Source organism: Sutcliffiella horikoshii (genome assembly GCF_002157855.1).
In the GTDB taxonomy this organism is placed as follows: domain Bacteria; phylum Bacillota; class Bacilli; order Bacillales; family Bacillaceae_I; genus Sutcliffiella_A; species Sutcliffiella_A horikoshii_C.
On record NZ_CP020880.1, the window covers coordinates 3,624,751 to 3,682,421 of the forward strand.

50 protein-coding genes, 1 other RNA gene and 1 riboswitch (2 of these 52 only partly in view) are annotated in these 57,671 nt (G+C 42.9%); of the genes, 8 read left to right on the top strand and 43 right to left on the bottom strand.

What is annotated here, in order from left to right:
* Positions 1-557, top strand: the 3' portion of a protein-coding gene (locus tag B4U37_RS18670) for an ABC transporter substrate-binding protein (protein ID WP_088019445.1). 430 nt of this gene lie to the left of the window's left edge; only the last 557 of its 987 coding nucleotides appear in the window; the start codon falls outside the window, past its left edge; its stop codon occupies positions 555-557.
* Positions 558-641: 84 nt separating this feature from the next.
* On the opposite strand, the gene B4U37_RS18675 is transcribed toward B4U37_RS18670, so the two are convergent.
* The 11 genes from B4U37_RS18675 to B4U37_RS18725 form a co-directional block, all read right to left on the bottom strand.
* Complete coding sequence (locus B4U37_RS18675) at positions 642-4,829, bottom strand: DUF6359 domain-containing protein (protein ID WP_088019446.1); 4,188 nt, start codon at positions 4,827-4,829, stop codon at positions 642-644.
* Positions 4,830-5,095: 266 nt separating this feature from the next.
* On the bottom strand, positions 5,096-5,854 hold the full coding sequence (locus B4U37_RS18680) for a (S)-benzoin forming benzil reductase (RefSeq protein ID WP_088019447.1): 759 nt from the start codon (positions 5,852-5,854) through the stop codon (positions 5,096-5,098).
* A 15-nt stretch (positions 5,855-5,869) separates the two neighbouring features.
* Positions 5,870-6,325 (bottom strand): site-2 protease family protein, encoded by a 456-nt coding sequence (locus B4U37_RS18685; RefSeq protein WP_088019448.1) that lies wholly within the window; start codon positions 6,323-6,325, stop codon positions 5,870-5,872.
* 153 nt (positions 6,326-6,478) lie between these two features.
* Positions 6,479-7,261: a sulfite exporter TauE/SafE family protein gene (locus B4U37_RS18690; protein ID WP_088019449.1), complete on the bottom strand. Its 783-nt coding sequence runs from the start codon at positions 7,259-7,261 to the stop codon at positions 6,479-6,481.
* 158 nt (positions 7,262-7,419) lie between these two features.
* Positions 7,420-8,547, bottom strand: coding sequence for an MBL fold metallo-hydrolase (locus tag B4U37_RS18695; RefSeq protein ID WP_088019450.1), 1,128 nt, complete (start codon positions 8,545-8,547; stop codon positions 7,420-7,422).
* A 48-nt stretch (positions 8,548-8,595) separates the two neighbouring features.
* On the bottom strand, positions 8,596-9,147 hold the full coding sequence (locus B4U37_RS18700) for a sulfurtransferase TusA family protein (protein WP_425444092.1): 552 nt from the start codon (positions 9,145-9,147) through the stop codon (positions 8,596-8,598).
* 30 nt (positions 9,148-9,177) lie between these two features.
* Positions 9,178-9,474: a rhodanese-like domain-containing protein gene (locus tag B4U37_RS18705; protein ID WP_010196738.1), complete on the bottom strand. Its 297-nt coding sequence runs from the start codon at positions 9,472-9,474 to the stop codon at positions 9,178-9,180.
* Between the two features lie 27 nt (positions 9,475-9,501).
* Positions 9,502-9,858, bottom strand: a complete 357-nt coding sequence (locus tag B4U37_RS18710) for a rhodanese-like domain-containing protein (RefSeq protein ID WP_088019452.1) — start codon at positions 9,856-9,858, stop codon at positions 9,502-9,504.
* Positions 9,859-9,872: 14 nt separating this feature from the next.
* On the bottom strand, positions 9,873-10,349 hold the full coding sequence (locus tag B4U37_RS18715) for a DsrE/DsrF/DrsH-like family protein (protein ID WP_010196750.1): 477 nt from the start codon (positions 10,347-10,349) through the stop codon (positions 9,873-9,875).
* A gap of 39 nt (positions 10,350-10,388) precedes the next feature.
* Positions 10,389-10,616 (bottom strand): sulfurtransferase TusA family protein, encoded by a 228-nt coding sequence (locus tag B4U37_RS18720; protein WP_010196752.1) that lies wholly within the window; start codon positions 10,614-10,616, stop codon positions 10,389-10,391.
* A gap of 244 nt (positions 10,617-10,860) precedes the next feature.
* On the bottom strand, positions 10,861-11,121 hold the full coding sequence (locus B4U37_RS18725) for a metal-sensitive transcriptional regulator (RefSeq protein ID WP_010196754.1): 261 nt from the start codon (positions 11,119-11,121) through the stop codon (positions 10,861-10,863).
* A gap of 295 nt (positions 11,122-11,416) precedes the next feature.
* On the opposite strand from B4U37_RS18725, the gene B4U37_RS18730 reads away from it, so the two are divergent.
* Positions 11,417-13,837 (top strand): beta-galactosidase, encoded by a 2,421-nt coding sequence (locus B4U37_RS18730; protein WP_088019453.1) that lies wholly within the window; start codon positions 11,417-11,419, stop codon positions 13,835-13,837.
* A 209-nt stretch (positions 13,838-14,046) separates the two neighbouring features.
* Here B4U37_RS18730 and B4U37_RS18735 read toward each other — a convergent pair whose 3' ends face one another.
* The 4 genes from B4U37_RS18735 to B4U37_RS18750 form a co-directional block, all read right to left on the bottom strand.
* Entirely contained in the window at positions 14,047-14,805 is a 759-nt protein-coding gene (locus B4U37_RS18735; RefSeq protein ID WP_088019454.1) for a sugar phosphate isomerase/epimerase family protein, read from the bottom strand.
* Between the two features lie 69 nt (positions 14,806-14,874).
* Complete coding sequence (locus tag B4U37_RS18740) at positions 14,875-15,843, bottom strand: sugar phosphate isomerase/epimerase family protein (protein WP_010196760.1); 969 nt, start codon at positions 15,841-15,843, stop codon at positions 14,875-14,877.
* Between the two features lie 15 nt (positions 15,844-15,858).
* Positions 15,859-16,896: a Gfo/Idh/MocA family protein gene (locus tag B4U37_RS18745; protein WP_088019455.1), complete on the bottom strand. Its 1,038-nt coding sequence runs from the start codon at positions 16,894-16,896 to the stop codon at positions 15,859-15,861.
* A gap of 13 nt (positions 16,897-16,909) precedes the next feature.
* Positions 16,910-17,632, bottom strand: coding sequence for a ThuA domain-containing protein (locus B4U37_RS18750; protein WP_088019456.1), 723 nt, complete (start codon positions 17,630-17,632; stop codon positions 16,910-16,912).
* A gap of 235 nt (positions 17,633-17,867) precedes the next feature.
* On the opposite strand from B4U37_RS18750, the gene B4U37_RS22095 reads away from it, so the two are divergent.
* Complete coding sequence (locus B4U37_RS22095; RefSeq protein ID WP_157663835.1) at positions 17,868-18,017, top strand: hypothetical protein; 150 nt, start codon at positions 17,868-17,870, stop codon at positions 18,015-18,017.
* Positions 18,018-18,115: 98 nt separating this feature from the next.
* Here B4U37_RS22095 and B4U37_RS18755 read toward each other — a convergent pair whose 3' ends face one another.
* The 14 genes from B4U37_RS18755 to B4U37_RS18815 form a co-directional block, all read right to left on the bottom strand.
* Positions 18,116-19,102, bottom strand: coding sequence for a LacI family DNA-binding transcriptional regulator (locus tag B4U37_RS18755; protein WP_088019457.1), 987 nt, complete (start codon positions 19,100-19,102; stop codon positions 18,116-18,118).
* 162 nt (positions 19,103-19,264) lie between these two features.
* Positions 19,265-20,380: a Gfo/Idh/MocA family protein gene (locus tag B4U37_RS18760; protein ID WP_088019458.1), complete on the bottom strand. Its 1,116-nt coding sequence runs from the start codon at positions 20,378-20,380 to the stop codon at positions 19,265-19,267.
* Between the two features lie 102 nt (positions 20,381-20,482).
* Positions 20,483-23,827 carry a GH36-type glycosyl hydrolase domain-containing protein gene (locus tag B4U37_RS18765; RefSeq protein ID WP_088019459.1) on the bottom strand — a complete coding sequence of 1,115 codons (3,345 nt, stop codon included), beginning with the start codon at positions 23,825-23,827 and terminating at the stop codon, positions 20,483-20,485.
* A gap of 54 nt (positions 23,828-23,881) precedes the next feature.
* Positions 23,882-26,041 (bottom strand): beta-glucosidase BglX, encoded by a 2,160-nt coding sequence (gene bglX / locus B4U37_RS18770; protein ID WP_088019460.1) that lies wholly within the window; start codon positions 26,039-26,041, stop codon positions 23,882-23,884.
* Complete coding sequence (locus B4U37_RS22625; RefSeq protein ID WP_281252753.1) at positions 26,034-26,159, bottom strand: hypothetical protein; 126 nt, start codon at positions 26,157-26,159, stop codon at positions 26,034-26,036. Before B4U37_RS22625 ends, bglX begins: the two co-directional genes overlap by 8 nt.
* 36 nt (positions 26,160-26,195) lie before the next feature.
* On the bottom strand, positions 26,196-27,155 hold the full coding sequence (locus B4U37_RS18775) for a carbohydrate ABC transporter permease (RefSeq protein ID WP_010196773.1): 960 nt from the start codon (positions 27,153-27,155) through the stop codon (positions 26,196-26,198).
* 14 nt (positions 27,156-27,169) lie between these two features.
* On the bottom strand, positions 27,170-28,033 hold the full coding sequence (locus B4U37_RS18780; protein WP_010196776.1) for a carbohydrate ABC transporter permease: 864 nt from the start codon (positions 28,031-28,033) through the stop codon (positions 27,170-27,172).
* Positions 28,034-28,035: 2 nt separating this feature from the next.
* Positions 28,036-30,294 (bottom strand): DUF5696 domain-containing protein, encoded by a 2,259-nt coding sequence (locus tag B4U37_RS18785; RefSeq protein WP_088019461.1) that lies wholly within the window; start codon positions 30,292-30,294, stop codon positions 28,036-28,038.
* A complete protein-coding gene (locus B4U37_RS18790) occupies positions 30,287-32,311 on the bottom strand; it encodes a YIP1 family protein (RefSeq protein WP_088019462.1) in 2,025 nt (674 codons plus the stop codon). Before B4U37_RS18790 ends, B4U37_RS18785 begins: the two co-directional genes overlap by 8 nt.
* 18 nt (positions 32,312-32,329) lie before the next feature.
* Complete coding sequence (locus B4U37_RS18795; protein WP_088019463.1) at positions 32,330-33,208, bottom strand: carbohydrate ABC transporter permease; 879 nt, start codon at positions 33,206-33,208, stop codon at positions 32,330-32,332.
* 321 nt (positions 33,209-33,529) lie between these two features.
* Positions 33,530-34,423, bottom strand: coding sequence for a carbohydrate ABC transporter permease (locus B4U37_RS18800; RefSeq protein WP_088019464.1), 894 nt, complete (start codon positions 34,421-34,423; stop codon positions 33,530-33,532).
* Positions 34,413-37,352: an extracellular solute-binding protein gene (locus tag B4U37_RS18805; protein WP_245840015.1), complete on the bottom strand. Its 2,940-nt coding sequence runs from the start codon at positions 37,350-37,352 to the stop codon at positions 34,413-34,415. The genes B4U37_RS18800 and B4U37_RS18805 overlap by 11 nt, the downstream gene beginning before the upstream one ends.
* Positions 37,353-37,385: 33 nt before the next feature.
* Positions 37,386-38,762, bottom strand: coding sequence for an ABC transporter substrate-binding protein (locus B4U37_RS18810; RefSeq protein ID WP_088019465.1), 1,377 nt, complete (start codon positions 38,760-38,762; stop codon positions 37,386-37,388).
* A 522-nt stretch (positions 38,763-39,284) separates the two neighbouring features.
* Positions 39,285-40,040, bottom strand: coding sequence for an alpha/beta hydrolase (locus B4U37_RS18815; protein ID WP_088019466.1), 756 nt, complete (start codon positions 40,038-40,040; stop codon positions 39,285-39,287).
* Positions 40,041-40,224: 184 nt separating this feature from the next.
* Between B4U37_RS18815 and B4U37_RS18820 the strand changes: the two genes are divergently transcribed.
* Positions 40,225-40,638, top strand: coding sequence for a VOC family protein (locus B4U37_RS18820; RefSeq protein WP_088019467.1), 414 nt, complete (start codon positions 40,225-40,227; stop codon positions 40,636-40,638).
* 240 nt (positions 40,639-40,878) lie between these two features.
* Here B4U37_RS18820 and B4U37_RS18825 read toward each other — a convergent pair whose 3' ends face one another.
* The 7 genes from B4U37_RS18825 to B4U37_RS18855 form a co-directional block, all read right to left on the bottom strand.
* Positions 40,879-41,187, bottom strand: coding sequence for a DUF962 domain-containing protein (locus tag B4U37_RS18825; RefSeq protein WP_088019468.1), 309 nt, complete (start codon positions 41,185-41,187; stop codon positions 40,879-40,881).
* Between the two features lie 6 nt (positions 41,188-41,193).
* Entirely contained in the window at positions 41,194-41,925 is a 732-nt protein-coding gene (locus tag B4U37_RS18830) for an SDR family oxidoreductase (RefSeq protein ID WP_088019469.1), read from the bottom strand.
* A 30-nt stretch (positions 41,926-41,955) separates the two neighbouring features.
* Positions 41,956-43,509: an ATP-binding protein gene (locus B4U37_RS18835; protein WP_088019470.1), complete on the bottom strand. Its 1,554-nt coding sequence runs from the start codon at positions 43,507-43,509 to the stop codon at positions 41,956-41,958.
* 164 nt (positions 43,510-43,673) lie between these two features.
* Positions 43,674-44,038: a transfer-messenger RNA gene (gene ssrA / locus B4U37_RS18840) on the bottom strand.
* Between the two features lie 188 nt (positions 44,039-44,226).
* A complete protein-coding gene (gene smpB / locus B4U37_RS18845; protein ID WP_010196796.1) occupies positions 44,227-44,694 on the bottom strand; it encodes an SsrA-binding protein SmpB in 468 nt (155 codons plus the stop codon).
* Between the two features lie 124 nt (positions 44,695-44,818).
* Positions 44,819-47,200, bottom strand: coding sequence for a ribonuclease R (gene rnr / locus B4U37_RS18850; RefSeq protein ID WP_088019471.1), 2,382 nt, complete (start codon positions 47,198-47,200; stop codon positions 44,819-44,821).
* A 210-nt stretch (positions 47,201-47,410) separates the two neighbouring features.
* On the bottom strand, positions 47,411-48,151 hold the full coding sequence (locus tag B4U37_RS18855) for an alpha/beta hydrolase (protein ID WP_010196803.1): 741 nt from the start codon (positions 48,149-48,151) through the stop codon (positions 47,411-47,413).
* A gap of 450 nt (positions 48,152-48,601) precedes the next feature.
* Positions 48,602-48,713, top strand: a riboswitch (cyclic di-GMP riboswitch).
* A gap of 31 nt (positions 48,714-48,744) precedes the next feature.
* Here B4U37_RS18855 and B4U37_RS18860 point away from each other — a divergent pair.
* From B4U37_RS18860 to B4U37_RS18875, 4 genes are all read left to right on the top strand, one after another.
* A complete protein-coding gene (locus tag B4U37_RS18860) occupies positions 48,745-48,891 on the top strand; it encodes an anti-repressor SinI family protein (RefSeq protein ID WP_088019472.1) in 147 nt (48 codons plus the stop codon).
* An 88-nt stretch (positions 48,892-48,979) separates the two neighbouring features.
* Complete coding sequence (locus B4U37_RS18865) at positions 48,980-49,315, top strand: helix-turn-helix domain-containing protein (protein ID WP_088019473.1); 336 nt, start codon at positions 48,980-48,982, stop codon at positions 49,313-49,315.
* Positions 49,316-49,842: 527 nt separating this feature from the next.
* Entirely contained in the window at positions 49,843-50,169 is a 327-nt protein-coding gene (locus B4U37_RS18870; RefSeq protein ID WP_342746487.1) for a helix-turn-helix domain-containing protein, read from the top strand.
* Positions 50,166-50,300: an anti-repressor SinI family protein gene (locus B4U37_RS18875; RefSeq protein ID WP_088019475.1), complete on the top strand. Its 135-nt coding sequence runs from the start codon at positions 50,166-50,168 to the stop codon at positions 50,298-50,300. The genes B4U37_RS18870 and B4U37_RS18875 overlap by 4 nt, the downstream gene beginning before the upstream one ends.
* 65 nt (positions 50,301-50,365) lie before the next feature.
* Here the strand turns inward: B4U37_RS18875 and secG are convergent, their stop codons facing one another.
* From secG to B4U37_RS18910, 7 genes are all read right to left on the bottom strand, one after another.
* Positions 50,366-50,596, bottom strand: a complete 231-nt coding sequence (secG, locus tag B4U37_RS18880; protein WP_010196822.1) for a preprotein translocase subunit SecG — start codon at positions 50,594-50,596, stop codon at positions 50,366-50,368.
* A gap of 125 nt (positions 50,597-50,721) precedes the next feature.
* Positions 50,722-52,017: a phosphopyruvate hydratase gene (gene eno, locus B4U37_RS18885; protein WP_010196826.1), complete on the bottom strand. Its 1,296-nt coding sequence runs from the start codon at positions 52,015-52,017 to the stop codon at positions 50,722-50,724.
* 200 nt (positions 52,018-52,217) lie between these two features.
* Entirely contained in the window at positions 52,218-53,753 is a 1,536-nt protein-coding gene (gpmI, locus tag B4U37_RS18890; RefSeq protein WP_088019476.1) for a 2,3-bisphosphoglycerate-independent phosphoglycerate mutase, read from the bottom strand.
* Positions 53,746-54,507: a triose-phosphate isomerase gene (gene tpiA, locus B4U37_RS18895; protein WP_088019477.1), complete on the bottom strand. Its 762-nt coding sequence runs from the start codon at positions 54,505-54,507 to the stop codon at positions 53,746-53,748. The genes gpmI and tpiA overlap by 8 nt, the downstream gene beginning before the upstream one ends.
* Positions 54,508-54,711: 204 nt before the next feature.
* On the bottom strand, positions 54,712-55,896 hold the full coding sequence (locus B4U37_RS18900) for a phosphoglycerate kinase (RefSeq protein WP_088019478.1): 1,185 nt from the start codon (positions 55,894-55,896) through the stop codon (positions 54,712-54,714).
* Positions 55,897-56,183: 287 nt separating this feature from the next.
* Positions 56,184-57,191: a type I glyceraldehyde-3-phosphate dehydrogenase gene (gap, locus tag B4U37_RS18905; RefSeq protein ID WP_088019479.1), complete on the bottom strand. Its 1,008-nt coding sequence runs from the start codon at positions 57,189-57,191 to the stop codon at positions 56,184-56,186.
* A 211-nt stretch (positions 57,192-57,402) separates the two neighbouring features.
* Positions 57,403-57,671, bottom strand: the end of a protein-coding gene (locus B4U37_RS18910; RefSeq protein WP_088019480.1) for a sugar-binding transcriptional regulator. The gene runs 751 nt beyond the window's last position; 269 of the gene's 1,020 nt are visible here — the last part of the coding sequence; its start codon lies off the right edge, out of view; its stop codon occupies positions 57,403-57,405.

Here is a 57,671-nt window from a genome sequence, read left to right on the forward strand (position 1 = left end):
TAGATGCGATTGCACCAACTGTTTTTGCTGAAACGCTAAAAGGTGACTGGAAAGAGAACTTCCAACTTTACGCAAAAGCATTGAATAAAGAAGAAGAAGGTAAAAAAGTAATGGACGACTTTGATGCACGTGTTGCAGAGATGAGCGAAGAACTTGGTGAAAAGAAAGAGCAAGAAGTTTCTATCGTCCGCTTCACAGCTGGAGATGTTCGTATCTATCAAAAAGATTCATTTTCAGGTATTATTTTGGATCAATTAGGCTTTGCACGTCCGGAATCTCAAGATGTGAATGAATTTGCTTTGACAGGAGTAACAAAAGAGAGTATTCCTCAAATGGACGGAGACGTTCTATTCCACTTCTCTTATGAAACTGGTGACGGAGAAGCAACAAAGATCAAGGATGAGTGGTTAGAAGATCCATTGTTTAATAACCTTGAAGTTGCGCAGGCTGGAAATGTCCATGAAGTAAGTGACGCAGTATGGAACACTGCTGGTGGCGTACTTGCTGCAAACATCATGCTGGATGATATTGAAGAGGTATTTTTAGGGGAAGAATAATACAGTTGGAGCTGGCACTTAACTTGTGCCCGCTCTTTTTTTATCCATTAAAAAAGAGCGGACCCGAAAGCCCCCTCCACCTGTCTATTTAATTTCGCTTCTCTCCACTTCATTACCTTCCGTATCTTTCACCACTACTGTCAAAGTGTAGCGTTGACCATTGTGGTTAGCAGGAATCGCAACTTCTGTGCTGAACACTTCTTCACTCTCGCCTGTCACTTCATACTCTTCTTCAGAAGAATGTTTAACTCTGCCATGCTTGTCCACCAATTCAACAGAAACCGTAAACTCACGCGCGTCACGAACATGATTGGCGATTGTTGTTTTAATGGTTACATCTGATTTCCTCTGAAGCTTTTTCAGTTCTTTTCCTTTCGAGTCCAAGAACTGATTGGAAGCAGTGTATTTCACTTCCGGCTCCTCGTAGGAATCGGATTCTACAATATCATCCACAGAGCGTGGTTTAAGTTGAATTGTTTCATTGAAAATGCTTGAGATACCCGTAATTGTAACTGTATCGCCGTTTTCAAAAGCGAAGTCGCTAAACTTCAGTCCAGTTCGGTTATCCACACGAACTAATACGGATTCTCCATCTTTTGTTGCATTGAACTCAAATGTTCCATAATTATTTACTTCTTCCAAATTAGAAATTTCTACTCCTTCGATGGAAACTAATTCACTCTCGTTCCCACTTCCCAGCTCTACAGGAGTTAACACCTGCGCAGCCGGTACTTCAGCAGTACCAGTCTTTTCAAATGCACTTAAAGAAGAGATTTGGAACTCTCCATTATAAGCCCCGACAGTACCTGTTATTTTTACTACATCACCTGGAACAACATCCTCAGCGTCTTGGAATACGTATGTTCCGGCTGTTTCATCCTGTACATAAAAACCTTTAGAGCCCCATGCACCTGAAGTTGTCGTAACCACACCTTCAATAGATACCACACTGCCGTTTGCAGCTTCTCTAGCTTCAGCAATCGTCACTGTACCAATGTCACTACCCGGTTCGCCTACTTCAGAAATTCGACCTTCGGCTACATAATTGATCGGGCCGTCAAAACTGCGAACAAAGTTAACTGTAGCTTCTAAATCTTCCGGTCCTGTCACAGCATTTTTGCCAAGCTCGCCGATTGGGCGATATTTGCTTCCTTGTGACGTTGCCATAAAGTTATTAACAGCAATGCTATATGTCGCTTCTTTGTCAATTGGTGTTCCATCAGGTAGAGTAATTTCCACTACTTTATAGGTTGCTCCATCCCATGTATAGTTAAATCCAGCAATACTGTAATCCGGACCATAATTAGGATCGATTTGAGCATTCAAAATAGTGTAAAGGTCTGCACCTTTAATATCAAGCTTCATTAACACGTTGTTGAATGGCTGGATATTGAACAGTTCACCCCAAGTGATGTCTCCTTGATTTAAATTGTCACGGATTCCTCCACCATTCATCAAGGCAAAGTCAGCATCCATTTCTGCTGCCATACCGTCTGCAATCAAGTTTCCTAGAGCATTATCGCCAACTTCTCCGCGAACGCCATATCCACCTTCCATGGCAACTTCTGCAACACCAATCACTTCATTTAGAATTGGTGCAATACGATTTTCATAGTTTGTCAGAATGTCAGATACTACTGGGTCTGCATCCATTTTACTTTGGTCTACAAATACAATTTCCGCTTCCTTGTTTACGATGTCGCCTGTCTCAGGGTCAATCTCAAGGTCTACTGCTGAAAAAGCTTTTCCGTAATCCAATGCTTGGACAATCAATTTATTGTCGACCATTGCATCTACTATTTCGTGGTTGTGTGCAGCAAAAATAACGTCTACTTCATCGTCCACATTATTCGCAAGATCTGCCGCATCACCAGTGGCTGTATCTCCTGATTGAGATGCCGGCATATGAGAAAGGACTACAATTGCCTCAATTCCTTGCTCTTTTAATTCTTCTGTTGCATCGTTAACTGCAGTCACTTCATCCGTAAAGGTGATATCCTCGATCCCCTCTGGAATTACCATGTTTAATGTAGCTGTTGTGTTTACCCCGATGAAACCGATTTGTTCTCCGCCAACTTCCAAAATTTCATATGGAGGCAAGAACGTATCACCACTGTCTTTCCAAACGCAGTTGGCACAAACATTAGGGAAGTTCATCCCTTCATAGTCTTCTGTCCCTTTTCCTTCTGGATGGTCTCCACCGTTTACCATACGTAAGAATTCAGTTGTTCCTTCGTCAAACTCATGGTTTCCGACTGTACCAATATCAAATCCGATTTCGTTCATGATCTCCACTACAGGCTCATCTTGTAATAGTGCCGCAACCGGGGAGCTTCCGCCGATCATGTCACCTGCATGTACAATCAATGTGTTGGGATTTTGCTCTCTGCGATCTTTCAGATAAGCAGATACATAATCCATACGGCCTGCCGCTGCAACACCGTAATCTTCTTCCAAATCATAAGTCAGATCAATTTTTCCGTGTAAATCATTTAGTCCTAATAGTTGGACAGATACTAAATCACCAGGAGTAGGATTAGGTTCTTCTTCCTCACCGTCTTCCACTGGAGTGTAACCTGCTGCAAGTGCATCTGTTTCATCCCAGAAGAATACACGTTTCTCAACAGGAACCTCTTCCCATTCTGCAGGCTGTACGTATTCTTTCGTATCAGAGTTCCCAACTGGTTTTGTTAAAGGATTGCCTTCATAACGGGCACGGAAAAATGTTGGAAGCTCCAATAATGGATCTGCTTCATTCCAAATTCCTTTTCCTGCATCTTTCGCAGCTTTCACCGCTTGCTGGTATTCATTATATTCATCAGCAGGACCTACCGGCCAGATGAAATATGTTACCGCATATCCTTCTCTTACCATTTCAAGGTTCGTATTCATTCTATCTTCCTTGCGTAAAACTTGAGCTAGTAATCTACCATAGTTGTCAGTAGGCTCTTCCCCAACTTTAAGGATGACTTCATCCCCTGGTTGAAGGAGAGTCTCCATATAAGCAGTTGCTTCGTTTCCTTTATCCTTTTGGTTCTCATCTAAGTCATTTTTTACAGAATGATACGTTTCCGGAGTATCGATATTCACAAAACGTACGCTTTGGGAACCGAATACCGGAGAAGTAATACGTATCGTATCGCCATCCGTTACTCGCTCTACTACCGCTGGGTATTCTCCTGCTGCACTTGGCGGTTCTGGTTGTTCTTCCGCCAATACGATATCGGAAGCTTTTCTTGGTAAAATTTGATACGTATTATATTGACTAAGGATAGCAGTAATTTCATACCATTTTCCTTCTTCCAATGCATCAATCGCATTAGTACCTTCCATAACACGTAATGTAGTGGAATTAAAATCACTGTCAGTCAATGTTACATTGTATCCGCCGCCAGCCGGTGTGGATGGCTTGCTGGAAACATAACCTGTAACTGTAACAAGTTGGCCCTCTAGAGGTTCAGCAACAGTGTCTGATTGTAACTCTTCAATAGTAACCGCAGTTGGTGCTGGAAGTGTTTCATTCTCTGCTAAAACTTCAATGCCATCTGTGTTCGGCATAATTTCAAGCAGTCCATTATATGCTGCAATCTTCCCTCTAACTTCTATCTTCTGACCTTCCTTTAAATCTGGAAAACCTGATAGACTATTAGAAAACAAATTGATTCCTGCTGTTTCATCCTGTATGTACGTAGATAGTTTTCCGCCGCCGATTGCTGCGTTATCTGCTGTAACTATACCTTGGACGATTACTTCTTGTCCGACATTTTTAGTTCGTGCTTCTTCAAGTGTGATTAATTCTGGTTCTGCTGGAGGTTCAGGCTCTTGTCCACCGTCGATGATGGAAAAATCCGTTGGGCTTTTTAATCCTGGAAGGGTAAAATAATCTTCAAGAGAACCTGTGATCTGTATTTTTGCGTGGTGGTTACCTGGATTGTTCACTAAATTTAGTGTAGTCCGAATTTCGTTATTCGGCAGTTGGACAGGTAACATTTTCGTGATGTCTGTTTCATCTGGAGAATCTGCTAATGCTAGATTGGTAGTCTGTGACCATGGGGCTTCTAAATCAAAATTTGAACTGGAAACGACCGTCCCCACAATATACCCCTCTACATTCGCCGTACCGCTATTATTTGCAATAGCTTCAGCTACCGTAATTGTCGAAGATTGCTCTTCTGCTGCATACGTTGTCAAGTTCAATCCTGGCAAGAAATTTGAGAATGTAATCAAAAACGCCAGTAGAATCATGACAATTCTTTTTGTAAATTGTCTCATTTGCTTTTCCCCCTAATAAAATTGTTGGACATCATACACTTACACAATATACGCGACCTATGTAAAATCATTGTTGTAAAACTGTAAAGCAAGTGTAAAAATTCGATAAAATCTAACATCTCTTCAATTATGCAGGAGGCAAAGCTAGCAGGAAATGCAACTTTATCACTAATTTCAATACAAAATTATACCATTAATATGTCGAAATAATAGGAAAATTTACATAAACGTAATAAAAAGAGTGTGTCATTTATCGACACACTCCTTTAAATAAATTCTTTAATATCGTATATTCTTCCATTTTCGACTCTTCTCGATAATATCAGTTCTAGCATTTTCTCTGCTACCGTGGCAGGGTTCCTTAGTTGCCCTTCATCATAGTAGTTTTTAAAAGTATCTACATTGAGGAAGTTTTCTTTATCCGAACTTCTAATCACTCCTTGCATTGCCGTATCCATAACTCCCGGTGAAAAAGAAAGAATAGTTGTCGGATGTGGAGCCTGGCTTTGCTCTAACCCTACCGATTTGGTGAACATATCGAGTCCCGCCTTTGTTGTGCAGTAAGTGTTCCAGCCATGAATCGGGCGATTGGCAGCACCAGAGCTAATATTGACGATTACCTTTTTGCAATTCCAATCCTCCGTAAGACGGATAAACTCATTGGTCATCAGCATTGGTGTGAGGAGATTGAGGTGAACTGCCTTTGTCATGGAAGTCTCGTCCGCTTTCCCTGCAGGTTTAATTGGATCGACCATTCCGGCGTTGTTAATCAGATATACACCTTCTGCTTGATCGTCTTTTTCAATTTTAGATAGAAGATATTGCACAATTCCCGTTACTCGTTCATGCTTGCTTAAATCCTCTTGTAAAAAAGTGAATTCTGCTCCACTTTCTTTTGCTGCGAGTTCCAAGTCCTTATTTTCACTTCTGGCTATACAAATCAGATGATGGTTTTCTTTTAATAGTAATTTAGCTGTGGCTTCTCCAAGTCCTTTGGAAGAGCCTGTTACGATAAAATAGTTCATTATAACACTCCCAATCTATCTGTTTTTTACTAGTTTGATGAGCGAAGAAGCAATCTGCCAGCCATCTGAACGTTTTTCTCCCAATTTAAATGGAATAAGATTGACGATACCGATCCAGAGGCTGAAATAAACGAACAAGGCAGAAAAGGAAAACTGAAATGGCGTCCAAAAAGGGAGAACAAGTAAGATCGATAATATGTTAAAGAGTGGCCCGCCAAAGGAAATCCAAGCAATCTCTTTGTGGGATAACTCCCTAGTGAGATCATTGCTGGAGTACCCTCCCAAAAACGGGATAATGTTGATTCTTATCTGCGTTCCCTTTAGATTAAAGTCCACAACCTTAGGACCTATGCCAATCCCAATCTCCGTTTTTTTTACCTTATGAAGTTTTGCCATACTCACATGACCAGCCTCATGAATCAAGTGGACAAGCGGTACGACTACGTAGAAAAACATCAAAGTATCAAGCATACCAAGGCAACCTTCTTTTTAAGTCGTTGGTTTTATTATACATGAGCAATCAGCTAAATTGGAGGAATTTGGTGTAGAAAAAAACTCCTGTCGGGGTCAGACCCCGACAGGAGTTTTTATTTCTCTATCGAATACACTAATGTTAGAACTTTATTAGATTATATCCAACCAAATTTTTATAGTCGTTGCTAAAATTAATAGTGCCAAAATCCACTGCAATACTTTCGTATTCAACTTCTGTCCAAGCTTTGCGCCAATTGGGGCCGCGATGATGCTGGCGATGACCATGACGATTGCTGGTACCAATAGAACCTGGCCGGTCGTGATTTTCCCGACGGTACTACCGATTGAGGAGATAAATGTGATTGCAAGTGATGTTGCGATCGTCATACGTGTAGGAATCTTCAGTACAACAAGCATGATCGGTACAAGCAAGAATGCCCCAGCCGCTCCCACAATACCAGAGCCGATACCGACGATGAATGCAAGAATCGCAGCCAGCGCCTTATTGAAGGTAACTTGATCGAGCGGTATGTCATCAATGCCTTTTTTAGGAACGAACATCATAATAACAGCTATAAGTGCAAGAATACCGTAAACCATGTTAATACCTTCCGCGCTCATAAGGCGGGATCCATATCCTCCAATAAAACTACCAATCAGGATACTTACTCCCATATAAATGATTAGATCTTTATTTAAATAGCCGCCTTTGCGGTAAGCCCAAACACCTGAAATGGTTGCGAAAAACACCTGAACCGCACTAACACCTGACACCTCATGCGCCGTAAGTGCCGTAAGTCCGAGCATCGGTGGAATATACAAAAGCATTGGATACTTAATAATCGAACCACCAATACCAACCATCCCCGACACAAACGAACCGATGAAACCTATCGCAAACAAAGCTACAAGCCACAATATATCAAATTCCATAAAGCATCCCTCCTTCTAGGTTGAGGGGGTTTCGACACAAATGCCAAAACTCCTAGAGGGGTCTGACCCCTCTTCTAAACTTTTTTAAATATTTTTCCGCCCTTCGACACGAAGGGCGGAATTCCTTTGAGGGTCTGACCCCTCTTCACAAATATTTTTTACCCGTGAACTGCGCAACGGTTAGGACCGATTTCCATGTCGCGTTGTTCGTCATCTGTTGGGTTGATTTTGCCCATGTTTAGTTGGCGGATTTCTTGGTATGCGTTTGGTTGTGGTGGCAGGTTTTCGGAAACGAGTTTGCGGAATTCCGCTTCGTCTTCGATGTTTAGACCTGCATTGTTTTCAAACAGGTCACCTAGACGCGCTGCTACTAGACCACCTTCGCCTACTTCGGACATCGTACCGAAGTGAGCCGGCAATACCATTAGTTCCTCAGACAATTCTTTGTAGCGAGAGTAAAGTGTTTCGCGCAAGTCTGATACCCAGTCTTCCGCTTTTCCTGCTAAGTCAGGTCGACCGATGGATTCTACGAACAAGATGTCACCACTTAACAAGAAACGGTTATCCACGACAAATGATGTACTTCCAATTGTGTGACCCGGTGAGTAAATCGCCTGTACAGCAACCTTTGTCGTACCAACTGTGATTTCCACTCCATCTTCTAGTGCTGCATAATCAAACGTTACTTCTTCTGCATCCTTTGGAGGTAACCAGTACGTTGCATTCGTTGCTTCACGAAGCATGCGTCCACCGGAAATGTGATCGGCATGCAAGTGCGTGTCAGCCACATGTACCACTTTCAAGCCTTTCGCTTCAGCAAATGAAATGTACTGATCCACCATGCGTGTAGAGTCAATGATCATCGCAGAACCATCAGATTCGACTAGGTAACTTAAGCAGCCTTTTCCGATACGAACGAACTGCCATAATGTACCGCCATCCGTTAAATCTGCTACTTTAACTGGCTCCAAGTACTCACTCCAAGCCTTCATTCCACCTTGTAAGTAAGAAACATTTTTCACACCAGCTTCTACTAGCATCTCACCAACAAAGATAGAAGAACCCTCTTTCGCACAAACAACTAAAACATTTTCAGATGGAATTTGGCCTAAGATTTCCTCTACCCCATCCATCAACTCAAAGTAAGGTGCATTTTTATGCTCAACAGATGCGCCTTCAATTTTCCAATCAGCAAATGCATCTTCGTTTCGCACATCTAAAATAAATAATGAGTCATTAGCCAAAACCTTTTTCGTTACATCTTTTGCAGTCATTGCGTTTAACATGAATAAATACCCCCTATGGTATAATTTATTTTAAAAAAATTTATCGTTTTAAGCTGTAGGACCTTCCCACTTACTCATTCCAGGAACAACATTTTTCACATTCGTAAAACCTAGTTCAGTCAACTTTTGTGCAGCCATGTCACTTCGACTTCCAGTACGGCAAACGACAAATGTTTCTTTATCTTTATCTAATTCAGCAATTCCGCCTTCTAAATCACCTAATGGAACGGAAACTGCACCAGGAATGTGTCCGAATGCATACTCGGCTGGTTCACGGACATCCAATACGGTAATGCCTGCTTCCAACTTGGCAGCCAACTCTTCGTTTGTAGCTACATGAGGATAGTTTTGTTCTTCTTTTTCCTCTTCAGATCTTGCTTTACGGATATAATGTTTCAGTACATCGCCTTCTTCAAGCGTTCCTAAATATTGATGGCCGATTTTATCTGCCCATGCCTTAATATCCGCTTTAGAACCTTTATCTGTTGCTAATACTTCCAATACTTCTCCAGATTCAATCTGGTCGATCGCCTTTTTCGTACGCACGATAGGCATAGGACATGCCAATCCTTTTGCATCTACAGTCAAGTTTACATTCATCAGTAGGTCATCTCCCTTTATGAAAAATAATTATTTTACGTTACCTTCCCATTCAAGCATTCCGCCAACCATATTAATGACGTCAAAACCTTGGGCTGCCAAGAACATGGAGGCCTTTCCACTTCTTCCGCCTGAACGACAGACCATGTAATGTGTTTTGGTTTTATCAATATCTTGCGTACGGAATTCTAATAAACTTAACGGGATGTTCACCGCTTGTGGGATCTTCCCTGCAGCCACTTCCTCTGCTTCACGTACATCAATAATAGATACCTGCTCGCCAGCCGCAAGCTTTGCTTCTAATTCCTGTGGTGTAATCTCTTTCATGTTTGACAGCTCCTTTTCTATTTAAAATTACCAGGCATTCATGCCGCCTTTTACATTTGTAAGCTTCGTGAATCCTGCTTTCTTCAATTGCTTCACGGCAGCATTACTGCGCATGCCGCTTTGACAGATGACAATCGTCTCTTTGTCTTTCGAAAGTTTATTCATGCTGTTTCCAATGGTGTTCAGAGGGATATTCTGAAACTGTCGAATATGATTCCCTTTGTATTCCATCGGTGTGCGAACATCAATGAACTGTTTGTTTTTATTGTTCATTTCCTGCTTCAATTCAGCTGTTGTTATCTGACGGACGCCGGCAGTCGGCTTCATTCTGCTGATCAGAAAAAACACTGCCAGCCCCATTAAAATATAAGGAAGAAACTCCATCTAGCAACACCCCTTTAGATGAATAAGTTCACATTACCTTCAGAAGCATCGCCTAAATATGCACCAACCCCTGCGTACTCAATACCGTCGATCATTTCTTCGTGCTTCAAGCCAAGTAAATCAACCGTCATTTGGCAACCTACAAGTTTAACATCCTGTTCTTTTGCCATTTCAATCAAGCTTGGTAAAGATTGAACGTTATGCTTTTTCATGATGCCTTTAATCATTTTTGGACCCATTCCTGCCATGTTCATCGTAGATAATGGTAACTTGTTAGCTCCGCGCGGCATCATTTTGCCGAACATTTTCTCAATAAAGTTTTTCTTTACTGGAACAAGCTCCTCTTTACGAAGTGCATTTAATCCCCAAAATGTGTGAAAAATCGTTACTTCGTGATCATAAGCTGCAGCACCGTTCGCAATAATATAGGCTGCCATCGCTTTATCATAATCACCGCTGAAAAGTACAATCGTTGTTTTTTTCTTTTCCATGTTAAGATCCTCTCCCTTTTGTTTTTGTTTTATCTGTCGTTACGCTTTTTTAATATAAAAAGTAAATACGTCGTTCTCTTCTTTCATATCTAATAACTCGTTTCCAGTTGCTTTGCACCATGCAGCAAGGTCAGTCTTCGCACCTTTGTCTGTCGTGATAACCTCTAAGATCTCACCTACGTTCACTTCATTTAAAGCTTTCTTCGTTTTCACTAATGGCATTGGGCAAGCTAATCCTTTTGCGTCTAATACTTTGTTTACATTCATGTGTAATTCCTCCTAATATTTTTACCCCTGGGGGTATTTATTTTATTAAAAAAATATAGTTAATATCTTTATACCTGGTAGGGTATAATATTCTTCAAAAAAATATTCGAGTTGTTGCCCTCTATACCCTTAGGGGTATAATGACATATAAAAAAATATGATGCAACCTTTCATTTAAATACCCTAGTGGGTATCGATAACTCTATAATATACCACTTGGGGTATATTATCAAGTACTTTTTTACTATCTGCTTTTAATGAGAAGATCAACTGCTTGTTGAACCATTTCGCTGGTCTCTTCACCTTTTAGTACATTTTCTCGAACGCATTGCTCCAAGTTTGTACTAACGATGACGCCAATGGCACGTTCAATTGCAGTGGTTGCAGCATTTAACTGTGATACCACATCTCGGCAATCTTCACCTTGTTCCATCATATGAAGAACACCCCTGATTTGCCCCTCGGCACGTTTCAAACGATTCTTCATCTGGTTTGTGTATTCCATAGCAGACATGCACCTCCTGTTGAAAATAATGTAGTAACAATGTCTATGCTCATATATTATACCCCCGAGGGTATATTGTCAACCCTTTTAGAAAGAATTCTTTTTCTTCCTTATTATATAAAATGCAGTTAGTTAGAATCATTTATACCATTAGTATGAAACCTTCATTTAATAAAATCGTTTCAACAAACACCTATTTATGATAGGATTATTCTTGTACATTGTTTGCCGAAACGTTTCGATTTAATATTTTTTGTAAGCGCTTTTCTATTTTACATTAAGGGGATGAAAAGACATGATTGAAATTAAAAATAAACAGATACTTATAGATGGAAGTCCCGTACTTATTATGTGCGGAGAGATACATTATTACCGTTTGGAGCGAAAAGATTGGCAGGACCGCATCAACAAACTGAAGGATGCAGGCTGTAATGCTGTAGCAACATATATCCCATGGTTGTGCCATGAACCGGTGGAAGGACAGATGGATCTTGATGGCCGCACTCGACCGGAATTGGATTTGGGTGCATTTATCGACCTTTGTGCCGAAAATGATCTATATTTCTTTGCGAGACCAGGCCCGTTCATTATGGCAGAAATGAAAAATGAAGGAATACCTCATTGGGTATCTAAGAAGCACCCGGAAGTTGTTCCAGTCGGTTGGGATGGAAATGCAGCAACCACACCAACACTCGACTACTTGGCTCCAAACTTTTTAAAAGAAACAAAAAAGTGGTATGAGGCAGTGATGGCAGTCATCGCTCCCCGCTTGCACACAAACGGCGGCAATATTATAGGAGTACAGCTTGATAATGAAATTGGCATGCTATCTTGGGTCAGCAATTGTCCTGATTTGACAGAGCAGTTGTTGGAGGACTTTTCTCGTTGGTTAAAAGAGAATTACGAAGAGGCGGAGTTAAAGGAGCGATATCCATTTAATCTGCATGATGCATCCGAGAGAATCACTGGTATCCGCTCTCCAAAAGAAGAGTATGCAGCCGAATTGATGCGTGACCTTGGGCATTACATGAGAGATCGCTTTGCACGCTATGTCGCTATTTTGCGGAATTATGCCGAAGAGTTCGATGTGAAAGATGTTCCATTTATCGTCAATATTCACGGAACAGGCGGCGGCCGCGGATTAACGTATCCGATTGGAATCTCTCAGCTTTATGAGTCCTATACCCAAAGTGAGGGGTATCTGTCCGGTTCTGATATTTACTTCGGAGACTTGGATATGGAATCATTCCAAGATCTTTACTTGATTAATGGTTTTATGGATGCAGTTCACAATCCTGATCAACCTTTGACTAGCGTCGAGTTCAATTGTGGTGATGGCAACTTTGGGGAAACATATGGCGGTCGCTATGACGTATCCGCAGCCGATTTTAAAACAAGAATGTGTGTCGCACAAGGAAATCGTCTGATTAACTATTACCTGTTTACAGGTGGGTATAACTATAAAATGGATGAAGCAGCAGGCGACGGAAACGGACGTATTGCTTCTACTGGAGAGCGTCACGGTTTTGCGGCACCGGTCAATCCAGAGGGCAAGCTCAACTACACTTTCCCTCGCATGGCCCGTTCCATCAAAACGATGATGGCAGTCGGGGACAAGCTCGCCGCAATGGATGAAGACCGAGATGCTGTAGCATTTGCGTTTATCCCGGACTATTATATGACCGAATATCGTTATCCTGAGAGCATGAAAATGCGAGAGATTGTAGACAACATCACGATGCATCGTGGGGCAGGTGCGTGGGAGATTGTTGCGCGGGCCATGCTGCTTGGAAGCTACCGTTTCAGTTCCGTGGATGTGCAAAATAAGGTGTTGGATCCTGAAGTGACCAAGGCGCTAGTGCTACCTTCTGCCCGTTATATGGACAGAGAAGTCCAGTTGAAATTGGTGGAGTATTTGCAGCGTGGTGGAGGAATTCTGTTGTATGGCGAGGTTCCGACTTTTGATATGGAAGGCAAGCCTTTTACCGCACTTGCAGATGCACTTGGCGTGAAGCCTTTAGCTGTAACATTCAATGAACATGGCCGCTTTATGTCCTTAACTGCAGACGGATGGGCAGCCAATCGCCATGAAATCCGCACTTATTTTACACAGACATTTGAACTTGGTTCTAGTGCGGAAGCTATCATGCGTGTGACCGAATCCGATGATGTATGCGGTTTTGACGCGAAGGTTGGCAAAGGGCGTGCCATCGTGCTTGCTACAGCTTACCGTTGCGATATCGACCTTTTTAAAACTGCCTTGGAGCGACTTGGTGCTGTGGCGGGTCTAACTCATGATTGCGGGTACCATGGGATTTTCTCGACTTCTGTATCTAATGGCGATGAGCGTTTTATTCATCTATTGAATTTGGATGGATTTGAGAAGGAGATTCAGGTTCGTTTAGACGGTGAGGTGTTTTTGGAAGGCCGCACGTTCACCCTTCAAAGTAAAGATGGTGTGATGTTACCGATGAATGTATCCTTGGAGAGACCGGGAGTGAAAATAGTTTATTCGACTGCTGAAATTATGGAGGTTTCCGCTGACTCCATTGCCTTCCGACTGACACAAAGCAGTGACAGCATTCTCTTGGAAACAAACAGGGGTGTGCTGGAGAATGCTAATTATCATGTAAAAGAGGTTGATTCTTCAAAAGTATTGATTACTTCTAAGAAACATGGAAAAATTGATGATCATTTGGTGGTCAAATTTAATTAAAACAGGTGTCCAGATACCCTTCCTCTTCATAGGAGCACGGTATCTGGGCATTTTTACTGTAATTTAGTCGAGTTCGTGCGGAAACAGGGTGAGTTTGTGCCAAAATGATGAAAGTTCGTGCCAAAACCAATCAAGTTGATGCCGATTTCCCAAAACCACAAAAAAACAGGTAGCCCCCTTACTCCGGAGGCGACCTGTTCAACAAAACATTACATTCTATCCATCATCCCTTGCAAGTTCCCAATACTCACCCGCAAACTGTCCAAAGGATTCCCCGGGCACACATCTTGCTCAATGATGTACCACTGTACGCCGTTCTCTTCTCCCCAACGCAATACCGGTTCAAAGTCGATGACCCCTGTTCCTACTTCTGCAAAGCTTCCTTCTTCACCTGCAGCCATATCTTTCATATGTAAAGTTGGAACACGGCCAGCTAATGGTGACAAGAATTCCAGAACATCACGACCAGCTTTCGTTACCCAATAAACATCCAATTCGGCATGCAGCAAGTTATCAGCACTTGGCTCTAATAAATATTCCAAGACTACCTTACCGTCAATTTCCTTATGAAACTCAAAATCATGGTTATGATAACTGATCGTGTAGCCGTCTTTTTTCAACACAACAGCAAGCTCGTTCAACTCAGCCTTCAAAGAAACATAATATTCCTCCGTACGGTCCTCTTCTAGCACATAAGGCATAACAAGATGTTTTGTACCAAACAATTCCGCTTCATCCAACACAGCAGGAAGCTCGTTACTTAATCGATCCAAACCTACGTGCATACCTGCAACAGATAACCCTAATTCCTTCAATGCTGCCGCAATTTCTTTTGGATCATGGCCGTAAAGTCCTGCCATTTCCACTCCAGCATAGCCCATTTCTTTTAGTTCTTTAAGTACTCCGATAAAATCTTTTTCCAATAGATCGCGCACCGTGTATAGTTGCGCGGCAATTTTATGCTTCATCCTCAACCGCCTCCTTATTTTAAAAACAAGCAACCAAATACGTTGGTTGCTTGTTCACAATAGCTAAACTTACACCCACCACATATCAGCAGGTTGTTCTTTGATCAACACAGATTGAAGGTTCGTCACCGCACGTGCAAATCCTTCTTCAATCGACATGATCGGATCCTCGTGCTCGATGCTGACTACATAATCGTAGCCATAAGTGCGCAGGGCACTCATCATGTCCGACCACTCTTGGACACTATGACCACATCCAACAGAACGGAAGCTCCATGCGCGAGTTTGGACTTCGCCGTATGGCTGCATGTCCGTTAAGCCGTACATATTCACATTATCCTGATCGATGTAGGTGTCTTTTGCATGGAAATGATGGATTGCTCCAGCTTTTCCTAAAATTTTGATTGCTGCAACAGGATCGATTCCTTGCCACCAAAGATGACTTGGATCCAAGTTTGCGCCAATTGCAGGGGACGTTAACTCACGAAGTTTCAGCATCGTGTGCGGCGTATGTACCAAGAATCCGCCGTGCAATTCAAGACCTATTTTGATATTACGCTCTTCTGCGTACTTCCCTACTTCTTTCCAGTAAGGTACAAGCTTTGTTTCCCACTGCCATGTTAGTACGTCGCCATACTCATTTGGCCATGGTGCAACAGGCCAGTTTGGCGCTTTCGCATTTTCGCTGTCACCAGGTACGCCGGAGAAGCAGTTTACTACTTCCACTCCTGTTAATGCAGCAAGTTCAATCGTTTTTAGTAATGTTTCATGGGATTCTTTTGCAAAAGCCTCATCCGGTGAAATTGGGTTACCGTGGCAGCTGAATGCACTGATTTGCAAGCCGCGGGAATGGATTTCCTCCATATAAGCATTGCGTGCCCCTTCATCTTCTAAAAGAGTATCCAATGGACAATGGTTGTTGCCAGGATAACAACCAGTACCGATTTCCACTGCTTCTAGTCCTGCCGCTTTTACATAATCCAGCATTTCTGTGAAAGATTTATTTGCAAAAAGGACTGTAAATACGCCTAGTTTCATTAGTGTTCACGCTCCTTAGTTCAATTCGTTTTGGATGTTGACAATCTTCTTCGTTTCGTTGGATTCAAGTGCTCCTAAAATAACCATCAAGGAGTTCTTGCCTTCGTTTCCGTCTACAAGTACTTCTTTATTTTCTAAAATGCTTGCTACAAAATGGTCGATTACATGAGAACCAGTTTGCCCGCCAGCGTCATTGCTTTGAATTTTGCCTAATTCGTAGCGAACTGTTTCACCTGTTGCATATTGTACGACTAAAGAGTGAGTCGGATCATCTTCAAGACGAAGAACCGCTTTTTCCGCATAGATGATTGTGGAGTTATCTTCACGTTTGTAAGACCAGCTAGCAGCAAGTGTTCCAACGATACCGCTTTCTGTTCTTAACGCGCAAACTGCCGTGTCATCCACATCTGTATTTTCTTTGGAAGAAGTTTCGATGAATGCTCCCACTTCCACAATTTCTTCCCCTAAAAGGTAGCGCATCAAGTCGGACTTGTGCACGCCAAGGTCTCCCATCGCACCGATGAATGCTTCTTCTTTACGGAAGAACCAGCTGTCTTTTCCGTCCACACTCCAGCCTTCAGGTCCAGGATGTCCGAATGCTGTACGGAAGCTGTAGATTTTTCCGATTTCTCCGCTTTCAATCAGTTGTCTCGCTTTTTGGTGGGATGGAACAAAACGTTGGTTGTGCGCGATCATCAGTTTTTTACCAGATGCTTTTGCTGCAGCAATCATTTCATCCGCTTCTTCTTTTGATGTTGCCATCGGCTTTTCACATAAAACGTTCGCTCCAGCTTTGGAAGCATAGATGGATACAGGCGCATGCAGGTAGTTCGGTGTGCACACACTCACAACATCCAATTCTTCACGGTCAATCATTTCTTGATAACTTTCATATGCTTTTCCGCCGTAAGTTTCAACAGCTTGCTCGGCGCGTTCTAAAACAACATCACATAGTGCAACAAGCTCCACATTTGGGTTTGCATGGTACTCCGGTAAATGGCGGTGCTTCGCGATACTTCCGCATCCTACTACTCCAACTCGTAATTTCTTCATTTTGTTATCCCCCTTATTTGCTTTTGATTTCTTCTAATGGTTTTGCATTTCCGTAATATACATCGCCGATTGTTGTCGGTTTTGCCCAGTTAACGGCATTCTTGATAACTTTTTGTACTTTTTCATGATAGTAAGTCGGGTATGTTTCATGTCCTGGACGGAAGTAAAATACTTTCCCTCTTCCGCGCTTATATGTGCAACCGCTGCGGAATACCTCTCCACCTTCAAACCAGCTCACAAATACTAGCTCGTCCGGATCTGGAATATCGAAGTGCTCGCCATACATTTCTTCGCGCTCGATATCAATGTGCTCCCCGATTCCTTCTGCGATTGGATGGCCTGGTGATACGACCCAGATGCGTTCTTTCTCGTCCGCTTCTCTCCATTTCAGGTCACAAGTTGTACCCATCAATGTTTTAAAGATCTTAGAGAAATGACCAGAGTGAAGAACGATCAATCCCATTCCGTCTAGTACTCTATTCTTTACGCGAGTAACGATTTCATCGCTCACATCGTCATGCGCCACATGGCCCCACCATAAAAGAACGTCAGTGTTGTTTAGCACTTCTTCGGTAAGTCCGTGTTCTGGCTCATCCAATGTAGCGGTTCTTACTTCGTAGTCTTCTTCTTTTAGGAAGGAAGCGATGGCACCGTGGATACCTTCTGGGTATACTTCTCTCACCTTTTCGTTTGTTTGTTCATGGCGGTTTTCATTCCATACAGTTACTCTGATCATTGATTGTTGCCCCTTTCCTTACTTATAATCTATTTTATTTGCAAAATCTCTAACTCTATTAATTGGTTGTGGTTATACGTGTGGGAACGTTTCCATATTGCGATATATGTAACGTCTCAAGATAACTCTCCTACATTATAAATGGATAATAAAGCGTTTTCAATGTTAAAGTCCGAACTAGATAGTAAAATTCCGACTTTTCGCGTGAAGGGTGGGAGTAAGTACAGGAAAGGGTATGGAAGATGACTGGAGTGAACTTGATGGGAAAGAGGGAAAATGGATAAATCAGTTTTACAATGGATATATTTTTTTTACAATGGATAAAATCTTTTTACAATGGATATATGGCTCTGAACAATGGATAAAATCTTTTTACAATGGATAAACGCCGATCCAACCGTCAAACTCCCCCACCAATCACACAAAAAGCCCTCCCTGTCATATCATCAACAGAAAAGGCCCTAACATAACTTCATTTTCTCCTTACTTAACCGACTTACGCTCCACAATCTCGGTAGAAAGGTTATAGTAGTTTTCTACTGAATCTTCTTTGGCCAACGCTTGGAATACTACATGTACCGCTAATGCCCCAACTTCATACTTTGGCTGCCTCACGGTTGTCAAAGGCGGACTCACATACTCAGCAAGCTGGATATCATCATAACCAATGATGGAAATATCCTCTGGCACACTGATTTTGTTTTCTTTAAATGCCTGAAGACCGCCGATTGCCATCTCGTCATTGGCGTAGAAAATTGCTTCGGGAAGCTGGCGTTGCGCGATCAGCATTTTCGTTGCCCGGTAGCCGCCTTCACGCGTAAAATCTCCGGACACCTTCCATTTGTTCTGGTATTGGATGCCGTGGTCCTTTAAGGCAGACATATACCCGTCAAAACGCATCTCGTTATCGTGGGAGTTCATTGGTCCGCTCACATAGCCGATTTCACGATGCCCTTTGTTTATCAGATACTCTGTAGCCGCATATCCGCCATGAATATTGTCCACTTCCACTTGATAAACAAACTCATGATCAAGCTTTCGGTCAAGTACGACGATTGGGAAGCCTTCGCGGGCTGATTCTAAGACAATATCATTTGTTATGTTATGGGCAAGGATGATCGCACCATCCACCCGTTTTTCTTTTAAGAATTTTGCTGCGGTTGATTGTGCTCCGCCGACAGAGCTGCACGCGATCAGGTCATAGCCATTTGCCGTGGTCACTTCCTGTACGCCTTTGATGAGTTCGGAATAGAACGGTCCTGATAGATCCCTTAAAATGAGTGCAATGGTATTGGTCTTTGTTCTTTTTAAATCAGATGCAAAGCCATTTTTAAAATAGTTCAGTTCTCTTGCGGCTTCCTGGACCTTTTTCATCGTAGCCGGACTGACCTTGTTTACATTATTTAAAGCATAGGATGCCGTCGAAACTGCTACTCCGGCAAGCTTTGCCACATCTTTGATTGTTGCCACCTTGCTTAACCCCCTTTTAAAGACAGGCCAGTTGTCCAAAATCAACAAGTGAATCTGTCCTTTTCGAAACGTTTCAATCTCCTATCTCTAGCATAATGTAAACGTTGCTATTATTCAATAGTTTATAGCTTCAATAAAGGGCTCAATAAAAGGGAATCCCGCTTATTTTTCAAACAGTTCCTGATTGTCCTGACTCAATCCAAAAGGAAGGATTTCGGGGCGAGAACAAGCATTTTGAATGAGAATATGCTTTCCTTCCACTGAAGACTCGTGAATCGCATGCATGACCTCTAATACCTGCAAGGCCATCTGTCCATTTGCCCTGTGATTTCTTCCGGCTCTGATTGCATGGGCCATATCTGCCGCTCCAATTCCTCTGCTGTTATCGGAATATCCATATTCGAGTGGAACTTCTTTAAAGTCGTGCGCCCCCATCTCCCGGACACGGATCGCACCGCCAAAATTATTCGGATCCGGTACACTCAATGTACCTTTTGTGCCGTAGATTTCCATGCAGGGAAGCTGTGTACCCCCCATCACATCAAAACTTGTAATCAGTGTTCCGACCGCTCCATTTTCAAAATCAAGCAAGCCTGTGACATGTGTTGGTGTTTCTACTGGAATTTGGCGTCCGTAATCTTCTTCCCTTGTCACGGTTCGCTTTTCAAAAGCCGACTGGGTCGAGCCTGTCACTCGTTTGATTGGTCCCAAAAGGTGAATGAAAGCTGTTAGATAGTATGGCCCCATGTCAAACATTGGTCCTCCACCTTTTTGATAGTAAAAATCAGGAGCCGGGTGCCAGCCTTCAGGACCTGCCCCAAGCATGAAACCTGTTGCTGCTACAGGCTTGCCGATAACTCCTTCATCGATTAGTTTGCGGCAAGTTTGCAGTGCACCACCAAGGAAGGTATCTGGGGCACAACCAACACGAAGCCCTTTTTGCTCCGCCAGTTCTAAAAGTTTTTTCCCTTCCTCTACATCGATCGTCAATGGTTTTTCCACAAATACGTGCTTGCCCGCTTCAAGTGCAGCAAGTGTCACTTCATAATGTGCTTTTGGAATGGTCAGATTAATGACCATTTCAATTTCTGGATCTGCTAGCATTTCTTCGACCGTGTAGACTTTCTTAACGTTATATTCTACTGCCTTTTCTTTCGCACGCTCCAAATTCAAATCAGCCACTGCAACAATGTCCAAGATGGAAAATCTGGTTGGCGCTTCTAAATAAATACCGCTGATCGTACCTGTCCCGATGACTCCCACTTTCACTTTTTTCAAGACTTTCTCTCCTCACAAAGAAATACGGCGTACATAAATCTACGCCGTATCCTATATTTAAATTGGTATCTTCCTATTTTACCCTTTTAGTGGTAAAAATGCTTAGATAAATACCTCGATTTTATTTTTACCGTCAACCAAATGTTGTTCCAATGCGGCCTTGCTGATGACAAATCCACCGCTGCGATAGCGGTTGGAAACTTCTGCTCCAGCCACTAACTTGCCATTCACACGAACTTCCTTCTGCTGTTGACCTAAGTGATAAACGAATTGAACATCATGCCCATTCACTTTATACGTAAAATGAAGGCCGTTCATATCTGCCGGCAAAACTGGATCCACTACAAGATCTCCAGCTTGAAAACGGATGCCGAGGCAGTTGGAAATCAATTGGTTCATGTAGATTCCCGGTCCACTAGAGTAGATTCTCCAGCCGCCTTTTACTTTTACAGAGCCATCGCGCAGTTTGCCAAATTGTTCTTGTGCTTCGTAACGGTCATTGAACTGTCCGTCAGAAGAGCTGAAGTAGGCGTTGCTTTGACGGCGTTCCGCGTTTGGCACTGCCTGTTGGATATTGATTGGGTTGATGGTATTCAAACCTCTCCACACTTCATCCGTCTTCCCAAGCTTGGCCATTGCTTCCACATACCGGATATGTGCGTGTACATATTGAAGCCCGATTTCACGACCGAAGTTTGCGGCTTGTTCTGCACGTTTGAAATGTGTGCTGACACCACCTGCATAGTTTGCAGGGCGGTTCATTAGGCGCACGCCGTCCGGGCAGTACAATTCTTTTTTAATCAGGTCAAAATGTGCTTTCGCCTGTTCTGGTGTTAATAATTCACTGATCATGCTGCGAGTCATCGGCAGCAAACGATAATGAATACCTGTTTTCGTATCTTCAGGGTGTACCATCAATTCTGGTTTGTCCTGATCTTCCATGTAAACGAAACCTGGAATCACGTCAGATGCAAGCATGTATTTATTAAAGTCGATCTCAATTCCTTTTGCCAAAGCCTTCAAATCTTCGGCTTCATCTGTCAACACTTCCTCAAGTGCTTTGGAAAGAGTATTTAACACTTGATATGTTAAGGAAACAGTCCAGCTTGATACCATATATTGCTTCAACTGTGCATTTGCCGGCTGCAGCGTGTCATCCCAGTCTCCATCACCATAGGAGGATAGGAAGGTATCATGTAAGAAGTGGTCCTTAATGTATTGAATTTCTTTTTTCGCATGTTCCAACACCGTAGCTTTTTCTTCTGTGAATGTGAAAGCACCACGTACCGTATAAGGAACCTTTTCTTCTAAAATAGAGAAGTCTTTTGTGATCGTCAGGTAATCACTTAACACTTTAAGTGGCCAAACGATGATATCTCCGTGACTCTCTTCACTTTGGATACGGTTGTATTGATCGAACATGAACCATTGCGGCCAGTTCCCCGTGTCCTCATATTGATGAGTGTAAACTTTTTTGATGATTTCCTTCACACTTTCATAGTTTTGCGTGGCCATGAAGTATTCCGTTGGCCCCTGGCAAACATCACGCGTTCCCCATGCCGCTCCACCGTACTGTTCCAAACCATGTGGCACAGAGTAGTGAACAAGCATGTTGTGTGTGTACCACCATGCAGTGGCATTCATCTTTTCTAACTCTTCCTTGCTTTCGCTGCCCAATGACAACTTGAATCCGTTCATCACTTTATCAAAAAATGCACGGTACCGCTCTACTTCTGTCGCAAAGGCCGGTTTCGCAAATTCTCGCTCTTCACCGTGCAATAACCCTTGAACCGTCATTGTCCAGCTCGCTGTTGCTTCTGTTTCCAATACAACTAAGGAAACAGCTCCTGGAACGACTACTTCTGCAAGCTTCGTTTCGTCGCTTACCGTAAAGTCAGTGCCTTCCACAGTCAGTTTGTATGCCAAATCAGGGTAAACATGCTTGCTGTCAGACCCGTCCACCGCTTTGAACGTCAACACCTTGCCATCCTGTTTCATGTCATAAGAAACAACCAGCTCATTGTTGTTCATGGAGATTTGATTTGTAACAAGGTAGCGGTAGTTTTTGCCGTTTTCAGACGTTACCTCTAGTTGAACTTCAGGGGAATCTACTACTGTATAGTTTGTTACCACGATCACGTCGTCTGCGGTTTTATAGAACCAGCGGGCATAGTTAAAGCCGATTTCGAATAAAGTAGGCATCGTTAGTAGCTTGTACTGTCCTTCCACTTCCACGTAAATGCGCTGACCGGAAGTTTTCATGACATTCAACGCATTACGAGCGTTTGTCATCATTTTATGGAAGGACGTGTTTCCTACCACAAGCTGTGAGTTGAAAATACCGTACATATAAGATGTGGAAGTGATGATGTTTTCCGTCATTTTGTCATTATTGCCTGACATGATGATATGGCCGTGCGGTCGCTCCACGATAAGCTCTTTTTCTTTTAAAACGATATGCTCATACGTATCGGTGAAGAAGGAAAGCAGGTTGTCTCCATCCCATTCTTCTTGCTTGCGAACCGGGAAGTACTTATCTAGTTCCGCTTTTGTAAAAGAAGACCCGGAAAGCACCCCGGATAGGTTGGCGTTGGCCGTAACTTTTTCCAGCTCCTCAGAAGAGTCGGATGCAAGGTTCTTCACTTCTTCCCAAGCTTGTGCTACCTCGTCTGTAAACTCAAGCTCTGTTACAGCTTCCTGATGGTTTTCTTTGAACAGGCCATAAAATACGAAGCTTTTTTGTCCATCAAGTATAACCTTTTCAGATTGCAATCCTGTAAAAGCAAATTCATACTGATAGATTTCATTGGCAAGCGTTTCTTTTGTTAAGATTTCTGGCTCGTTTGTTTCTTTATAAGAAAGACCGAAGAATTGGAAGCCGTCTGTTGAATAGCCTGCTGCTTTTGTCAGGGAACCTTGCTGCAGGTATGGAAAACCTCCAGGCTGCGGCTGGTTCTGACGGGAGCAGACAACATAGCCATTTTGCTCGTCTTCAAATACGGTGTGATCGATGTATTGAGACAAGTAAGATTCGTTTGTACGGACAAGTCCTTTGCTTCCAATTCCAACGTCTTGACCGTAGACAACATCCACTGTTTCGCCTGCGCCATTTACGTTTACATCCCAGAACCAGATACCTTTTTCAGATAGACGGAAGCTAACAGAATAGTCGATGTCAGCAACAGTTCCTTCCCATTTGATTTCGTTTTGGGAGTAGCTCGTGTTGCTGGTTGATTTTACGCCTAGTAGCGGGTAGGCTTGAATGCTGTTTTCGCCGTGAACGCGAAGGTATAGATTGTTCAGTGCACCGTCGATTGGGTTGGACATCCATTGGTTGATCATGATTTCTTTGTGTGTTGCTTCGAAGATGTCCCCGCTGTTAAGGAACGTAAAGCGAACATCTCCGGCTTCTATGTTAATTTTTTGATTGGCTGTTGTTGTTTGCATGATTAAAGTCCTCCTTTAATGTTGGGTTGCTAGTACGACGCAGATGATTTCATACTACTTATTTAAAACGAACTCTTTTATTGTCAGTTCGTTGCTGTTCGGGCCGATCATGGCGTGGAATTTGCCTTTGTCGCTTTGGAAACTCAGGTCCGAATGGTAGTATCGGAGCTGTTCTTCTGTGATGGTGAAGGTTATTTGTTTTGTTTCACCAGGCTCTAGCCATACTTTTTCATAGCCTTTTAGCTCTTTAAGCGGGCGGACGATTTCACCAGACAGGTCACGGATATAGAACTGCACCGTTTCTTCTCCGGCACGCTCACCAGTGTTCGTTACGTTGACTGTCACGTCGAGGCTGGAGTTTTCTGTTAAACTGTCTGCAGATAAACTCATATCGCTGTAAGCAAAGGTTGTATAACTTAACCCGTACCCAAATGGAAGTAAAGGCTCATTTGGTATATCAAGATAATGTGTGACATAGCGTTCCTGCTTGTTCTCGCCTTGCGGGCGTCCTGTGTTGAAGCAGTTGTAGTAAACAGGAATCTGGCCTACAGAGTACGGGAAACTCATCGTAAGTCTTCCAGACGGATTCGCATCTCCAAACAACAGGTCTGCGATGGCTGATCCCGCTTCAGTACCCGGGTACCATGCTTCAAGCAAGGCATCGGATTCCGCGATCACCCCATGAAGATCTAATGGACGACCATTGAAGAGAACCGTCACGACAGGTTTTCCAAGCTCCCTTATTTTCGCTACAAGCTTTAATTGTGCTTCCGGCAGGCGGATATCAGCTCGGCAGCCACCTTCTCCGCTCATTTCCGATGCTTCCCCAAGCGCTAGGACGATGACATCGGCTTTCTTTGCTGTCTCCACAGCTTGTGTGAGTTGCTCTTCTGTAATCGTTTCGATGCCAGATCCTTGCGCCACCAAAAGATTAGCCTCAGATATTTTTGCAAGCAGCCCGTCATATACCTGTACTGCGGCTTCCTTTGAACCTTGCCAGGACCAAGGTCCAAGCACGTCACCATTTTGGGCAAACGGTCCGATCAGTGCGATTTTCTGCTTTTTATTTAACGGTAGAACCTGGTCATTTTTTAAAAGAACACTAGATTTAATGGCAAGTTCCTTTGCCACGTGGCGGTGCTCCTCTGACATGATGACCTCTTTTTCTAGTTCCTCGCTCGTACCGCGGTATGGATTTTCGAAAAGACCAAGTTTGTTTTTAAGGTTTAAAATACGTAAGACCGATTCATCAATCAGTGCTTCCGAAAGCTCGCCGCTCGCCACAAGATCTTCAAGATTCTTCGCATAACAGGCAGTCATCATTTCGATGTCGACGCCGGCTTCCAATCCTTTTAGCGCCGCTTCTCGTTCGTCTTCTGCAACACCATGTGGAATCAGTTCTTTTACTGCACCCCAGTCAGAGATCATGACGCCGTCAAAGCCCCATTCCTCGCGCAAAAGATCTCTCATCAGCTTTTTATTTCCGGATGCAGGAATGCCGTCTACCGTGTTAAAAGCCGTCATGACCATTTCGCAGCCTTCATCAAGTGCCGCTTTATACGCTGGCAGATAGGACTCGCGAAGCTGTCTTTCTGACATGTTGACCGTATTATAATCACGCCCTCCTTCTGGTGCGCCATATGCTGCGAAGTGTTTTACGCACGCTGCAACACGGTGAGTGTCATTGGTCAAGTCCTCTCCTTGGAAGCCTCGAACAAAGGCCTTGGCAAAGACACTGTTCAAATAAGGATCCTCTCCTGTTGATTCCATCACGCGTCCCCATCTTGGATCTCTTACTAAATCTACCATCGGTGCAAACGTGACATGAACACCAGAAACAGATGCTTCTTTTGCGGCAATTTCTGCACTCTTTTCGGCAAGTTCTGTATTCCAGGAGCAACCAATCGCAAGAGGTACAGGAAAGATGGTTTTAAATCCGTGGACTATATCTGCCATCATCAGTAGAGGAATTCCCAACCTGTTTTCTGCAAGGTGCTCTCGTTGAATATTGGCAACTTCCCAGGCCCCTGATGCACCAAGGACGGAGCCGCTGTTTTGCACCACGTCATTTGCAATTCCCATGTCTTCCAAAGGACCGGTAATTTCTCCATCCCCTGCTGCACCTTTATAGAAGAATGTTGCCAATTGCATGAGCTGGGCTATTTTCTCCTCTAATGTCATTTGTTCTAGAAGACTTTCCATGTTTTTAGCCATCCTTAATTACCTCCCCAATCGCATTGCACCAATACGAAACGTTTTCACTATAATAATGCATAATTATAAGCTTTTCTGTAATAAAATATATCTCATTCATCGAAACGTTTCTATTCATTTCGATAAAGAGGCCATAATGGCACTCTTTACCCACTTATTCACCCGCTATACCAGAGCGGTCCACACCTTCGACAAACCAGCGTTGTGTGATGGCATAGACAACAAGCATCGGCAAGATTGTCATGACGGTTCCTGCCATATTGATGCCTTCATTTATTTCAGATGCTTCCCCGCCACTTTGCGGGTACATTTGTTGATAGGTTGCTACGAACTTTTGGAGCTCGAGCGGTAAGGTTGTTAATGAGTTACCAAAATAGATCGCTGCCAAATATGTTTCGTTCCAGTACCAAACGAAGGAGAACAAGAACGAAATGATGATCGCAGGTGCAGCCATCGGAAGCGCAAGTGTCAAGAATATCCGTAAATATCCTGCGCCATCAAGCTGAGCAGCTTCCTCAAGCGCCTTTGGCATCATTTTAAAGAACTGATAGAAAATCAGAATGAAGATGGCGCTGTTGATTCCTTGTCCAAGTAAGGCCGGAAACAAGAAAGCCTGAATGCTTCCCAGAATACCAATCTCGTTGAAAAATACATAACGAGGGATGACCGTCACTTGAGGAGGAATGATGAACGTCGCCAATACCAACACAAACATGGTTCGTTTGAATGGAAAGGCAAAGCGTGCAAACCCATAACCGACGACCGCACACACTGCCGTTTGAACGATGGCAGGAATAGCTGTCACATATAAAGATTCCAATAAAGTAGGCAGGAACTTCAATACCGCATAAGCAGCTTGATAGTTTTCCAGATAAAGTTGCGTCGGGATCCAGTTTACTAGTGGATTTAAGATATCATCCAAACTTTTCAAACTATAAGAAATCATATAAAGCAACGGGAATAAGTATACAAAGCCAATTCCAATCAACAAGCCGTAAATGAATAGCTTATAGAGAAGGCCGTCGTTCCCTTTCATTCCAAAAGCGAGCTTTTTCAACCTGGTCACGATGCCTGTCCCTTTTGGTTTGCGGTTAGTCAGCGATTCGCTTGCCATGATAACGGCCTCCTTTAAGCATAATTTTTTCTTCCTCTAACAGTTAACAGTGCGACGGAAATACCCAGTGCGACCGCAATCAATAAGAAGTAAATCCATGATAGGGCTGAGGCATAACCAAAGCCTGTATTGATTTGAAACATATTCGTTTGGATATGCTCAATGACTGGATTTAAGGAGAATATCGAGAATGTCACTATCGTATAAACCGTGTTAACGACGATCATCGGGAAAATGCTTGGCAGTGTCACCTTCCAAAAGCATTCCCAGTTGGACGCCCCGTCAATTTTGGCAGCTTCATAGACTTGTGTATCTATCTTTTGCAAGGCTGCCAGGAAAATTAAGAACTGCACCCCGGAAAACCATAAAATGATGATCAGGTTATCCATTAAATACAGGAGTACACTGCTGAATAAGGAATCCGCTGAGAGCATTGTTTCAAACACCGCATAGTCCTTGATGGAAGGAATGGATGTCACTCCTTGTGAAATTAATTCATTGATAACCGGGCCGCTCGCAATGATAACCGGTAAGAAGAAAATCATCCGGAAAAAATTACGAAAGCGGATCGGCTGATTCAAGAGAATCGCGATGATTAAAGAAAACACAATGATGATTGGAACGGACAACACAAGCTCCTGCACAAACGTCAACAGCTTTTGTGTGAACAATGCATCCACTGTAAAAGCATCTTTAAAATTATCAAACTTCACAAAAGTCGTTTGGATGCCTTCTGTGGTGATCCGTACTTTTTGAAAACTTAAGTACAACGAATAAAAGAGGGGATAAGCTGTGAATAAGAGAAACCCAAGAATCCAAGGTGAGATGAACAATAATCCTGTCAGCGAATTCTTCGAGCGCATGGATAGCTGCTTCATGCTTAATTCCCCCCTTCTTTTATGCTAAATGACGTAGCCTCGACCGTTGTTCCGTCAATGGACACGTCTGAATCCGTGTAGTTGACGATAATGGATACCCCATTTTCATAAACAACTTCAGACACCCCTTGTTGATGGACAATCCGATCGACAATTGAGCTGTTTTCTACTTTTCCAAGACTTTCTTTCACTTGACTGTATTGACTGATCAGTTCTTCTTTCCAACTAACAAACTCTGATGTATACAAACCTCTTGATGGAGTCTTCATTAACAGCTGTGCAGACTCCCTCGTCAGATAAAAGGATGGATATGCACCAAACTCGATCATTCTCAGCACTTCTTCCGTTGGATTATGAGAGAAGTTGGAGAATGTCGCATAATACGGCGTGTATCCCTTCAAAACAATTTGTAAGAACGGAACGGTGTCTGTTACAAACATATAGTTGGAGGAATACATTGGCATATCCAAGTACTTATCCATATAGCCCCAAGCATAGTCATTCGGACGATAGAGAGATAAATCTATATTTTGTTCCTGATAATGTGCAAAAAGTTCTTGATTCGATTCCATCATCTCTGCTCTTGAAGAGGACATACCCTTATTAAAGTCAGAGAATAGTTTACTTGCAGTCGTTTCCACTGCTATGTTTTCTACCCCATGATCCTTGAAATCCGCTGCATCTTTTTTGGCAATTTCAAGCGATTTCGCAGGACTGAGATAATAACTGCTATAACCAAATTGACTTTTCGTCATCGGCTGGCCGTTAATCTTCTTGGACACATCCTTGCTTCCGGAAAAGCCGGATGCGCCGTCAAAAGCAGTCGTGAAGTCTGTGTGCAGATAAAAAGGAATGTCTTTTTCCTCTAAAGTTTGGATGGTTTCCTCTAGGTCCCCTTTACTGCCAACCTTCTTCTCTAACGGAAACTTTTGTGGCAGCGTTCCCGTCAAACCGCCTTTTGTCCAGCCTCTTAACACCACATGCAGATTATCGACATCGTTTTGCTCCAACTCTTCAACAAAACGAGGAATGTCTTGGATCTCTGTCATTTGCTCCACGGAATTCCAGATCAGGCCTTTTTTCGTTTCCCCGCCTAAAAGTTCCAGGCGAAGATCTACCTTGTCTTCGTTATTGCCAGAAAGCGTGCCTTTTTCTTCTAAATGCTGCTGATATCTGTTGGCCATTCCAACATAATCTGCTTCTTCGTCAGATAAAAACATGACTTTCTGTTTGATTGTGAAGCTGTTTCTTTCTTCTTGGTAGACGTTAAAGCCTCCCATGCTCTTGCTTGTCGGTTGAAAATAATTAAAGCGATATTGATAGTCTGATGTTACCCAAAAGAAATCAGTAGAGGCACCAGACGGATATGCAAGAATTCTTCCGTAGCTTTGGCCTTCCTCAACGGATGTGATGAAGGCATTTTGTTTGACACCATGTACGGCACCGTACACAGGAACGGAAATCATCTGTTCCGGGTATGTGTCATTTTCTGTGCTTTGCGGTTTTGTAAATCCTTCATCTTCTCCATAGATGGAACCGATGAATGGTGTATCTGAACGGAACGCACTCTTTTCAAATCGCATTAGCGCACCGCTTCCGTCCGGAATAAACAAGTACCCGGTGATATCATCCATGTGGGCAGCACCTAAGAATGGATAGACTTTCATCGCTACAATTTTATTGTAAGTCCCATCTTGTACACCTTCATCCGGCACATCAATTACAATGTTTTCCTCTTCCAGCGTCACATTCAGTACGACTTCAATGCTGGAACCACGGAAATCAATCTCTGCTGTAAAGCCGTTGTCGTTTAGTTGAATGTTCGGCTTTGTCTCTTCTGTCAGAATGCTTTCTGTTTTAATGTTTCCGCGGCGATCCAGGTAATCAATCGTGATGGCGGATTGAACCATATCTGTCCATGTGTTGTTCAACCGGTAATTTTCCGCGTTATCCACCCCTGAGTGCCAAATATAACCCGTTTCTTTGTTCTGAATTTTTATAGCCAGTGACTCTTCTTGTATATACAGCGCAAGCTTGTCGTTCTCGGTTACCTTTGTAAAACCATCAAGGCTTCCTTCAGGTAGAGGTTTATTCTCTCCCTCTGGCTGGGTGAACTGATTGGAATCAAAGCGAAGTGTCTCTTCTCCGAGCTCTGTTTCCACCTCGATTTCTTCCAACTCTTCCTTTGATGTCAATGATTCAGCAAATACAGATACCGGAAGAATGGCGATAAGCATGACAAGCAGAATTTTTTTAAACACGGAGAATCACCTCCTGAATGATTGCTGTTACAAAATCAATAACCTGATCCATCAATACGTAGATAATGAAACATACCAATACAATGATCAGCATACAGAAAATCGTCGTAAAGATGTTTCGTACCGTTCCCCAGAATTCAAAAGCATGAATTTCTTTGATCATGATGAACAGGATAATTAACGACCATCCCATCATCACTTGCATAAAGAATACATACAAGAAGTATTCATTAAGCGTAAGTACATTGGACATGAGCGTAATTGGAACCAAGAGCACAATAATCGGTGCCAATGAATAAATGGTTCCAATATAAATATCGGAGAATCTTCCTTCTCCATCGTTAATCGTACTGACCAGATAATTGGATACGATGAAAAGAATGATTGGAAGAAATAATAGAATGAATTCCATTCCAAAATTGATTTGCTCTAACGTAATGCCGCCCCTGAAAATAAATCCTGTGAAATACTTCATGAATAAAAATTCGGCATATAAGATGACGTAAAGAATGGTGGCTGATAAAACGCTGACCTTTCTCTGTCTTTTAATATAATAGAAGCTGTCTATTGGATGACGTAAAAACTTGCCTAAGAATAATAGCTCACTCAGTAGTTTCTTACTTTTGAATGCCTGCCACCTTTTCCGTGCCGGTGCTAAGATCCCTTTCTTTTTATCTGCAAAAAGCAAGGTCGCCCTGACAGCAAATAATCCGAGTAAGATGGCAAAAACAGTGCTCAGATTCTCATTCATCCACTGATTTCTGATTTCCCAGAAGGAATCAGAATAACCTTCCACATTCCCAACCAGTTCAAATGATTCCAAAGCATCTTCATATTCCTGCTGCTTATAGTAAGCTTCCCCCATTGCGTTATGTGCAAGGCCGATGGAAGAATTCATGCGCAGCACTTCGCTCCAATATTGCTCACTCTCTATGTAAAGTCCTTGAGCATAGAGGGAGATTCCGCCATGAAGCATTTCAGCGAAGGCTGTTGGTTCCAGCACTTGAACGGTTCCGCGCTCACGGTCTGTAACAAAAACCCTGCCGAGATTATCTGTTGCAACTCCTGAAGGATCCATAAACAATCCCAGGCGGTTTGTTCCATCGTCTTTTCCGCCAAAAATAAAGAGCAGATTCCCGAAACTATCATACTCGTAGATTCTTCCATCTTTAGCTAAAACAAAGAAATTTCCAAGTGGCCCCATTGCGATATCCTGAAGATTAGTAATCTCGGAAATGTACGGTGATAAAATATTCCCGCCTGCAATGTTCAGCTTTCGAATGACTTCAAAGCTAGTACCCGCTGTAATGGTGTAAACAAGTCCTTTTTCATCAATCGCAATGTTAGTCGGCGCTGGCGGCACTTTCAGAAACATGCTGGAGCGCTGCTGATCGGTTGTCAGAGCATCCTGAATGACAGACATTAACGACGGTCTTGTACGGTTTACTCCGAAGAATCCAAGAAATGTGCCATCCTGGCCAACCTGGATAATCCCATTAGTTGAACCCTCTCCGATAATGTAGAGGTTGCCTCGTTTGTCCACGGTAATTTTTTGTGGTTTATATGGGGTTCTTGTCCCAAAAAGGGGAGAATCCGGTCTGCCGTATTCTTGGAGCATTTCTCCATCTTCAGAAAAACGGTAAACTTTTTCATTTGTATAATCTGCTACATATATTTGCTGTTCTTCATCCACAAAAACCCCCGTCGGCATTTGCAGGATTCCTTCTCCGACCTCTAACAGTTTTCTACCATTCTCATCAAACTTGGTGATTTTCTTCGTACCGGAATCAGCCACATACACATCATTGTTCTGATCGATATAGACATCTTCCGGACTGACTATATCATTTGTACTTCCGAAAAGCCCCACCGGAATATAAGCGGTCTGCGTTTCAATGATATCCCCTTCTGTTGATACCGTCTCTGTATTATATGGAACAGACAGGGCTGCAAAAGATTGCAAAGGAGAAAGGAGGATTAACCATACAGTCAATAAGCCAATGAAAATGTGCTTCATACTCTTTTTCTCCCCCTTCTACTTGATTCCTGAATGTGCCATCGTATTCATTACTTGACTTTGTAAGATGATAAAGATGATTAAATTTGGAATGAACATAATTAAAGATGCCGCTGCCGCCATTCCTTGGCCCGCTACCGTGTTACCACTTGTTGCCGAAGTTAATGTAGACATGTAAAAGGCAAAGGTCTTCAAATTTTCATTATCAACAAACAATGTCGAGGTTTCCGTGTTATTCCAAACAAGTTGAAATGATAAAATCGCAATGGTGGCAATCGCCGGTTTTACAAGCGGAATGATAATTTTGCGGAAGATTTGATAGTCCGTCGCCCCATCCATCTGAGCAGCTTCTATTAATTCGTTCGGTATTTGATCGATGAATTGTTTTACTAAGAAAAGTCCGATCGGCATGGCGATCAGCGGGAAAATATGGACAAGGAATGTGTCCAACAGCCCCACCTTTTCAATAAGCAAGTAACGCGGAATGACGACTGCCGCCGAAACGAACATTAAAGCAAGTGTGTTGATTTCAAAGATGGTTTTCTTTAGTCTGAAACGTTTTTTCGATAAGGCATACCCTGCCATCGTACTGATAAGAACAGTGACAAAGACAACGATGAGGGTAATGGAGATACTGTTAAACAAGTAACGGGACATTGGAACGCCCGTTGTACTTGTGTTGTTCATCAAATCAATGAAGTTCTGCATCGTCGGCTTTTGCACAAAAAAGCGCGGCGGATAAGCGAATAGCTCATCAATCGGCTTAAAGGCGTGAGAAAAGACAAAGACGATGGGCATAGCCATAAAGATGGCGAGCGGTATTAGAAATGCATAGAATTTCAATTGGCTTTTGTGAAAACGGTCTGGATTGATTTTCGTTCCATGGAATGCCGACACATCATTCACTCCCTACATTAGAAGTTTTATAGCTTGGATGTTTTCAAAAAGATTGTTAATCTGATTTAAAATGTTGTTTAGACACCGCTGTGGATTTCCGCAAATGGCTTCGCTTTCCTAGGGGCACTGCTGGAGCCTCCTCGGCTACGCCTGCGGGGTCTCCACCTAGCGCTACCTCCCTCAGGAGTCTTCGCCTTTTGCTCCAATCCTCAGCTAGGTATTACCTAAGCACTTGATAATCAGTTTTCCAGTGGCTTTGAGTCAAGTGACTTTCGCTCCAACCCACTCATTAACTTTCTCCTAGAAAACAGCCATCGCCATTTAGTCTTTTTCTCCGAATAAACGCCAAGCGATTTTTGAGAAGATATATACGAATAATAGTAATAGAACGCTTATTGCTGCTGCATATCCCATTTCATAACGAATGAAGCCATAGTCTTCTAAATGGTTGACCATTAACTGACCCGCATATTGAGGCGTTGGGTTGGCACCGGATAAGGCGACCCCGATCGCACCGGCCTGGAACGTCCCTACTACTGCCATGACTGCGCCGAAAAGCATCTGTGGCTTCATGGATGGAATGGTGATATAGATGATTTCTTGGAATCTATTTTTTATGCCGTCAATATAACCAGCTTCATAGATTTCCCTATTGATGTTCAACACACCCGATAGCATCGCAAGGAATCCTACTCCCATGCTCCCCCAAAGGGTAACCACGATCATGATCGTCATTAAGTGATCTGGTGATTGCAGCCATTGTACAGGCTCCAAGATGACACCGATTGTAATTAATAAACTATTCAAGTAACCCGTCTGATCCCCACTGAAAATGATGGTCCACACAACTGCCATCGCGATTCCGGCTGTCATGGACGGAGAATAGATGATAAGCGCCAATACAGTTCGCGGCCCTTTGGAGATCTGCGCCAGCATCCAAGCAAGCAGGAAGGATAAAATATATCCCCCCGGCCCGACGATGACTGCAAACATCAGCGTATTCGGCAAGACGCGCTGCATAAAGACTTCATCTTGGGTTAGCACACTCACATAGTTGGCAAGCCCGATGAAGCTCGGCATCTCAATCGCGTTGAAATACGTGAACGATAAAAGAATGGCCACTACGACCGGAATGATGATAAAGGTAAAGAAAAAGATTAAATATGGTGCAAGAAAGATCGATGTACTTGCATGCTTTTGAAGGCTACTCCTCATTTTCTTCCACCCAGCTTTCTACTTGTTCAATCGTCGGAATCGGATAGGTTTTTACGATTTTTCCGTCTTTCATATATCCGAATTCCTCCATCTTCCGTCTCATTTCACGGTCAATGGTCACCACCGCATCATCAACTGCTGAACGGGTATTTTCCCCGTCAAAGACGACACGGTTCCATACATTACTTATCTCACGCTCTACCATATAAGTGTAAGGCGTTTTTGGTACTTCACGTAAATGTTCCCATTGCTCTAAGATGACTTCCTTATGTTCCTCTGGCCATGGTAATTGTTTAAAAGCGTCAAGATTTGCGGTATTCCACATATAAGATGGACCATACATGATTTGCAAAGTAGTAGCAAAGTCCGTCTGTGTTTCTGTGGACATCCACCATTTAAGCACTTGCCATGCTTCGTCTTTATTCTTGCTGCCGTTAAAAATCATGCCTGCCTGTCCAGATCCTGTTGCCCATCTTTCCACTTCTCCGTCCTCATTCTCCACTCCAGGATGAAGGGAAATGTCCCACCAGCCGGAGATCTCCGGTGCTGCAGATGTAAGCTCCACATATGTCTGGAAGTTAGAAACACCGATCGGCAAAGTAGAATAACGGAAATGGTTATAGAAATTCGGCACTTGAAGCGGCGTGCTGTAGATTGTATTCAAGTCCGTCATAAGCTGAATCCCACGGACTGTTTCATCGCTGTCGATCGTCGTTCCCATGCCATCTTCTTTATACATGTCCCCTTGATGTTGATAGATAAATGGCGAGGTTGACTGGAATGGTTTGAACGCCACTGCACCTGCAATAGGCGTGTAGTAATTTAATCCAAAGCGTTGAAGCTCTGGCAAGACATCAACTACATTCTCCCATGTGTCAGGGACAGGAACATCTAACGCCCCTAAAATATCTTTTCTGTAAAATTGAACAAAGAAATCCTGCGTTTCCGGCAACCCATATACCTCATCTTCAATGATCATTGGCAAGAAAGCGCCAGGTGAAAAGTGAGCAAGCGTTTCATCGAAATCCTCAAACTCTCTTAAGTCATACGCCGCTCCACGAATAGCGAGTTCATATGGAAGCCAGCTACTGATTCCAAGCGCAAGATCCGGCTGACTGTTCGCTGCATTCGCTAAAATCAATTTCTGCTCAGAAGGCATGATGGAGAACCTCACTTTTATTCCTGTTTGGGGGGTAAAGTTCTGATCCACCATATTTTGCATCAATTCCACATATTGTCGTGGTCTGTTTACCCACACATCCACAACATCATCATCCACTTCTTCCGTTGCCAATGTATTAGACTGGAACGAGTGGAAGAATTTCAAAACAGATTCCTTTGTTTTTGCAAAAAATCCAAGCTCTGGTTTTGGTAACTTTTCGTCACCGTGAATATATATTCGATCCATTATCAATGGCTGTTTTTTCAAATCCAGTGTTGCATTTCCAAGAAGCTGTGCGACAGAACTGGAGCCTTCTGAAAGCTGAGTCAGTCGTGCCGGAATTTTGTCAGGATCTGCTGCAAGCTCCCTTAACCGTTCGACGGCAATATTGAGCGATACAATCTCCACTGATTCTTTTCCATCACTTAACTCAAGCAGATACTCACTTTCTCCTTCAAGCTTATCCGCCCAGGAGGTAAGTTCCCCTTCTATCTCAGGCATGTACTCGGTAATTCTCCAGCCTCGAGAGCGATCTTGGTTGTTTCCGGTTAATCGTTTAATGGATAGGGAGAGCTGTTCAATGCCCTTCATCACTTCATCCATTTCGAATAACGTGCGATTTACAGGTGACGCATCACCTTTAAGTGTCAGGGTATTTTTCCCCTTCTCTAAATAAAAATAATACGGTTTCCCATCTTCATTGCTAAGCGTTTCATTTACCCAGTTCTTCTCCTGTTGGAAAGAATAGCTTTCTACTTCTTCAAAAGGTACCTCTCCATTGATCATGACTGTCCTGAAGACCGGAAAGCCTGATTGTTTTTCTTGTAAAACTTTCAAGGAAATTTGGTAGTAGCCTGCTTCCTCCACATCCATCTCCCAAGTAGCCGTTTGCCCGCTCGTTTCCCATGACTCTCCGCCGATTGCATTCAATAAGCGCTTGTCACGTTCATAAGGGACAACAGATGCATCCTGTCTATTCACAGGTCTGATAAAAGAGCTGTTTTTCTTCAGCGGGTGCTCCGCTTCAATTGTGATACTGTTTGTTTCCGTGAGATCTCCAGCTTGTTTCTCTCTATACTCTTCATATGTAGGGATCGTTCCCACACCGCTTACATACATGTTTCCAAGCAGCATTTCTCCCCGGATGTTTTCAAGTGTAATGGTGTTTTTGCCTGCTTTTAATTGATACTTCAACGGCCTTGCCTGCAGATGACTAGAATCCTCTGCCTTAATAGAATGCCATTGTTCGATCGGGAGCTGCGCCGGAATAATTTCATCTCCAAAGCGGTCCTGCTCAAAATCATTTGTTGCACTTTTCCAGTCCTTCGGGAACGTAATTCTGCGACTCTCAAAATATGGATACTCCCCGTTCACTTTGATCGATCCCTCTATCGGAACAATTCCTTCACCTAGAGGATAATAGTCAAAGCCCAGTTCATATAAGCCCTCTTCCTCTACATCCACTTCAATCGTGACTGAATTCTTGTTTCTCCAAGCATATACCTGATCGCCATACTCCTTGCTTTCTCCACTTGAAAGCAGGCTATTCTTATCAATGGATAAAAAATCAGCGGGAGTGACAACGCGCTCGAAATCTTGCGCGTTGCCCTGTCCCACTTCATTCCACTGCTTAAGGATTGATAGATAGCGTGGCTCAATGACTTGTTCTGCCACCTGCTCAAGGCTCTTCTCTTCATCAGCAAATGCGAATTGGCCTGGTACTAGCAACAGCAGTATTAATGACCAGAACATCATTTTACGTTTCATATCTAATCCCCATCCCCTTCACAGTTTTACACCTTATTGACCAATCGCTTCTTTGCCTTCTTGGTACTTTTGATTTGCTAATTCATTTATTTGTGCCGCATAGTCTTCAATCTTGATCTCGCCTCTTACACTTGCATCAATTAATGCCGCTATGTTTGCATTCGGCTCTTCTCCAACGGCTACACCAGTCGGCGCTTCCCATCTTGATTGAGCAAAGCCTGGTACTGTTTTAACAGGTTCCACAATTCCATTCGCCAGATTGTCATATGCTGTACGTAGGCCAGGGATATCCTGAACTTCAAAGAATGCATCCAATACTTCTTCATCTTGTGTGACAGGTAAATTGTTCAATGCCTTGTCATGCTCTACTGCTAAATCAATACGCTTTAAGAATCCTTCTTTACCAAAGCTCATCCACTTAGCAAAAAGGAATGCTTCTTCTTGATGCTTAGTAGACTTAGAGATGCCCATGAAATCATTTACGATGACTGTTCTTCCGCCAGGAGTTCCAACGAAGTCCCAATCAAAGTCTAGATTAGTAGAGAAGTTTTCCACTGCCCATGTACCATCCCAGTTAAGTCCGATCCCACCGCCTGCAAATACTTCTCCAGCATTCTCACCATTGAAGTTTGCTTTTTGCTCATCAGACAAGTTCTCATAAGAATAACCGTTTGTTACAAAGTTGCTTGTAAGGTTAACACCAGAAATGAATTCATTGCTGTTTAGGTGATACTCGTCTTCACTGAATGTATACCAGCCAATCTCTTCGTTTACAGAGGAAGGATACCAATCCACAATGGCAAATGGATTATTTAAACCAACCACTCCACTGTTTAAATTTGTCACGGAACGAACAGATTCCGTAAAATCATCAACAGAGAAACCATATTCAGGAACATCCAGGTTTGCCTGGTTGTATAAATCTTTATTTACAAAATAACCAAGGAAATGCTGCGCACTAGGAATAGCATATACCGCATCATTGTATGTAACAGAATCTGTTACAACTTCCGGAATGTTTGCAAAATCTTCATCTTCTGCAGCCAATTCTGTTACATCTAACAACCAGTCATTTGCAAGTCCAGTCGGTACTTGAGATACCATGAATACATCAGGCATCGCATTTGCACTTGCTGCAGAGGAAAGGGAATTATTCCAGTCATCTGTTGCGATAGACTCATCAATTTCTACATCAATGTTAGGATATTTCTCTTCGAATTCCGCAATCATCATGCGCTCGATGTTATTATCTTCTTCTGTACCAAGCGCCCAGCTAGCAAATTTAATGGTTACTTGATCTTCGTTGTTACCTTCCTTCTCCGCATCATTTGAAGCATTGTTAGAGTTACTGCAACCAACTACCAGCATGAACGAAGCGGCAATCGCGATCCAAGGTTTCATCAATTTCATTACCCATACACCCCTTATTTATTATTTAATCGTTTAATCGAAACGTTTCAATTTGTTCGTAAAAATAAAAAGGGAGATTTACTCAACCTTTTTTACCTGTCTATCTGCAATTGATACGTTTCACTAACGTCATTATACTCCGTCTTGTAAACGATTACAATAATATTTTCGAAATATTTTCGGAGATTGATAGAATTGATTGAAAAGTCTTATTACGTATGGGTTTGGTAGGTATTGGAACTGTTTCTATGATTATGAAAAATAGAAAAAAGAACCGATTCTCTTTGATAGAATCGATTCGATAATGACTTTATTCTTCTGTTTTACACCGCTGTTTATTTCCGCAAATGGCTTCGCTTTCCTGCGGGCGGTCCGGGAGCCTCCTCGGCTGCGCCTGCGGGGTCTCCCCTGTCCCTTCCTCCCGCTGGAGTCTTCGCCTTTTACTCCAATCAACAGCTAGAAAGCGTCAAATACATAACAATCACCTTAACAGTGCTTAATTTTTTGATTTATAATCCCAGCTTAACGCTGTTGTTCGAAAAATGCTAACACATTTTCGATGTGCTTGTCCCAATATCCCCAGTCATGGCCACCGGGTCCATCTGAAAAGGTAAGATCTAGCCCAGCTTGGATGGCATGATCCCTAAAGCGGATATTTGCTTCATAGTTATGATCTTCCGTGCCACAGCACTGATATAACCTTGGCGCTTTTCCCCCTACTCTTGAGGCAAGATGATAAAGGTCATCCTCACTTCCCAAAATAGGACGAACGCCGAATATGTACTTGAAATCCCTTGGGAATGCAGGCAATCGTTCATTGATATCTACAGAACCTGACATGCTTGCTGCAGCAGCAAATTTCTCCGGATTCCTCATGGCAACTTTGAAAGCTCCATAACCGCCCATAGAAAGCCCCGCAATAAAATTTTCCTCTCTCTTATCTGACAGCGGAAAAAAGCTTTGAGCAAGTGTCGGTACTTCCTCACTGACAAATTTGTAAAAATCATATCCATGTTCCATATCCGTGTAAAAACTTCTACCTGCAGCTGGCATCACAATCGCCCAGCCCATGGCAGAAGCATAACGTTCTACAGAAGTGAATCTTGTCCAGATGGTATGGTCATCTGAAAGTCCATGCAGTAAATAGAGGGTAGGGTGTTTCTTTTGTTTTACTTTTGTTGAGACCCCTATTTGTGAATTCGGCTGTGGCAATAAAACCGTCATTGATGTTGAACATTGCAAAGCCTCCGAGAAAAAATCGCATGTAATTCTAGCCATGATTCTCACTTCCTCTACTCTTTAATTGAAACGTTTCGACTTAATCATTATACGAGTTGCTGAATCCGCTTTCAATATATTTGTTAGAAGATTCTATTTTGTCGAACGTATGTTCTTTATTTTTCATATAAACCTAAATATAATGAGAGAGTAAGTACATACCCATTGAAAAGGAGTGTTGAAAATGAAGCATCAAGCTGTACCTTATTTATCATTTAACGGAAATGCAAGACAAGCACTTGAATTTTACAAAGAGGTTTTTGAGGGAGAAATCACAGGCATCATGACATTCGGCGAAGCAGACTTCCCGACGCCACCAGAAGCTGACAACCTTGTTATGCACGCACGTTTTGAAAAAGGAAATCTAACACTGATGGCATCTGACTCATTCCCTGGCCAAACAGTAGAGATCGGTGGGAACGTCTCTTTAATGCTTGAGATGGAAAGCGAAGAACAGGTTGACACCCTATACGCACGCCTTAGTGAGAACGGAAAAGTATTGATGGAGCTTCAAGACACTTTCTGGGGAGCACGTTATGGATGTGTTCAGGATTCCTTTGGTGTGAAATGGGATTTGAACTATACGAAACCGCAATAATATTTGGGTCTTTTAAAGCATACTATTGATTTTTACATCAACCTAGCTGTTGATTGGAGCAATAGGCGAAGACTCCTGAGGGAGATAGCGTTTAGGGGAGACCCCGCAGGCGCTAGCCGAGGAGGCTCCCCAAACGCCCCTAGGAAAGCGAAGCCTAGTGCGGAAATCTACAGCGGTGTTTAACAGAGCCTAATATTTAATAAAGCTTCGAGACCATGGAGGTTCTCGAAGCTTCTAGATTCATTTGAGGAGGATTCTTTTACCTGAAATCAGCTCAAACGTTTTTAAGAAAAACCAACTGAAACCTGCATAAAAACCAATGAGTGGATACCTAAATGATGCTGGCTTATTCTTTTCAAAGTAAAAGTGTCCGATCCAGGAAAAAACATAGTGTAATAAAGCTAGCACTATGGTTACCCACCAATTTATAAATATAAAAATCCAAGCTAAGAAAGCAAAGAGAAAAGCAAAATAATGCAGAATCTGATTCCATTTGTTCTCATGTGCTTTTTGATATAATAGCAAATTATTTTTCATTTTTTCTTTCATACTAGGTTAACCCTCGTAAATCATCTTTCTTGTCATGCCGCCATCGACCGTAATGTTTTCGCCGTTCACAAAATTGTTTTCCGAGTCCGTTAGATACAAACAAGCCTTTGCAATATCAAAAGGCTTCCCAACCCGATTAGACAGATGTTGTGCATGGTCCTTATCTCTTAGCTCTTCATAATTTTCATTTTGAATCCATCCAGGTGAAATCGCATTTACTGTAATATTCCGCTCACTTAAGGAAGCTGCCAACGCATGTGTCAGAGCCACAATGCCGCCCTTAGTTGCAGCATATGCTTCTGAGTTTGGTTCAGACATAGTGGCTCTAGTAGATGCGATGTTCACGATAGAACCACCATTTTTCATATACTTAGATGCTTCTTTGGACGCGATGAACACACTTCGCAAATTGGTGTTTATTACATCATCCCAAGCTTCAACAGTGAGGTCTTGAAGTGGAGTGAATCGGGATACTCCTGCGTTATTAATCAGGATATCAATTTGGTGGAAGTGTTCCATGGTTTTAGTTATCAGGTGTTGTATGTCCCCTTCTTTTCTTACGTCTGTTTTGACGAAAAGGGCTTTGTCTCCAAATTCCCGTTGTAGTGATTCTCCCGCTTTTTTATCCACGTCAGCAAGCACCACATTTGCACCCGCATTTATGTATGCTGTTGCGATTCCTTTGCCGATTCCATTTGCCGCACCAGTTATGATGACAGTTTTGTTTTGGAAATTCATAGAGATTGCCTCCTTTGTGAGTAGGTATTGCTAGCCATTGCAAGGCAGAATAATCTCCACCATCGCCCCACCATTGGTATTATTTTGAATACAAAGCTTACCATTATGAATCTCTTCTACAACACGTTTACAGATCATTAACCCCAGGCCGTTGCCGTCTTTTTTGGTTGTAAGAAATGGTTGACCCATTCTGTGCAAAATCTGGTCAGGAAAACCATTCCCATCATCATTAAAACTGACCATAAGCTGATCATCACCCTGTGGTCTTACACTGATAGTGAGTTTTCCGTTCTGTTCCACCGATTCTACACTATTTTTCACGAGATTGATAAAAACCTGCTTCATTTGATTACCATCACAGTAGATAGGCTTAACATCCTGAAAGTCGTATAGAATTTCAACATTCTTAATAATGGCGAAGCTCGATAATAATACTTCTATTTCACTAATAAGATCACGAACATCATTCAAGTCCTTTCTCTGAATCGTTGGCTTAGATAGCACAAGGAACTCATTGGTGATTTGATCAATCCTTTCTATTTCTTTCAACATGATTTCTGGGAAAGCATTACTTGGTTCACCTTCTTTAGACAGTTGTATAAAGCCTTTTAAAGTAGTAAGTGGATTCTTTATTTCATGCGCGACTCCTGCTGCCATCTGCCCTACAATTGCAAGCTTTTCAGCATTTTGAATATAGGATTCGGTTTTCGTATATTCTGTAATATCATGAAGTTGAATCAATGTTCCTCGTTGAAAAGGAAAAAAATCTACCAAACATGTTCTTGTCTCGTGTTTATTTTGAAAAATAATTTTGTAATCCTGGATAACTTCTCCTCTTACGTAAAGGTCATGAACACGACTCAACAACGTTAATTCATCTATCGAGAAGGACTCATAGTCTTGTGGCAAGCCTAAAATATCCCTAGCTTTAGGGTTAATCCTTACAATTTTCCTGTTTTCCTCTACCACTATGTAGCCTGTGTTGGATTGCTCCAGCACCATATGGTTCATTTCATCTAAATATCGATTCTTTTCTAGAAGGTTCAATTCCCTTTGAATCGAATCAACAATCGTTTCCAAAGAAGCCATGATAAGCGGGTTCGCGACCTGTACAAACGTCATCATGGATATCGTGCCAACTACTTGGTTCTTTATAAATAGAGGTACACTGTAACACGCAGTCTGATGAAGGAAATGAAAGAAATGCTCTTCTCCTATAACTTGTACAGGAACACCGAGGTCCAGTGCAGCTAAAATAGAGTTCACCCCTGCCTGCTCTTCGCTGAATTGAACACCTTTTTTCAGGCCAACCTGATTAACAACTGTATTTTCTAAGCTTGGATCGCCAAGGTATTCAATGATATTTCCTTTTTCGTCTGTTACTGCAACTAAGATAGGTATACCTTTGCTCTTTTCTAAAAATGTAGTCATAAACAGTCTGATAATATCCAATGTATCCTTGTATTCACTTTGTATCTGGGACAATTCCTCATCTGATAAACTATTAAAAATGGGAATCACATGTGGATCTAATTTATTGATATGGCAACGCTCGCGCATCTTTGTTATATATTCTTCTAGCATGCTATCATCCTTTGAGACTTGTATTTTCTCATACTAAGAAGTATATACTACTGGGAGTGGAGATGAAACGATGAAAGATTGAGAGGCGGCACTTTCGGTGGTTTATGGGGTTTTTATGGAAATATAAAAGACCACACCGGAACAGTGTGGTCTTCTTACATTTGAAATGGAGACGGTGGGAATCGAACCCACGTCCAGAAACATCGCCACTTAAGCATCTACGAGTGTAGTCAATATATTAGTATTTCGCTAACCGTTCCGCCTATTGACTGGCATCCTGGCAGCTAGTCTGGTTGTTCTCTTCCATTGACCTCAGACGGCGATCTCCGGCGTAGCCCACTTAGAGTGAGTCCCTGATCCTACCACATGGGCGATGGAGGGAGGAACCGCTATAGTCTGTTATTAAGCAGCTAAAGCGAAGTTGTTGTTTTCTTTGCCAGTTATATTGGCGTTGACGTTGATGACGAGGACGATCCCCCCGACTCGCAACCCAAGCTCGAACTATCCCTGTCGAATCCGTAACGTCCCCTCGATTATAAATGTCTATGTTGAAGTTTAAATCAACAAAGAGCAAAAGCACGAGGTTCTACGGGAAAGATAATCAAGCCATTGTGTTGGCTATTCAATTATCAAAGCGCCGCTGTTATCTTAGCGACATCCTTATTATAGCACACTCACATAACTTTGCAATTGTAAGTTATTGTAAAACGGACTAAGCTATTCCTTTTGACGTTCACGGAACGCTCTCTCAATATCGCGTTTCGCTTCTTTCTTTTTCAAGTCATCACGCTTGTCGTATTTCTTTTTCCCTTTACCCAGACCGATTAACAGCTTGGCATAGCCATTTTTCAGATAGATTTTCAAAGGGACTAATGCATACCCTTCTTCTTTGGTAAGACCTATCAGCTGATTGATCTGTTTGCGGTGAAGAAGCAGCTTTCGTGTACGAAGCGGATCATGGTTGTATCTGTTTCCTTGTTCATACGGACTGATGTGCAGATTGTGCAAAAACACTTCCCCGTTTTGCACTCTTGCAAAGGAATCCTTCAAGTTTACTCGGCCAGCTCGCATGGATTTGATTTCTGTACCCTGCAGGACCATACCCGTTTCATATGTCTGTTCGATAAAATAATCGTGGTTGGCTTTTTTATTGGTACTGATGACCTTTCCCGTTCCCTTCGGCATGGATGTTTCCCCCCTTTCTTTCTAATAAGGCGTAGTGAATATTTTACCAAATACACTACCCCTCTACAAGAAAGAAGGATCTTTCTTGGTGAAAAAGACCCTTCTTCCCATTCATTAAAGCTTATCACTTCTTCTTTTTACGCTTCTGTTTCGGCGCATTTTCAAAGAACTTCTTGTTTTTCTTTTTCTTTTTACCAGTGCCAGGCTTACCTGTACCTGGCCCCTTAGTCGTCCAGCCGATTTCAAACGTGTAATCATCAATATTGCTCTCGTCTTTACGCTTCTGACTGCGACCTTTGGTAGGTTTCTTGCGTTCGCTCTGAATGACACGCGGTGCACTCTTGGTATCTGGGCGACGAGTACCCTTCATACCAACCACTTCAAAGTCAATGGAGCGCTCATCTTTGTTTACATTAATTACACGAACGGTGATTTCGTCTCCGATGCGGTATACTTTCCCTGTACGCTCTCCGATCATCGCATAATGACGCTCATCGTAACGGTAATAGTCATCTGTCAGGTAGCTCACATGGACAAGCCCTTCAATCGTATTAGGCAGCTCGACGAACATTCCGAAGTTTGTAACAGAGCTGATGATGCCATCGTATTCTTCTCCAATTTTATCAAGCATGTACTCGGACTTTTTCAGTTCATCCGTTTCACGCTCTGCATCCACAGCTCGGCGTTCCATGTTTGAGGAGTGCTCGGCGATTTCTGGCAGCTTGTCGCTCCATTTCTCTTGGGTCTTCGCATCCAGTTTCTTTTGAATCAGGTAGGTGCGAATCAGACGATGAACAATCAAGTCAGGATAACGACGGATTGGTGAAGTGAAATGGGTATAGAACTCTGTGGATAAACCAAAGTGTCCTAAGCTTTCCTCATCATATTTCGCCTGTTTCATAGAACGAAGCATGACAGTGGATACTACCATTTCTTCCGGCTTACCTTGTACCGCTTCAATTACCTCCTGAAGCGCACGAGGATGAATCTCGTTCCCTTTTCCTTTAACCACATATCCGAAGTTTGTGATGAACTCAAAGAATCGTTGAAGCTTCTCTTCTTTTGGATCCTCATGGACACGGTAAATGAACGGCACATTCATCCAATGAAAATGCTCGGCTACCGTTTCGTTCGCAACAAGCATGAACTCTTCAATCAAGCGCTCGGCTACTGAACGTTCTCGAAGAACAACATCCTTAGGTACTCCCTCTTCGTCTACAATTACCTTGGACTCTTTAAAATCGAAATCAATGGCACCACGCGTCATCCGCTTTTTGCGAAGGACAGCAGCCAACTCCTCCATTAACTGAAACATCGGAACTAAGGACTCATAACGAGATATTACTTCTTCGTCTTTATCAACGAGAATTTTTTTGACATCTGAATAAGTCATACGTTCCGTTGTCTTAATTACACTGTGGAAAATCTCATGTTTCACAACTTCACCGGCATTATTAATCTCCATCTCACAAGAAATAGTAAGGCGGTTGACTTTCGGGTTCAACGAGCAGATCCCATTGGAAAGGCGATGAGGAATCATTGGGATTACACGGTCCACAAGATAAATACTTGTTCCGCGCTCCTGCGCTTCCATATCTAACGGTGAACCTTCTGTCACATAATGTGTGACGTCTGCGATATGAACGCCAAGCTTGTAGTTACCGTTGTCTAGTTTCGTCACGGTTACCGCGTCATCCAGGTCTTTCGCGTCCGCTCCATCGATCGTAACAATGACCTGATCGCGAAGGTCACGACGATCACCCAGATCTTTTTCGTCAATCTCATCTGGTGTGGCGTTCGCCTGATCTAGTACCTCTCTTGGGAATTCCTGCGGCAGGCCATGCTTATGAATGACAGACAAGATATCTACACCTGGGTCATTTTTATGACCGAGTATGCGGATGACTTCACCCTCGGCACTAAGGCGACCTTCCGGATAAGTAACTAGTTTTACTACAACCTTATGTCCTTCAACCGCACCATTGCTGGCACTTTTCGGAATGAAGATATCATTGGCAATTTTTTTGTCATCTGCAATTACGAAGCCAAAACTTTTACTTTCGGTATATGTACCAACAATCTCTTTGACTCCACGTTCCACGATCCGGATGACCGTACCTTCTTGACGCGAATCACCAGCAGCCTTTCTGCTTACGCGTACAAGTACGATATCTCCGTGCATGGCATTGTTCAGCTCGTTCGGTGGAATGAACACATCGTCCATATCCGCCTCTTCCGGCATGACAAATGCAAAGCCCTTGGAGTGACCGATTACTTTTCCTTTAATCAGGTTCATTTTTTCAGGCAAGCCATAACGGTTGCTGCGTGTTCTTACAATGAGCCCCTGGTCTTCCATGTACACTAACGCTTTAACGAAGTCCTTGAATTCTTCTGAGTCTTTGATTCCGAAAGCTTGTTCTAATTCTTGAGTAGTTAGTGGTTTGTAGGCTTCTTCTTTCATATAGGAAAGTAATTTATCTACGTGTTGTTGAATTATTTCTTCCATTATATATCCCTCCCCTTATCAGGTTTTTGAGTGTCTGTTGTTCACCGCAGTTGATTTACACGCTAGGCTTCGCTTTCCAGTGGGCGGTCCGGAAGCCTCCTCACTTCGTTGCGGGGTCTTCCCAGTCCCTTCCTCCCACAGGAGTCTACGCCTATCGTTCCAATCAACAGCTAGGTTACTTCAATGATTAGAGTTCTTATATATATAGTATTACCAATCCAGCGACTCTAAAAACTCGTAGACGTCTTCGTGGAGTTGCTCGCGTTCTTTATCGAGCGTGATGACGTGACCGGATTCTTCGTACCATTTTATTTTCTTATCGTCCGATTCCACTTCGTTGTAGATAATATTGGCACTGTCTGTGTTAATCATGTTGTCATGTCGGGCTTGTACCACAAATGTTGGGGAATAAATCATATCTACATTATTCCGCACGTCTGCAATCAATTCCTGCAAAGCCTTCAATGTCCCCATCGGTGTCTTCTCGAATTCCTTCATTTCTTGTTCAATCTGCTCCGCGCTTTTCCCTTCACGGCGCTTGAACTCGCGCGCGTATTCCAAGACACCTTGGTACATTATTTCTTCGCTCTTGATATACATCGGCGCGCACATTGGCACAATACCCTTCACAGGAACTGTATAGCCTAACCTTAAAGAGAAAACTCCGCCAAGAGACAAGCCTACGACCGCAATACTTTCAAAACCTTTATCCTTCAAGAACTGGTAGGCTTCCATCACGTCCTTCCACCAATCCTCAGGTCCTGTATGAACCAATTCCTCCGGTGGCACCCCATGCCCTTTATACTGAGGCGCATGGCAAGTATAACCTCTCTTCTCCAAGAACCGGCCCATCATCCGCACATCTGCCGAATTCCCTGTAAACCCATGTAACATCAATACCGCACGATCTCCGCCTTCAAACGTAAAAGGCTTGGGCAGCTTCACTTTCATCACGTCAGAACATCCTTTCTTTCACATGTATTTATAGTATGCTAATTTTAATTAAATATCAGATATGATTAGTCCGAAAAGAACATTTTACCATAAAGGGTGATGAATAGCTTTTAATGAGCCCTTTTCGTAGAGGAGTTTACATTTACGGGGGTACTTAGTAAAGAAGTATCAAAATTGATTTTTTAGTAGGAGAAAATCGACAAAAATAATGTTTTACTTTTTGAATAAAAGGTGGCAAAATACCCATATTTACTATTCAAAACCCGCTATTCAAGTCCTCAATTCAGCTTTTATAAACATTTTATTCCTAAAAGCATTTTCGTAAAATAATTATATATATTCGACAACAATCTGCAACATTCCATAATTAGTTATTTTATAATAAATTTGGGGAATAGGAAGGACAATGGTAGCAATACCAAAGTTGTATATCGAATAATTCGAAACAACAGTCAAAGGCAAACTTGCTGAAAAGCAAGGACGCAAAGTCTACAGATCTAAGATTGTGTAAAAGATAAACAAAAATCCTTTTACTAATTAAGATGGCTGGGCTGCCTGAAATACCAAAGTATTTTAGGAGGGAAAAAAGGATGGAAAACGTAGCAGTTGAAATGACAGAAAATTTGGATAAGGAGTGGGTAGATCTAATTAATAATGCACTAGAAATGGGTATTTCCTCTGCAGAAATTAGAGATTTCTTACATAATTATCGCAATCATTCATCTTTTAAGCTCTAATTTTGCGAGTTTTTACGTATTTTCGTTCTAAATATCTAACAAACCCTTCGTTATATGCTATAATAAGCATGATAGGAAGGTGAAAGCCATGATTGGTGAACGAATTAAAAAATATAGAGAACAACGAAAAATGTCCATGTCAGAACTAGCAGAACGCGCCGGCGTGGCCAAATCATACCTAAGCTCAATTGAACGCAACCTACAATCCAATCCATCCATTCAATTTCTTGAAAAAGTATCCTCCGTCCTAGGTGTGACCGTAAATACCCTTCTACATGACGAATATGAAGACCAAACGAAAGAAAACCTTGATCGAGAATGGGCCACGCTTGTTAGAGAGGCGATGGATTCGGGTGTTACAAAGGATCAGTTTAAAGAATTCTTAGAGTTTAACAAGTGGAAAATAGATCAAGAAAGAAAATGAGTCAAATATTATAAAAAACGGCGCCCCTTGCTTGATTTGCTAGGGCGCTTTTATATTGTAGTATTAATAGTACTTTCAGTCACTTTTAAAGTTATCTTCTTATATCTACTTGATTTATGTAAAGATTGGTAGCCAATCTTTACATATGCTCCCTTACAAACAGTAATGTTCCTTAAACAAGAAGGACATAGCCATTGATAATCAGAACAACTACTATAGGATGACTGGTTACAAGACGAACATACTTTCATATACATGCATATCCCTTCCAATCTTGTTCTTTTTAAAGAACATAATATTTATAGTATAACTTTTTTCACTCTATTAATAAAGTTCATTTTTTTTTGTATTTTCTTAATATAGAACGAAAATAGGTTGTTTACTCTGATTTCCTCTTAAAAACTTACTTTTTCGTTTTTTATAAAGTTCCTAATGTGCTATATAATGAACTTACGTCATATGTTATTAAGGGGACGAGTATGCTTGGTGAGCGCTTGAAGAGCTTAAGGAAAAGAAAGGGCTATTCATTGAGTGAACTCTCGGAACTGGCTGGTGTGTCGAAGTCTTATTTGAGTTATTTGGAGAGAAATATCCAGACCAATCCTTCTCTGCAATTTTTAAATAAGATAGCCGTTACGCTTGAGACAGACTTGGAATTCTTGTTGAACGGAGTATCGGAGGACGATATGCCGGATGTACAGGTGCTGGATGAGGAATGGAAACGGTTGGTGCAACGGGCGATTTTGGAGGGAATGAGCAAGGAAGACTTTGTTCACTTTAAGGAGTATATGGAATTTCAGAAGTGGCAGGGTGCTAAAAAGACAAGTAGCAAGAAGGAGGACGAAGAGGCTTGAACAAAGAGGTAGATTTGGAGTGGGTAGAGCTGTTGTCATTGGCCAGAGCTTATGGAATTTCTATCGAAGAGGTAAAAGCTTTCCTTCAACAAACAAGTGAACCGAACAAGGAAGTCTTGGTCGTAAAGTGACCAGGGCTTTTCTTTTGTATATGGATGCAAAAAACCACTTTCCGGTTGGAAAGTGGTTTTATTTATTAAGCGAAGTATGCAATTGACAGTGTCAGGACAAAGAATAATACAGAAAGAACAACTGTCGCACGGTGTAGAACAAGGTCTAGGCCGCGTGCTTTTTGTTTTCCGAAAAGTGATTCTGCTCCACCGGAGATCGCTCCTGAAAGACCTGCACTTTTACCTGATTGAAGTAGTACTACTGTGATCAAAGAGATTGCTACGATAATAAGTAAAATAGTAAGAAATAACGTCATGTAAACTACACCTCCTGCGGAACGTACATTTGTCGATATATTTAATGTACCACAAACTGTCAAGTGGGACAAGATGAAGATGACAAAAAAGAACCCAACCGAAGTCGGGTCCTCGCAAGAAGTAATTACTTCTTCAAGTTATAGAAAGAACGTAGGCCGTCGTAGCGAGCTGTGTCACCAAGTTGATCTTCGATGCGAAGAAGTTGGTTGTATTTAGCTACGCGGTCTGTACGGGATGGTGCACCTGTTTTGATTTGGCCAGCGTTTGTTGCTACTGCGATGTCAGCGATTGTGCTGTCTTCTGTTTCACCAGAACGGTGAGAGATTACTGCAGTGTAGCCTGCGCGTTTTGCCATTTCAATTGCTTCGAACGTTTCCGTAAGTGTACCGATTTGGTTCACTTTGATTAGGATGGAGTTACCGATTTTGCGCTCGATACCTTCAGCCAATTTCTTTGTGTTTGTTACGAAAAGATCGTCTCCTACTAATTGAACTTTGTTTCCGATGCGCTCAGTTAATAGTTTGAAACCTTCCCAGTCGTTTTCGTCTAGGCCGTCTTCGATAGAAATGATTGGGTACTTGTCCGCCATCTTCTCGTAGAAGTCCACCATTTCAGCAGAAGTGTAAACAACGCCTTCACCTTTAAGGTGGTATTTGCCGTCTTCTTTGTTGTAGAACTCAGAAGCTGCAGCGTCCATAGCAAGCATTACTTGCTCGCCTGGTTTGTAGCCAGCTTTTTCAATAGCTTCGATGATTGTTTGAAGCGCTTCTTCGTTAGATCCTAGGTTAGGAGCGAATCCGCCTTCGTCACCTACAGCAGTGTTTAAGCCTTTTGCGCTTAATACTGATTTAAGAGCGTGGAAGATTTCAGCACCCATACGTAGAGCTTCTTTGAAGTTTTCAGCTCCAACAGGCATTACCATGAATTCTTGGATGTCAACGTTGTTGTCCGCGTGCTCTCCACCGTTGATGATGTTCATCATTGGTACTGGAAGAGTTTTGGAGTTGAATCCGCCAAGGTGTTGGTATAAAGGAATTTGAAGGAAGTCAGCTGCTGCACGCGCTACTGCCATGGATACACCAAGGATTGCGTTTGCACCTAATTTTCCTTTGTTTTCTGTACCGTCAAGGTCGATTAATGCTTCGTCGATTGCTACTTGCTCAAGTACGTCAAAAAGACCTACTAGTTCAGGAGCGATGATTTCGTTCACGTTTTCTACTGCTTGTTGAACACCTTTTCCAAGGTAGCGGGACTTGTCGCCGTCGCGTAGTTCTACTGCTTCGTATTCACCTGTAGATGCTCCACTTGGTACTAGTGCGCGTCCGAAAGCTCCGGATTCTGTGTATACTTCTACTTCGATTGTTGGGTTACCACGGGAGTCTAGGACTTCGCGTGCATAAACGTCAGAGATAATTGGCATGTTTGTAACTCTCCTTTTGGATTGAGATAATTTTTATTTTTTACTGCTTTAACACCGCTATAGATCTCCGTTTCAGGTGTTCGCCTTTCCGCGGGACGGTGCTTGAACTCCTCGGCTTCGCCTGTGGGGTCTCAAGCTACCGTTTTCCCCCCGCTGGAGTCTCACACCCTACACTTCGATCTATAGCTAGAAATCAGTTATTACTTTTTGATTAAAGAATTACCTGTCATTTCAGATGGTTTGTCCACCCCTAGTAAGTCTAGCACAGTTGGGGCTAGGTCACCAAGGATTCCGCCGTCGCGGAGTTGTACACCGTTTTTGGTAACGATGACTGGTACCGGGTTGGTTGTGTGGGCAGTCATTGGGTTGCCTTCTGTCGTTACGACTTCGTCAGCGTTCCCGTGGTCTGCCGTGATGATGGCAACACCGTCTTTTTCTAAGATGGCGTTGACTACCTTCCCTAGGCACTCATCTGTCACTTCCACAGCCTTGATTGTTGGCTCAAGCATTCCGGAATGCCCCACCATATCAGGGTTTGCGAAGTTCAAGATGATAGCGTCATGTTTGTCGGCTGCTATTTCAGCTAAAAGTGCATCCGTTAGTTCGTAAGCACTCATTTCTGGTTGTAAGTCATAAGTTGCCACTTTTGGAGAATCGATTAGGATTCGTTCTTCTCCAGGGTAAGCTTCCTCACGTCCGCCGCTCATAAAGAACGTAACATGCGGGTATTTTTCCGTTTCTGCGATACGAAGCTGATTCAAGCCATTTTGAGATAATACTTCGCCCAAAGTATTGTCCATCCCTACTGGTTTGAAAGCTACATATCCATCCACCGTTTCACTGAAGTGAGTCAAACATACAAACTGAAGGTTGTTCGGATGCTTTGACCCACGATCAAATGCACGGAAGTCAGAATTGGTGAATGTGTTAGAAATTTGGATGGCACGGTCCGGACGGAAGTTATAGAAAATAACTGCGTCTTCGTCCTGAATAGTTGCAACAGGGCTGCCATCTTCTTTTGTCATAACAGATGGAATGACGAACTCATCAAAGATTCCGTTGTTATAGGAGTCGTTGATACATTCCATCGCGTCGTTATAAGTAGGGCCTTCGCCGTACACCATCGCACGGTAAGACTTTTCTACACGATCCCAACGCTTGTCACGGTCCATGGAGTAATAGCGACCAGAGATAGTTGCAATCTCGCCTACTCCCAGGTCCAGAAGCTGCTCGTTCAGCTGCTCCAGGAACTCTGGTGCGGACTTAGGTGCAACATCGCGGCCGTCTAGGAATCCGTGAATATAGACACGATCCAAGCCTTCTCTTTTTGCAAGCTTTAAAAGTGCAAATAGATGTTGGATGTGACTATGAACGCCTCCATTTGAAAGCAAGCCGAACAGGTGAAGGTTGGTCCCTTTTTCTTTTGCATGTTTGATAGCATTTAGGAACGTTTCATTCTCATAAAAGTCCCCTTCGCGGATAGCCACATTCACACGGGTTAAACTTTGGTACACAATACGGCCGGCTCCAATGTTTAAATGGCCAACTTCGGAGTTACCCATTTGTCCTTCCGGAAGTCCTACCGCTTCCCCGCTTGCAGTCAATTGTGCGTGCGGGTATGTGCTCCACAATTTATCAAAGTTAGGTTTGTTTGCTTGCGCCACCGCGTTACCGGTTGTTTCGCCGCGCATCGCAAAACCATCTAAGATGATTAAAGCTACTGGTTTCTTAGTCATTCTTACCTGCCTCCAAAAGCTGTAAGAAAGATTGGTGCTCAAGGCTTGCTCCGCCTACAAGTGCTCCATCGATATCAGATTGAGCCATGTATTCTGCGATGTTTGTTGGTTTTACAGATCCTCCATACTGGATACGTACTGCATCAGCTGCAGCTTGATCGAATTCAGAAGCGATGACGCTGCGGATGTGTGCACATACTTCGTTTGCATCTTCCGCTGTGGAAGATTTTCCAGTTCCGATTGCCCAGATTGGCTCGTATGCAACTACTGTAGTTTTTACTTGATTAGCAGTTAAGCCTGTTAAAGCTTTCTTCACTTGGTTACCAACGATGTCGTTTGTTTTACCAGACTCGCGCTCTTCAAGTGTTTCACCGCAGCATACGATTGGAGTTAAACCGTGTTTGAATGCTGCAAGAGTTTTCTTGTTTACTGTTTCGTCTGTTTCTGCAAACATTTCGCGACGCTCAGAGTGACCAAGAACAACGTAAGTTACGCCGATGTCTTTTAGTGCAACAGGGCTAACTTCTCCCGTGAATGCTCCGCTGTCTTCGAAGTGCATGTTTTGGGCACCGATTTTAAGGTCGCGGCCTTCTACGTTTGAAACAAGTCGCTCTAGGAAAAGAGCTGGTGCACATACTACTGCGTCGATTTTGTCGCTAGCAGGGACTAGTCCTTTTACTTCTTCTACGAAGCTTGTTGCTTCGGAGAGTGTTTTGTGCATTTTCCAGTTACCAGCAATAATTGGTTTACGCATGGTATCCATCCTTTCGGGGTTGGGGTAATTAAAGTTTCTGCTATACGCCGCTGTTGATTTCCGCAAATGGCTTCGCTTTCCTGCGGGCGGTCCGGGAGCCTCCTCACTTCGTTGCGGGGTCTCCCCTGTCCCTTCCTCCCGCTGGAGTCTTCGCCTTTGCTCCAATCACCAGCTAGAAACCTTATAATACTTAAAATACTTTAATTACTTATCGTTCAGCGCTACTACTCCTGGAAGTTCTTTGCCTTCCATGAATTCCAGGGATGCGCCTCCACCAGTTGAGATATGGCTCATTTTGTCTGCAAGGTTGAATTTTTCAACAGCAGCCGCAGAGTCTCCTCCACCGATGACAGAGTATGTATCGGTAGCTTCTGCTAGGGCTTCACCTACTGCTTTTGTTCCGCCAGCAAATGCATCAAGTTCGAATACTCCCATTGGTCCATTCCAGATGACAAGCTTGGAGTTTTTGATTACATCCGCGTAGATTTCACGGGATTTAGGTCCGCAATCAAGGCCTTCCCAGTCGCTTGGAATTTCTTCAATAGGTACGATTTTTGTGTTTGCGTCGTTGGAGAAATCATCTGCAACAACTACATCCACAGGCATGTACATGTTCACGCCTTTTTCTTTTGCTTGCTCCATGAAGGATTTAGCAAGGTCGATTTTGTCTTCTTCCAATAAGGATTTTCCTACATCATAGCCTTTAGCCTTGATGAACGTGTAAGCAAGTCCACCGCCGATGATCAGGTTATCCACTTTGTTAAGAAGATTTTCGATGACACCTATTTTATCTTTAACCTTTGCTCCACCGATGATCGCCGTGAATGGGCGCTCAGGGTTGGAAAGGGCTTTTCCTAGTACTTCTAATTCTTTTTCCATTAAGAGGCCTGCTACTGCCGGTAAGTGCTGGGCAATACCTTCTGTGGAAGCATGTGCACGGTGAGCGGCGCCGAATGCGTCATTTACATACACATCTGCAAGCTCAGCAAACGCTTTTGCAAGTTCTGGATCGTTTTTCTCTTCACCAGGGTAGAAACGAACGTTTTCTAATAAAAGAACGTCTCCCTCGCTCATGTCGTTTACGATGGCTTTTACGGAATCGCCGTATGCTTCATCCGCTTTTTTTACATCTTTTCCAAGAAGCTCTTGTAGACGGGCTGCAACCGCGGTTAAGCGAAGCTCTTCGACTACTTGCCCTTTTGGACGTCCTAAGTGGCTTGCAAGCAAGACTTTCGCGCCGTTATCCACTAGGTGCTTGATGGTTGGCAATGCTGCACGGATACGGGTTTCGTCTGTTACTTGTCCGTCCTTCATCGGTACGTTAAAGTCCACACGGCAAAATACGCGTTTGCCTTTCACGTCGATGTCACGAATACTTTTCTTGTTCATCTTGAACGGCCTCCCTTTAAAGGAAATTTGTTTGGTACTGAGTGATTTCCGCTGCAGTCACTTGCTTTCCGCGGGCGGTCCGGGAGCCTCCTCGGCTTCGCCTGTGGGGTCTTCACTGTCCCTTCCTCCCGCAGGAGTCAAGTGACTTCCGCTTCAATCACATCAATAAAGTCTCTTGAAAACATGAAAAGAGGGAGGGGTGTGTTCCCCAATCCCCCTCTACTTCACATGTCTTATTATAGAATGCTGATAAGGTTTATCCAAGCAATATCTATTGCTATGAAAAATTATAGTCCTTTTGCAGCGATGTATTTCGCTAGGTCTACTACACGGTGAGAGTATCCGCTCTCGTTGTCGTACCAAGAGATAACTTTTACCATGTTGCCTTCCATTACCATTGTAGATAATGCGTCGATTGTAGAAGACTCAGGGTTACCATTGTAGTCACCAGATACTAGTGGCTCTTCAGAATAACCAAGAATTCCTTTTAATTCGCCTTCAGATGCTGCTTTGAACGCTGCGTTTACTTCTTCAGCTGTTACATCTTTGTCAAGCTCTGCTACAAGGTCAACAAGAGAAACGTTTGGAGTTGGAACACGCATAGCTCCACCATTCAATTTACCTTTAAGTTCAGGTAATACTAGAGATACTGCTTTTGCAGCTCCAGTAGTTGTAGGGATGATGTTCTCAGCTGCCGCACGCGCACGACGGTAGTCTTTGTGTGGCAAGTCTAAGATTTGTTGGTCATTTGTGTAAGAGTGAACAGTTGTCATCATTCCACGTTTGATACCGAACTTGTCGTTCAATACTTTTGCGAATGGAGCCAAGCAGTTAGTCGTACAAGATGCATTAGAGATAACGTTGTGGTTAGCTGCATCGTACTTGTCTTCGTTAACACCCATTACGATAGTGATATCTTCATCAGATGCAGGTGCGGAAATGATTACTTTCTTCGCTCCAGCTTCTAAGTGTTTCGCAGCGTCTGCACGCTTTGTGAAGAAACCAGTAGATTCAACTACTACTTCTACTCCAAGCTCACCCCAAGATAATTTCGCTGGGTCGCGCTCCGCTGTAACTTTGATTGTTTTGCCGTCAACAACTAGGTTGTCTCCGTCAACTTTCACGTCAGCAGCTAATTTGCCGTGTACGCTGTCATATTTTAAAAGGTGTGCAAGCATGTTAGCGTCTGTTAAGTCGTTAACTGCTACCACTTCTACGTCGTTATTTTTTAATGCTGCGCGGAATACGTTACGTCCAATACGTCCAAATCCGTTAATACCAATCTTTACTGCCATGTTAATTTCCTCCTTAGTTTTTCTAAGAAATTTTTTGTTTGGCTTCGTTACACCGCATTTGATCTCCGCAAAAGGCTTCGCTTTCCGCGGGCGGTCCGGGAGCCCCCTCGGCTACGCCTGTGGGGTCTCCCATGTCCCTTCCTCCCGCAGGAGTCTACGCCTTTTTCTTCAATCAAATGCTGATAGTCTCTTAGCCTTTATAGAAGGGATGTTACTCCCTAATTAACTCTTTTGCTGCTCCTTCATCCGTAATGAGGATGGTGTGGGGAGCTTTTTTTAGATACGCTTGAATCGCTTTTGCCTTTGAGGCACCGCCGGCTACTGCAATCACACATTCTATCTTTTCCAAATCTGCGAGTTGCATTCCAACTGTCTGAACTTTATGCACCACTTCTCCGGCTTCATTGAAATAGTACCCGAAAGCTTCAGCTACCGCATGGCTTTGTTCGATCTTGCGCATATTTTCCGGCGCTGTTTTAC

Bases quoted from the DNA above. Each gene is read 5' to 3' on its own strand.
- B4U37_RS18675 (WP_088019446.1), bottom strand. From the start codon at position 4,829: ATGAGACAATTTACAAAAAGAATTGTCATGATTCTACTGGCGTTTTTG.
- B4U37_RS18680 (WP_088019447.1), bottom strand. From the start codon at position 5,854: ATGAACTATTTTATCGTAACAGGCTCTTCCAAAGGACTTGGAGAAGCC.
- B4U37_RS18685 (WP_088019448.1), bottom strand. From the start codon at position 6,325: ATGCTTGATACTTTGATGTTTTTCTACGTAGTCGTACCGCTTGTCCAC.
- B4U37_RS18690 (WP_088019449.1), bottom strand. From the start codon at position 7,261: ATGGAATTTGATATATTGTGGCTTGTAGCTTTGTTTGCGATAGGTTTC.
- B4U37_RS18695 (WP_088019450.1), bottom strand. From the start codon at position 8,547: ATGTTAAACGCAATGACTGCAAAAGATGTAACGAAAAAGGTTTTGGCT.
- B4U37_RS18700 (WP_425444092.1), bottom strand. From the start codon at position 9,147: ATGAATGTAAACTTGACTGTAGATGCAAAAGGATTGGCATGTCCTATG.
- B4U37_RS18705 (WP_010196738.1), bottom strand. From the start codon at position 9,474: ATGAAAGAGATTACACCACAGGAATTAGAAGCAAAGCTTGCGGCTGGC.
- B4U37_RS18710 (WP_088019452.1), bottom strand. From the start codon at position 9,858: ATGGAGTTTCTTCCTTATATTTTAATGGGGCTGGCAGTGTTTTTTCTG.
- B4U37_RS18715 (WP_010196750.1), bottom strand. From the start codon at position 10,349: ATGGAAAAGAAAAAAACAACGATTGTACTTTTCAGCGGTGATTATGAT.
- B4U37_RS18720 (WP_010196752.1), bottom strand. From the start codon at position 10,616: ATGAATGTAAACAAAGTATTAGACGCAAAAGGATTAGCTTGCCCAATG.
- B4U37_RS18725 (WP_010196754.1), bottom strand. From the start codon at position 11,121: ATGGAATACACAAACCAGATGAAGAATCGTTTGAAACGTGCCGAGGGG.
- B4U37_RS18730 (WP_088019453.1), top strand. From the start codon at position 11,417: ATGATTGAAATTAAAAATAAACAGATACTTATAGATGGAAGTCCCGTA.
- B4U37_RS18735 (WP_088019454.1), bottom strand. From the start codon at position 14,805: ATGAAGCATAAAATTGCCGCGCAACTATACACGGTGCGCGATCTATTG.
- B4U37_RS18740 (WP_010196760.1), bottom strand. From the start codon at position 15,843: ATGAAACTAGGCGTATTTACAGTCCTTTTTGCAAATAAATCTTTCACA.
- B4U37_RS18745 (WP_088019455.1), bottom strand. From the start codon at position 16,896: ATGAAGAAATTACGAGTTGGAGTAGTAGGATGCGGAAGTATCGCGAAG.
- B4U37_RS18750 (WP_088019456.1), bottom strand. From the start codon at position 17,632: ATGATCAGAGTAACTGTATGGAATGAAAACCGCCATGAACAAACAAAC.
- B4U37_RS22095 (WP_157663835.1), top strand. From the start codon at position 17,868: ATGGAAGATGACTGGAGTGAACTTGATGGGAAAGAGGGAAAATGGATA.
- B4U37_RS18765 (WP_088019459.1), bottom strand. From the start codon at position 23,827: ATGCAAACAACAACAGCCAATCAAAAAATTAACATAGAAGCCGGAGAT.
- bglX (WP_088019460.1), bottom strand. From the start codon at position 26,041: ATGGCTAAAAACATGGAAAGTCTTCTAGAACAAATGACATTAGAGGAG.
- B4U37_RS22625 (WP_281252753.1), bottom strand. From the start codon at position 26,159: ATGAATAGAAACGTTTCGATGAATGAGATATATTTTATTACAGAAAAG.
- B4U37_RS18775 (WP_010196773.1), bottom strand. From the start codon at position 27,155: ATGGCAAGCGAATCGCTGACTAACCGCAAACCAAAAGGGACAGGCATC.
- B4U37_RS18780 (WP_010196776.1), bottom strand. From the start codon at position 28,033: ATGAAGCAGCTATCCATGCGCTCGAAGAATTCGCTGACAGGATTATTG.
- B4U37_RS18790 (WP_088019462.1), bottom strand. From the start codon at position 32,311: ATGAAGCACATTTTCATTGGCTTATTGACTGTATGGTTAATCCTCCTT.
- B4U37_RS18800 (WP_088019464.1), bottom strand. From the start codon at position 34,423: ATGAGGAGTAGCCTTCAAAAGCATGCAAGTACATCGATCTTTCTTGCA.
- B4U37_RS18805 (WP_245840015.1), bottom strand. From the start codon at position 37,352: ATGAAACGTAAAATGATGTTCTGGTCATTAATACTGCTGTTGCTAGTA.
- B4U37_RS18810 (WP_088019465.1), bottom strand. From the start codon at position 38,762: ATGAAATTGATGAAACCTTGGATCGCGATTGCCGCTTCGTTCATGCTG.
- B4U37_RS18815 (WP_088019466.1), bottom strand. From the start codon at position 40,040: ATGGCTAGAATTACATGCGATTTTTTCTCGGAGGCTTTGCAATGTTCA.
- B4U37_RS18820 (WP_088019467.1), top strand. From the start codon at position 40,225: ATGAAGCATCAAGCTGTACCTTATTTATCATTTAACGGAAATGCAAGA.
- B4U37_RS18825 (WP_088019468.1), bottom strand. From the start codon at position 41,187: ATGAAAGAAAAAATGAAAAATAATTTGCTATTATATCAAAAAGCACAT.
- B4U37_RS18830 (WP_088019469.1), bottom strand. From the start codon at position 41,925: ATGAATTTCCAAAACAAAACTGTCATCATAACTGGTGCGGCAAATGGA.
- B4U37_RS18835 (WP_088019470.1), bottom strand. From the start codon at position 43,509: ATGCTAGAAGAATATATAACAAAGATGCGCGAGCGTTGCCATATCAAT.
- smpB (WP_010196796.1), bottom strand. From the start codon at position 44,694: ATGCCGAAGGGAACGGGAAAGGTCATCAGTACCAATAAAAAAGCCAAC.
- rnr (WP_088019471.1), bottom strand. From the start codon at position 47,200: ATGGAAGAAATAATTCAACAACACGTAGATAAATTACTTTCCTATATG.
- B4U37_RS18855 (WP_010196803.1), bottom strand. From the start codon at position 48,151: ATGAAAGTGAAGCTGCCCAAGCCTTTTACGTTTGAAGGCGGAGATCGT.
- B4U37_RS18860 (WP_088019472.1), top strand. From the start codon at position 48,745: ATGGAAAACGTAGCAGTTGAAATGACAGAAAATTTGGATAAGGAGTGG.
- B4U37_RS18865 (WP_088019473.1), top strand. From the start codon at position 48,980: ATGATTGGTGAACGAATTAAAAAATATAGAGAACAACGAAAAATGTCC.
- secG (WP_010196822.1), bottom strand. From the start codon at position 50,596: ATGACGTTATTTCTTACTATTTTACTTATTATCGTAGCAATCTCTTTG.
- eno (WP_010196826.1), bottom strand. From the start codon at position 52,017: ATGCCAATTATCTCTGACGTTTATGCACGCGAAGTCCTAGACTCCCGT.
- gpmI (WP_088019476.1), bottom strand. From the start codon at position 53,753: ATGACTAAGAAACCAGTAGCTTTAATCATCTTAGATGGTTTTGCGATG.
- tpiA (WP_088019477.1), bottom strand. From the start codon at position 54,507: ATGCGTAAACCAATTATTGCTGGTAACTGGAAAATGCACAAAACACTC.
- B4U37_RS18900 (WP_088019478.1), bottom strand. From the start codon at position 55,896: ATGAACAAGAAAAGTATTCGTGACATCGACGTGAAAGGCAAACGCGTA.
- gap (WP_088019479.1), bottom strand. From the start codon at position 57,191: ATGGCAGTAAAGATTGGTATTAACGGATTTGGACGTATTGGACGTAAC.